Source organism: Caulobacter sp. 1776, assembly GCF_040545685.1.
GTDB lineage: Bacteria > Pseudomonadota > Alphaproteobacteria > Caulobacterales > Caulobacteraceae > Caulobacter.
The window spans coordinates 218,063-275,733 of record NZ_JBEPMI010000002.1 but is presented as its reverse complement, the minus strand read 5'-3'; the positions used below and the strand labels follow the sequence as shown (position 1 = coordinate 275,733).

General features: G+C 68.3%; 43 protein-coding genes and 3 pseudogenes (1 of these 46 cut by a window edge). 32 read left to right on the top strand and 14 right to left on the bottom strand.

Translation table 11 applies throughout. The features are described 5' to 3' along the window. The 6 genes from ABIC66_RS06730 to ABIC66_RS06705 form a co-directional block, all read left to right on the top strand. A protein-coding gene (locus ABIC66_RS06730; protein ID WP_354068788.1) for an acyl-CoA dehydrogenase family protein crosses the window boundary here: on the top strand, positions 1–1,088 show its 3' portion. It extends 28 nt beyond the left edge of the window; only the last 1,088 of its 1,116 coding nucleotides appear in the window; the start codon falls outside the window, past its left edge; the stop codon is at positions 1,086–1,088. A 123-nt stretch (positions 1,089–1,211) separates the two neighbouring features. Further along, positions 1,212–2,435, top strand: coding sequence for an acyl-CoA dehydrogenase family protein (locus ABIC66_RS06725; RefSeq protein ID WP_354068786.1), 1,224 nt, complete (start codon positions 1,212–1,214; stop codon positions 2,433–2,435). A gap of 289 nt (positions 2,436–2,724) precedes the next feature. Continuing rightward, positions 2,725–4,227 carry a tetratricopeptide repeat protein gene (locus ABIC66_RS06720; RefSeq protein WP_354068785.1) on the top strand — a complete coding sequence of 501 codons (1,503 nt, stop codon included), beginning with the start codon at positions 2,725–2,727 and terminating at the stop codon, positions 4,225–4,227. Beyond that, complete coding sequence (locus tag ABIC66_RS06715) at positions 4,227–5,663, top strand: right-handed parallel beta-helix repeat-containing protein (RefSeq protein WP_354068783.1); 1,437 nt, start codon at positions 4,227–4,229, stop codon at positions 5,661–5,663. Before ABIC66_RS06720 ends, ABIC66_RS06715 begins: the two co-directional genes overlap by 1 nt. Beyond that, the gene (locus ABIC66_RS06710; protein ID WP_354068782.1) at positions 5,660–6,196 is read left to right on the top strand and encodes a hypothetical protein; all 537 of its coding nucleotides are present in this window, start codon (positions 5,660–5,662) and stop codon (positions 6,194–6,196) included. Before ABIC66_RS06715 ends, ABIC66_RS06710 begins: the two co-directional genes overlap by 4 nt. Next, positions 6,190–6,360 carry a hypothetical protein gene (locus ABIC66_RS06705; RefSeq protein WP_354068780.1) on the top strand — a complete coding sequence of 57 codons (171 nt, stop codon included), beginning with the start codon at positions 6,190–6,192 and terminating at the stop codon, positions 6,358–6,360. The genes ABIC66_RS06710 and ABIC66_RS06705 overlap by 7 nt, the downstream gene beginning before the upstream one ends. A 181-nt stretch (positions 6,361–6,541) precedes the next feature. Here the strand turns inward: ABIC66_RS06705 and ABIC66_RS06700 are convergent, their stop codons facing one another. Together ABIC66_RS06700 and ABIC66_RS06695 are read right to left on the bottom strand one after the other, a co-directional pair. Beyond that, entirely contained in the window at positions 6,542–8,092 is a 1,551-nt protein-coding gene (locus ABIC66_RS06700; protein ID WP_354068778.1) for an amidase, read from the bottom strand. 199 nt (positions 8,093–8,291) lie between these two features. Then, positions 8,292–9,083: a thioesterase family protein gene (locus tag ABIC66_RS06695; RefSeq protein WP_354068776.1), complete on the bottom strand. Its 792-nt coding sequence runs from the start codon at positions 9,081–9,083 to the stop codon at positions 8,292–8,294. Positions 9,084–9,363: 280 nt separating this feature from the next. Between ABIC66_RS06695 and ABIC66_RS06690 the strand changes: the two genes are divergently transcribed. Both ABIC66_RS06690 and ABIC66_RS06685 read left to right on the top strand, forming a co-directional pair. Further along, positions 9,364–14,739 (top strand): putative Ig domain-containing protein, encoded by a 5,376-nt coding sequence (locus ABIC66_RS06690; RefSeq protein WP_354068774.1) that lies wholly within the window; start codon positions 9,364–9,366, stop codon positions 14,737–14,739. 118 nt (positions 14,740–14,857) lie between these two features. Then, positions 14,858–15,208, top strand: coding sequence for a EutQ-related cupin domain-containing protein (locus tag ABIC66_RS06685; protein ID WP_354068772.1), 351 nt, complete (start codon positions 14,858–14,860; stop codon positions 15,206–15,208). Between the two features lie 12 nt (positions 15,209–15,220). Here ABIC66_RS06685 and ABIC66_RS06680 read toward each other — a convergent pair whose 3' ends face one another. After that, complete coding sequence (locus ABIC66_RS06680; RefSeq protein ID WP_354068770.1) at positions 15,221–15,430, bottom strand: hypothetical protein; 210 nt, start codon at positions 15,428–15,430, stop codon at positions 15,221–15,223. 138 nt (positions 15,431–15,568) lie between these two features. Continuing rightward, positions 15,569–17,785, bottom strand: coding sequence for a S9 family peptidase (locus ABIC66_RS06675; RefSeq protein ID WP_354068768.1), 2,217 nt, complete (start codon positions 17,783–17,785; stop codon positions 15,569–15,571). A 69-nt stretch (positions 17,786–17,854) separates the two neighbouring features. On the opposite strand from ABIC66_RS06675, the pseudogene ABIC66_RS24180 reads away from it, so the two are divergent. Further along, positions 17,855–17,980, top strand: a pseudogene (locus ABIC66_RS24180) (hypothetical protein); the annotation flags it as partial. Between the two features lie 18 nt (positions 17,981–17,998). Here ABIC66_RS24180 and ABIC66_RS06670 read toward each other — a convergent pair. Both ABIC66_RS06670 and ABIC66_RS06665 read right to left on the bottom strand, forming a co-directional pair. Next, the gene (locus ABIC66_RS06670) at positions 17,999–18,886 is read right to left on the bottom strand and encodes a polysaccharide deacetylase family protein (RefSeq protein WP_354069383.1); all 888 of its coding nucleotides are present in this window, start codon (positions 18,884–18,886) and stop codon (positions 17,999–18,001) included. 146 nt (positions 18,887–19,032) lie between these two features. Then, complete coding sequence (locus tag ABIC66_RS06665) at positions 19,033–20,265, bottom strand: SGNH/GDSL hydrolase family protein (protein WP_354068766.1); 1,233 nt, start codon at positions 20,263–20,265, stop codon at positions 19,033–19,035. Between the two features lie 368 nt (positions 20,266–20,633). On the opposite strand from ABIC66_RS06665, the gene ABIC66_RS06660 reads away from it, so the two are divergent. Both ABIC66_RS06660 and ABIC66_RS06655 read left to right on the top strand, forming a co-directional pair. Beyond that, positions 20,634–22,775: a TonB-dependent receptor gene (locus ABIC66_RS06660; protein ID WP_354068764.1), complete on the top strand. Its 2,142-nt coding sequence runs from the start codon at positions 20,634–20,636 to the stop codon at positions 22,773–22,775. Then, positions 22,775–23,872: a PepSY-associated TM helix domain-containing protein gene (locus tag ABIC66_RS06655; protein ID WP_354068763.1), complete on the top strand. Its 1,098-nt coding sequence runs from the start codon at positions 22,775–22,777 to the stop codon at positions 23,870–23,872. The genes ABIC66_RS06660 and ABIC66_RS06655 overlap by 1 nt, the downstream gene beginning before the upstream one ends. A gap of 267 nt (positions 23,873–24,139) precedes the next feature. Here the strand turns inward: ABIC66_RS06655 and ABIC66_RS06645 are convergent, their stop codons facing one another. Then, a complete protein-coding gene (locus tag ABIC66_RS06645; protein WP_354068762.1) occupies positions 24,140–26,458 on the bottom strand; it encodes a TonB-dependent receptor in 2,319 nt (772 codons plus the stop codon). Between the two features lie 230 nt (positions 26,459–26,688). Here ABIC66_RS06645 and ettA point away from each other — a divergent pair, with 230 nt between their 5' ends. Both ettA and ABIC66_RS06635 read left to right on the top strand, forming a co-directional pair. Next, on the top strand, positions 26,689–28,356 hold the full coding sequence (ettA, locus tag ABIC66_RS06640) for an energy-dependent translational throttle protein EttA (RefSeq protein ID WP_354068761.1): 1,668 nt from the start codon (positions 26,689–26,691) through the stop codon (positions 28,354–28,356). Positions 28,357–28,511: 155 nt separating this feature from the next. Beyond that, complete coding sequence (locus ABIC66_RS06635; RefSeq protein WP_354068759.1) at positions 28,512–32,126, top strand: hypothetical protein; 3,615 nt, start codon at positions 28,512–28,514, stop codon at positions 32,124–32,126. 43 nt (positions 32,127–32,169) lie between these two features. Here the strand turns inward: ABIC66_RS06635 and ABIC66_RS06630 are convergent, their stop codons facing one another. Continuing rightward, positions 32,170–32,607, bottom strand: coding sequence for a hypothetical protein (locus ABIC66_RS06630; RefSeq protein WP_354068757.1), 438 nt, complete (start codon positions 32,605–32,607; stop codon positions 32,170–32,172). Between the two features lie 310 nt (positions 32,608–32,917). Between ABIC66_RS06630 and ABIC66_RS06625 the strand changes: the two genes are divergently transcribed. Both ABIC66_RS06625 and ABIC66_RS06620 read left to right on the top strand, forming a co-directional pair. Then, complete coding sequence (locus ABIC66_RS06625) at positions 32,918–33,892, top strand: 2-hydroxyacid dehydrogenase (protein ID WP_354068755.1); 975 nt, start codon at positions 32,918–32,920, stop codon at positions 33,890–33,892. Positions 33,893–33,897: 5 nt separating this feature from the next. After that, a complete protein-coding gene (locus ABIC66_RS06620; RefSeq protein ID WP_354068753.1) occupies positions 33,898–34,572 on the top strand; it encodes a hypothetical protein in 675 nt (224 codons plus the stop codon). Here the strand turns inward: ABIC66_RS06620 and ABIC66_RS06615 are convergent. Continuing rightward, positions 34,569–35,138 (bottom strand): carboxymuconolactone decarboxylase family protein, encoded by a 570-nt coding sequence (locus ABIC66_RS06615; RefSeq protein WP_354068752.1) that lies wholly within the window; start codon positions 35,136–35,138, stop codon positions 34,569–34,571. The two genes, ABIC66_RS06620 and ABIC66_RS06615, sit on opposite strands and share 4 nt — an antisense overlap. 85 nt (positions 35,139–35,223) lie before the next feature. Between ABIC66_RS06615 and ABIC66_RS06610 the strand changes: the two genes are divergently transcribed. After that, a complete protein-coding gene (locus ABIC66_RS06610; RefSeq protein ID WP_354068750.1) occupies positions 35,224–35,547 on the top strand; it encodes a winged helix-turn-helix transcriptional regulator in 324 nt (107 codons plus the stop codon). Here the strand turns inward: ABIC66_RS06610 and ABIC66_RS06605 are convergent. After that, positions 35,529–35,963: a nuclear transport factor 2 family protein gene (locus ABIC66_RS06605; protein ID WP_354068748.1), complete on the bottom strand. Its 435-nt coding sequence runs from the start codon at positions 35,961–35,963 to the stop codon at positions 35,529–35,531. The two genes, ABIC66_RS06610 and ABIC66_RS06605, sit on opposite strands and share 19 nt — an antisense overlap. 71 nt (positions 35,964–36,034) lie before the next feature. Here ABIC66_RS06605 and ABIC66_RS06600 point away from each other — a divergent pair, with 71 nt between their 5' ends. Continuing rightward, positions 36,035–36,907, top strand: coding sequence for a LysR family transcriptional regulator (locus tag ABIC66_RS06600; protein ID WP_354068746.1), 873 nt, complete (start codon positions 36,035–36,037; stop codon positions 36,905–36,907). Between the two features lie 40 nt (positions 36,908–36,947). On the opposite strand, the gene ABIC66_RS06595 is transcribed toward ABIC66_RS06600, so the two are convergent. Continuing rightward, on the bottom strand, positions 36,948–39,323 hold the full coding sequence (locus tag ABIC66_RS06595) for a hypothetical protein (RefSeq protein WP_354068744.1): 2,376 nt from the start codon (positions 39,321–39,323) through the stop codon (positions 36,948–36,950). Positions 39,324–39,496: 173 nt separating this feature from the next. Between ABIC66_RS06595 and ABIC66_RS06590 the strand changes: the two genes are divergently transcribed. The 8 genes and pseudogenes from ABIC66_RS06590 (at position 39,497) to ABIC66_RS06560 (ending at position 49,052) form a co-directional block, all read left to right on the top strand. Then, positions 39,497–39,874, top strand: coding sequence for a VOC family protein (locus ABIC66_RS06590; RefSeq protein WP_354068742.1), 378 nt, complete (start codon positions 39,497–39,499; stop codon positions 39,872–39,874). A 43-nt stretch (positions 39,875–39,917) separates the two neighbouring features. After that, on the top strand, positions 39,918–40,895 hold the full coding sequence (locus ABIC66_RS06585; protein WP_354068740.1) for an ArsR/SmtB family transcription factor: 978 nt from the start codon (positions 39,918–39,920) through the stop codon (positions 40,893–40,895). Continuing rightward, positions 40,892–41,836: a methylenetetrahydrofolate reductase [NAD(P)H] gene (gene metF, locus ABIC66_RS06580; RefSeq protein ID WP_354068738.1), complete on the top strand. Its 945-nt coding sequence runs from the start codon at positions 40,892–40,894 to the stop codon at positions 41,834–41,836. Before ABIC66_RS06585 ends, metF begins: the two co-directional genes overlap by 4 nt. Positions 41,837–41,869: 33 nt before the next feature. Then, positions 41,870–41,970 (top strand): annotated as a pseudogene (locus tag ABIC66_RS24175) (hypothetical protein); the annotation flags it as partial. Then, positions 41,971–42,831, top strand: coding sequence for a CAU/MBL1b family subclass B3 metallo-beta-lactamase (gene blaCAU / locus ABIC66_RS06575; protein ID WP_502910317.1), 861 nt, complete (start codon positions 41,971–41,973; stop codon positions 42,829–42,831). It abuts the pseudogene before it with no gap. Further along, the gene (locus ABIC66_RS06570) at positions 42,828–43,904 is read left to right on the top strand and encodes a homocysteine S-methyltransferase family protein (protein ID WP_354068734.1); all 1,077 of its coding nucleotides are present in this window, start codon (positions 42,828–42,830) and stop codon (positions 43,902–43,904) included. Before blaCAU ends, ABIC66_RS06570 begins: the two co-directional genes overlap by 4 nt. A 158-nt stretch (positions 43,905–44,062) precedes the next feature. Then, on the top strand, positions 44,063–46,735 hold the full coding sequence (gene metH, locus ABIC66_RS06565; RefSeq protein WP_354068732.1) for a methionine synthase: 2,673 nt from the start codon (positions 44,063–44,065) through the stop codon (positions 46,733–46,735). Positions 46,736–46,886: 151 nt separating this feature from the next. Further along, complete coding sequence (locus ABIC66_RS06560) at positions 46,887–49,052, top strand: bifunctional diguanylate cyclase/phosphodiesterase (protein ID WP_354068731.1); 2,166 nt, start codon at positions 46,887–46,889, stop codon at positions 49,050–49,052. Positions 49,053–49,100: 48 nt separating this feature from the next. Here ABIC66_RS06560 and ABIC66_RS06555 read toward each other — a convergent pair whose 3' ends face one another. Further along, a complete protein-coding gene (locus ABIC66_RS06555; protein ID WP_354068730.1) occupies positions 49,101–49,931 on the bottom strand; it encodes a hypothetical protein in 831 nt (276 codons plus the stop codon). Between the two features lie 266 nt (positions 49,932–50,197). On the opposite strand from ABIC66_RS06555, the gene ABIC66_RS06550 reads away from it, so the two are divergent. The 6 genes and pseudogenes from ABIC66_RS06550 (at position 50,198) to ABIC66_RS06525 (ending at position 54,411) form a co-directional block, all read left to right on the top strand. After that, positions 50,198–50,893: a TerB family tellurite resistance protein gene (locus ABIC66_RS06550; protein WP_354068728.1), complete on the top strand. Its 696-nt coding sequence runs from the start codon at positions 50,198–50,200 to the stop codon at positions 50,891–50,893. Between the two features lie 109 nt (positions 50,894–51,002). After that, positions 51,003–51,317: a hypothetical protein gene (locus tag ABIC66_RS06545; protein ID WP_354068727.1), complete on the top strand. Its 315-nt coding sequence runs from the start codon at positions 51,003–51,005 to the stop codon at positions 51,315–51,317. A 260-nt stretch (positions 51,318–51,577) separates the two neighbouring features. After that, complete coding sequence (locus ABIC66_RS06535) at positions 51,578–51,868, top strand: putative quinol monooxygenase (protein ID WP_354068725.1); 291 nt, start codon at positions 51,578–51,580, stop codon at positions 51,866–51,868. Between the two features lie 4 nt (positions 51,869–51,872). Further along, positions 51,873–53,084 carry an acyl-CoA dehydrogenase family protein gene (locus ABIC66_RS06530; RefSeq protein WP_354068723.1) on the top strand — a complete coding sequence of 404 codons (1,212 nt, stop codon included), beginning with the start codon at positions 51,873–51,875 and terminating at the stop codon, positions 53,082–53,084. Between the two features lie 14 nt (positions 53,085–53,098). Continuing rightward, positions 53,099–53,221, top strand: a pseudogene (locus ABIC66_RS24170) (hypothetical protein); the annotation flags it as partial. A gap of 98 nt (positions 53,222–53,319) precedes the next feature. Next, positions 53,320–54,411 (top strand): NADH:flavin oxidoreductase, encoded by a 1,092-nt coding sequence (locus ABIC66_RS06525; RefSeq protein WP_354068721.1) that lies wholly within the window; start codon positions 53,320–53,322, stop codon positions 54,409–54,411. Positions 54,412–54,468: 57 nt separating this feature from the next. Here ABIC66_RS06525 and ABIC66_RS06520 read toward each other — a convergent pair whose 3' ends face one another. Then, positions 54,469–55,260, bottom strand: coding sequence for an SDR family NAD(P)-dependent oxidoreductase (locus tag ABIC66_RS06520; RefSeq protein ID WP_354068720.1), 792 nt, complete (start codon positions 55,258–55,260; stop codon positions 54,469–54,471). A gap of 97 nt (positions 55,261–55,357) precedes the next feature. After that, on the bottom strand, positions 55,358–56,269 hold the full coding sequence (locus ABIC66_RS06515) for an SMP-30/gluconolactonase/LRE family protein (RefSeq protein ID WP_354068718.1): 912 nt from the start codon (positions 56,267–56,269) through the stop codon (positions 55,358–55,360). A 363-nt stretch (positions 56,270–56,632) separates the two neighbouring features. Between ABIC66_RS06515 and ABIC66_RS06510 the strand changes: the two genes are divergently transcribed. Then, positions 56,633–57,652 (top strand): hypothetical protein, encoded by a 1,020-nt coding sequence (locus ABIC66_RS06510; RefSeq protein ID WP_354068717.1) that lies wholly within the window; start codon positions 56,633–56,635, stop codon positions 57,650–57,652. Positions 57,653–57,671 lie beyond the last annotated feature (19 nt).

Below are 57,671 nucleotides of genomic sequence, written 5' to 3'. Positions count from 1 at the left end.
AGTTCCTGAAGGACGAGGCGCGCAAGTTCCTCGCCGCCCATTGCGACGTGGCCGTCGTGCGGGGCGTGCTCGACAATCCCGACCGCTCGTTCGACGACAGGCTGTGGAAGGGCGTGGCCGAGCAGGGCTGGCTGGGCGCCTCGATCCCCGAAGAGCACGGCGGGCTGGGCCTGGGGCGCGTCGAGCTGTGCGCCATCGCAGAGGAGCTGGGCCGCGCCGTCGCGCCGATCCCGTTCGCCTCCACCGTCTATTTCCTGGCCGAAGGGATCCAGGCCTTCGGCAGCGAAGGCCAGAAGGCGGCAATCCTGCCGCGCATCGCCGCCGGCGACCTGATTGGCTGCCTGGCGACCTCCGAAGGCCCCGGCGTCGTCGGACCCAATACGCTGACCTGCCGGGTCGAGGGCGGCAAGCTGTCTGGAACCAAGATCCCCGTCACCGACGGTGACGTCGCCGATACCGCTCTAGTGCTGGCCAGCGAGGGCGGTCGTCCGGGCCTATATCTGATCGACCTAAAGCAGGCCGCGGTGAAACGCGAGACGCTGAAGAGCCTCGACCCGACGCGGGGCGTCGCCAGGCTGAGCTTCGACGGCGCGGTCGCCGAGCGGGTGGGAGAGGCCGGCGCCGGCTTCGACCTCGTCCAGGCGATCATGGATCGGGCCGCCGTGCTGCTGGCCTTCGAACAGCTTGGCGGCGCCGATCGCTGCCTGGAGATGGCCAAGGAGTACGCCCTAGGCCGCTACGCCTTCGGCCGCGTCATCGCCGGCTATCAGGCGATCAAGCACAAACTGGCCGATATGTACGTCAAGAACGAGGTCGCCCGCTCCAACGCCTATTACGGCGCCTGGGCCCTGAACGACGACGCGCCAGAGCTGCCGATCGCGGCCGCCGCGGCCCGGATCGCGGCGTCGGAAGCCTTCTGGTTCGCCAGCAAGGAAAGCATCCAGGTCCACGGCGGCATGGGCTTCACCTGGGACGTCGATTGCCACCTCTATTATCGCCGCTCGCGGCAGCTCAGCCTGGTGGCCGGCGCGCCCAAGGTCTGGAAGGAGCGGCTGGTCGGGGAACTGGAAAAGAGGAACGCGGCCTAGCAACGGCTGTCATCCCGGCCAAGCGCGAAGCGCGCCGAGCCGGGACCGCCGCGAGCGCCGGCGTTTCCGGCGGTCCCGGATCGACCTTTCAGGTCGTCCGGGATGACAAGATTGGAGATCGACATGGATTTCAACGACTCCCCCGAGGAAGCCACCTATCGCGAGAAGGCCCGGGCCTGGCTCGCCGAGAACGCCGCGGCTCACCGCGCCAAGTTCGGCGACCTCAAGCCGAACACGCCCGAGCACATGGCCGCCGCCAAGGATTGGCAGGCCACCAAGGCCGGCGCCGGCTACGCCTGCATCACCTGGCCCGCGGCTATCGGCGGAGGCGGCGGCACGCCGATCCAGTCGGTGATCTTCGGCCAGGAGGAGGCCAAGGCCGGCCTCGGCTACGGCTATTTCACGATCGGCCTGGGCATGTGCGTGCCCACGGTCATGGCCTTCGCCGACAGCGACACCAAGAAGCGCTTCGTCTCGCCCGCCGTGAAGGGCGAGGAGATCTGGTGCCAGCTGTTCTCGGAACCGGCCGGCGGCTCTGACGTCGCCGCGCTGAGGACCCGCGCCGTTCGCGACGGCGACGAGTGGGTGATCAACGGCCAGAAGGTCTGGACCACCGGCGCCCACTATTGCGACTACGGCATCCTGCTGACGCGGACGGACCCGGACGTGCCCAAGCACAAGGGCCTGACCATGTTCTGGATCGACATGAGGGACGCCGCCGTCGAGTGCCGGCCGATCCACCAGATGTCGGGCGGGCGCGAGTTCAACGAGGTCTATTTCACCGACCTGCGGGTCAAGGACAGCCAGCGCCTGGGCGAGGTCGGCGAGGGCTGGAAGGTGGCCCTGGTCACCCTGATGAACGAGCGCTTGGCCGTCGGCGGCTCGGCCGGTCCGAACTATCGCGAGATCATGAAGTTGGCGCGTCAGCTGTCGGGCGTCACCGGTCCAGCGCTAAAGGACCAGGCATTCCGCGAGAAACTGGCGGACTGGTACGTCCAGTCGGAGGGTCTGAAGTTCACCCGCTTCCGCACCATGACCGCCCTGTCGCGCGGCCAGACGCCGGGGCCGGAGAGCTCGATCGGCAAGATCATCTCGGCCAACCAGCTGCAAGACCTGGCCAACACCGCCGTCGAGATGGAGGACCAGTACGGCATCCTCGTGGATCCCGACCAGGCCCCGGCCGAAGCGGCGTTCCAGCAGAGCCTGATGTGGGCCCCGGGCCTGCGCATCGCCGGCGGCACCGACGAGATCCTCAAGAACATCATCGCCGAACGGGTCCTGGGCCTGCCGGGCGACGTGCGCGTCGACAAGGACGTGCCGTTCAAGGACATGCCGACGGGTCGGTGACGGGGGCGCTGATCAGGCCGGCGCTGACTTCGTCGCATCCTCATGCAACTTCGCGCTGTATCAGGCGGGGCGTCGGCTAGCTTAGTCGTCGGCTACTCGACGTTTCCCGAAATGCTCCGTGGACGATGAAACGCCATGAAAACCGGGAAATTCGCCTGACGAGCGAACCCTGCCTGTGGTGACGAAGTCTTCATCGCCAGATGGGTTGAGCTGAGCTTGACAGTACCCGCCGCGGGGCACATGAGAGATCATTGTTTTATAGTTAACGGCGGCGGCTGAAGGGGGATTCATGCGCGAGGCCGGCGACGCATTTGCGCGCCTTCGGATACTCCGCGAAGCGGCCGGGCGAGCTTTCGCCGGTCGCGCCGCGCTGCTGCGTCGCGCCCCGGTGGGGGCGCTCGTGGCGGCCGTGGTGATTCCCCTCGTCGGTTGCGACACGGGCCCCAGCTTCTGGTTCCACAAACGGGCGAGCGCTTGTCCGCGTCCGCAGGCGGCCCAGGGCGTCTCGGGGCAGTTCAACCAGCAGCAACAAGAGATTCGCGCCCTGCGTCAGGGCGGCTTCCGCGGCGATTTCTTCGCCCAGCTGGAGTTGGCGCGCCGCTACGAAGGACAGCGCGCCGTCGACAAGAATCTGGAAGACCCGGTCGAGGCGGCCGTCTGGTACGCCATGGCTTTGTCCAATTCCGGCGGCTATGCGCCGATCTCGGCCTATGAGCGCCGGGGCAAGGAATCGCGGGCTCTGTCGCGCTTCGACGACTGCCGCGCGTTCGAGCGGCGCAGCGCCTATGGCGCCCTGGACCGCCTGCTGTCGCGCATGTCGACCGAGGAGCGCGAGAAGGTCCGCAACCGCGTGATCTACGTGCTGTCGGCGCAGGGCGCGGACGGCTTCCGCACCCTGGCGCGGATCCACGACGGCTATTTCGGTCCCTATGGCGAGCCGTCGGACAACCTCCAGGCGATCGAAGCCTACGGCAAGCCCAGCCAGCCCGGCGCGCCGGCGGCCCTGGACCTGTTCCGCCGCAACGACGTCGACGCCTATCTCTACAACTATCTGGCGGTGCAGACCGGCGACGTGTCGGCCTATGTCATGCTGAAGGACTTCGAGCGCTCTTCGCCGCAGCGGGCCTCCTACGGTTCGTTCGTCGAGACCAAGGCCAAGCGCTGGATCCCGCCGTACGAGTTCTATCCGCCGGAATCGCCCGACTCGGGCGTGCCCCACTCCGACGAATCCGACCTGTCGGGCGAGCAGCGTGAGGCGGCCCTGGCGCGGATCAGCGAGCTGCCTTTCGTCCATGTCGGCGAGGCGCTGGCCTATCTGCGGGTCATCCCCTCGGCGCTGCTCGACGAGCGGACGCTGAGCGTCAACGACGCCCAGACCCTGCAGGCGATGATCGGCCGCCCGGCCACCGGACGCCTGGCGCCGATCGAGAAGGTGCGAGCGATCCAGTACGCGGCGGTCAATGGCTCGTCCAAGGCCCAGCTGGTGCTGGCGGTGATGTACTCCGAGGGCGTCGGCGTGCCGCGCGACTACGCCCGGGCCTATCACTGGTACGAAGAGGCCGAACGCCAAGGATCCGCCGAGGCCAAGTACGCCATGTCGACCTTCTTCTCCCTGGGCCTGCAGGGAGTGGCCGACCAGGATCGCGCCAAGGCGGTGGTCTACCAGCTCGACGGGGCCCTGGCGGGCTTCAAGCCGTCGGTCTGGCGCCTGCAGCAGCTGCTGGCCCAGGTCTCGCGTCCGCCCCGGCCCATGGCCGAGCGTGGCCGTCCGTATAGCGAAAGGGACTTCTGATGTTGCGCCTTAGCCGCCTGATGGCGCTTTGGGCCGCCTTGATCCTGGGCGTGGCGGCCGCCGCGCCCGAGGTCGCCTTCGCCTCGCCCGACGCCAAGATCGACCAGCAGATCCGGCCCTGCTTCGGCCTGCTGATCCAGCCGAACCTCTCGCACGGCTGCAAGGTCCGCTACGCCAAGCCCAGGCCGTGCGCCCGCGGCTACTATCGCTCGCGAAGCGGTCGCTGCGTCGTGGGCGGCGGCGGTTATGGTCCCGGCGGCGGCCGCTACGTTCCCCGCGAGATCAACTGCGACTACGCCTATCCGGGCCAGGTCTCCGACACGCTGGCGCGCCTCTATGACGGCGACACCATCACCCTGACCTCGACCAATGGCGGGGCCTGCGTCGAGTCGCTGAACATCACCCAGTCGGTGACGATCGTGGTCCGCGGCTATCAGTCGGGTCCGGGCCGTCCGATCCTGGTGGCCCCGGCCGACCAGCCCTGCATCAAGATCGCGCCGGGCGTGGAGTACGTGGTGCTGGAAGGCCTGGGCATCGAGTCCCGTCGCGGTGGTTCGGCCTCGTGCATCGTCGGCCGCGCCACCGAGATCGCCCTGAAGGACGTCACCGTCCGCTATGACGGCGACGCCTCGGCCTTCGACATCGGCGACAGCCGCATCGAGCTGTCCAACGCGGTCTTCATCGGCCGCACCCGCTCGGCGGTGGTCAAGGCGACCGGCACGATCATGGCGTCGGACGTCGAGATCGCCGCCACGGCGATCGGCGGCGCGTTCGAGACTTCGGGCGACAGCCGCCTTCGCGACATCCGCATCGTCCGGCTGGGCGACTGGACCGGCTCGTCGCGGACCCGCAACTCGGCCGGCTTCGTGATCAGCGGCATGAATCGCCAGCAGCTGGTGACCATCGACGGCCTGTACGTCGACGGCTTCTCGCGCGGCGTCTACATCGGCGGCGGTGACGAGACGACGCTGCTGCGGCCGGTGGTGCGCGACAGCGACTGGGCCGTCTCGGTCGAGAACGCCAACCTCCGCATCAACGACGCCGAGCTGGAGGCGGTCGATGTCGGTCTCTATGTCGCCTCGGGCGTGGCCTATGCCAGCAATAACAAGATCGTCGGCGTCATGCGCTCGGGCATCTACGCCGACGCCGGTGGCCAGATCCGCGCGGTCGACAACCGCATCTACGCCCGCAAGGACGGCTGCAAGGCCCTGGTCAGCGGCTTCTTCGACGGCGAGCTGACCTGTCGCCCGTGGTTCGAGGCGCCGGAGCTGTACCGGACGCCACGCGACCGGGCTCGCCTGGATTACGACACCTATTGGCCCGCCGCTCCGATGGGCCCGACGCCGATGGCCGCCAATGTTCCGGCCGACCTGTCGGACGCCGCCGCCACCGGCCTGGCCGGAGGTCCGCCTCAACAACGGGGAGCTCCCAAATGAGCAAGCTGGCCCACGGCTCAATGGCCATTTTCGGCGCCGCCCTCGTCGCCGTCTCGACGCTCGCCACGACCCAGGTCGGGGCGCAGGACCGCTCGGGCGGTTTTGGCGGCCCGGGCGGCCCCAAGCGTAGCGGCGGCGTCTGCGGCGCGCCGCTGAACGGCCAGGCGCCGGACATCATGACCTATGACAGCACGACCGGCACTCAAGTGTTCGTGGGCGGGGGACGGGGCGGCGGCACGGACGTGTCGGCCTACAACGCCCAGACCGGCTCGGCCGCGGCCCTGACCGGCGACCTCAGCCGGCCGGGCCTGGTGGCGTCCTGCGCCGTCGACGGCATCACCCGCGAGTCGTACGGCGTGACCTCGGACCGTCCGGGCCAGATCAGCTTTTCCGGCCGCGACGACCGGGGCGAGCGCTATCAGTTCACCCGCAGCGACGGCCGCACCGAGATCTGGGATCCGCGTCTCGACAACCGCTGCTTCCGCTCGGGTGTCGGCCTGTTCGGCCCGGGCGCGGCCGACCGCCGATGCTGAGGACGACCCTGGCTCTAGGGTTCGTCGCCCTGGCCCTGGCGGCTTGCGGCAGTCCTCGGCCCTATCCGCCGTACCACGGCGGCCCGGCCCCTGTGGCCCCGCGCCCGAACACGGTGACGCCGCCCCCGCCGCCGATCGACGTGATCCGGCCGAAGATTCCGTAGCATCCTTCTTCCGCTCTCCCCGGCGAAAGCCGGGGCCCAGATCGAATCCACGGACATCTGACGTTCTGGACCAAGCCGCTGGCGCGTCAGCCCCAAACGCTCAGGATGAATCTGGACCCCGGCTTTCGCCGGGGAGAGCGGGTGCGGAGAACGGCCGAGACGGGGAAGGTGGCCGGGGCGTCTACGGCGCGATCGTCTTCAGGAAGGTCGGCGGCTTGCGGTGGTGGGTCGCCTGCTCATAGGCGTAGCCCAGGTTCAGCAGCCGCTGCTCGCTCCAGGCGGGGCCGATGAAGGACAGGCCGACCGGCAGGCCGGTGACGTCGCCCATCGGCACGGTCAGGTGCGGATAGCCGGCGACGGCGGGCAGAGTGGTCGAAGAGCCGCCGTAGTTGTCGCCGTTCAGCGGATCGATGGTCCAGGCCGGACCGGTCGTCGGGGCGACGATGGCGACCGCGCCGGTGTCCTTCAGGATCTTGTCGATACCCTCGGGCCCCGCCATCCGCTTGGAGTCGGCCAGGGCCTTCAGATAGTCGGGGTCGGTCAGGCCCTTGGTCTTCTCCGCCTTTTCGAAGCTCTCCTGGCCGAACCACTCGAACTCCTTGGGCGTGGCCTTGTTGAAGGCGATCAGGTCGGCCAGCGTGCGGCTCTTCACCTGCTTCGGATCGGTCGAGGCCAGATAGGCGGCCATGTCCGCCTTCAGCTCGGTGTAGAGCACCACGCCCTCGGCCTTGCCGATCGGGCCCTCGTCGAACTCCTTGACGTCGACCAGGATCGCGCCCTGGACCCGCAGGTCCTTCAGCGCCTGTTCGAACACCGCGTCGGTCTTGGGCGAATAGCCGGTGTAGAATCGCGCCACGGCCAGCTTCACGCCTTTCAGCGCGTCCTTCGACAGGCCGGCGGCGTAGTCGGTCTTGTGCGTGTCGGCGTCCTTGGTCGCGACGTCGGCGGGGTCGGAGCCGGCGATGACGGTTAGCACCTTGGCCGCGTCCTCGACCGTCGTGGTCATCGGGCCGGCGGTGTCCTGGCTGTGGCTGATCGGCACGATGTGGGTGCGCGAGACCAAGCCCACGGTCGGCTTGAGCCCGACCAGGCCGTTGATCGCCGCCGGGCAGGTGATCGAGCCGTCGGTCTCGGTGCCGATGGCCAGGGGCGCCAGGCCCGCCGCCACCGCCGCGCCCGAGCCGCTGGACGAGCCGCAGGCGCTGCGATCTAGGACGTACGGATTGCGCACCGTGCCGCCGATCGCGCTCCAGCCGCTGATCGACTTGGACGAGCGGATATTGGCCCATTCCGACAGGTTGGCCTTGCCCAGGACGACCAGGCCCGCATCGGTCAGGCGCTTGACCAGCGGGGCGTCGCGATTGGTGACATTGTCCTTCAGCGCCAGCGAGCCGGCGGTGGTCGCCGTGTCGTCGGCGCTCTCGATGTTGTCCTTCAGCAGGATCGGGACGCCGTGCAGGGCTGAGCGGAGCTTGCCGGCCTTGCGCTCGGCGTCCAGGGCGCGGGCGTCGGCCAGGGCGTGGGGATTGGTCACGATCACCGCGTGTAGGACGGCGTTTTTGTCCTTGATGACCGCCAGATAGCGCTTGGTCGTGTCTTCGGAGGTCTGGGCGCTGGCGGTCCCGGCGAGCAGGCCGATGGCGGCCGCGCCGGCCAAGATTGCGGACTTGATCATGAGGCGTTCCCCGAACGCGGCCGCGACTCTCGAGCGCGACCGGACGGCCGGGAGCATGGGGGCAAAAACTGGCGTTCGCCAAGGGCCGGGCGGGGCGTTTCGTGCCTGTGTTTGTTTTCCGCTCTTCCCGGCGAAAGCCGGGATCCAGATCCCAGGCGCTTGGGCTGATTGGACCAGCTCGGCGCCTCTGGAACCTACCTCAGCGCTCTTCCATTTGGGCCCCGGCTTTCGCCGGGGAGAGCGGATCAGAAAAGAGTCAAACGAAGATCGCCACGTTCTGGCGCGCCAGGATCAGCGGGCGGCCATGGGCGTCCCACAAGTGCATCTCCTGGGTCGAATAGCCGTCGCCGATGGTCTCGGCCCGACTGCGCAGCAAGCGCCAGCCATCATCGTTGTCGTCGGGAAGGCCGACCACGTCCAGCGACCAGGTCATGGTCGAGATCGGTCCGAAGCGGGTGAACAGGGCCATGGCGGGCGGCGGCGGGGCGTCGGCCAGGGCGATCAGGGCCGACAGCGACGTGGCGGCCGGATCGCGGTGGCGGATCCACAGCAGATATTCCGGTGGTCCGCCCGAGCCTGGCCGGGCGCCGCCGGCGACGCGGAAATCGAACTGACGGATGAAGCTGGGGGCTTGGCTGGTGTCGCCCTTGTGAAACGGCTCGCACTGGTCGGGCGGGGCGACGGCGGGGCAGGGGACGTCGACATGCGCGGGGACATGCGACTCGCGCGCCGCGCCGAAGGTCAGGGTCCCGTGGGTGGCCACGCCTTGCTCGCCGACCAGGTCGACGGCGGCGAACAGGGTCGACTTGCCTTGGCGCAGCGCCCTCACGCCGATCGACAGTTCGCCCGCCGCCGGACCGACGAACGCGAATTGGGCCGAGCGCAGCGGCGGCGCGTCCGGAAAGGCGCGCTGGGCCGCCTCGACGCACAGGGCGGCGCTGAGCCCGCCATAGGTGGTGCGGCCCTGTTTCCAATCGTCGGTGACGGCGGCCGAGAAACCGGTGTCGGTAGCGACGATGGCGGCGAGCAAATCGGTGTAACGGGTCATGCGCCGAAGTTCGTTTTCTTTCGCTACGGAAGTCAAGCCGTCGTGCGTTTCGACGGTCTAGGCGTCTAACAGCTTAGCTGCGACATCATGCGCGCGCACCGTCGCGACCAGGACGAACGTCTCCAACCGACTGATCGGCAACGGCTTCGAGTGGAGTCCCCAGTTCGAGGACCACCTATGGTGGGACCTTTTGCCGCTCGCTGAACGGGGTTTTGGTAACTCTCGCCTTAAGGGTTGAGGCCGCTGTCTGCGCGCACGCAAAGCGCACAACAGGCCATCCATGACCGTTCCGCCCCTCGCTTCCCATGTCGGTCTCGCCGTCGTCTCTAAGACGTGGCGACGGCTGGCGCGCGCCTGCGCGGCGCTGGTCCTGGTCATCGCGACCGTGGTCGCGGGCCCCGCCTTCGCGGTGACCAAGACGGTCAACGGCATCTCGCTCGATATCAACATGCCGCAAGCTCAGCGCGGCGTGCAGTATTCGTTCCAGCTCGCGCCGAGCGGGCGGACCTCGCCCTATACGTTCGAGATCCTGTCCGGGGCGCTGCCGGCCGCCTTCAGCATGTCCAGTTCCGGGCTCGTCACGGGCGTAAACTGCGTCAGCACCAACGGGACCTATAACGTCGCCGTGCGGGTCACCAGCGCCGACAGCAATTTCGCCGACTTCCAGAGCAACCAGTCGGTGTCGATCAACATGACCGCGGGGCCGGCCAACAGCTGCGCGTTGAGCGGCGGGGCGATCAGCTCGGGCGGCTCCACGCCGCAGGTCGGACAATACTATTCGGCCACGATCAGCGCCTCGGGCGGTTCGTCGCCCTACACCTACACGGTTGTGACGGGCGCTCTGCCGACGGGCCTCAGCCTGAGCTCATCGGGCACGATCAGCGGCACGCCCAGCGCGGCGGGCAGCTTCGACTTCCAGATCCAGTCGGCGGATTCGGCCGGCAACACCGGCTATACACAATACACCATGACGGTGGCTGCGGCGTCGTCGGTGGTGGTTAGCCCCAGCAGCCTGCCGACCCCGGTGCTCAACGCCGCCTACAGCCAGACGATCTCCGGCAGTGGCGGGGCCTCGCCCTATGCGTTCGCCGTTAGTTCGGGTTCGCTGCCCACGGGCCTGTCATTGAACGCTTCGACCGGGGTCATCAGCGGAACGCCGACCGCGGCGGGCGCTTACAGCTTCACGATCCGCGCCACCGACTCCGGCAGCCAGAGCAACACGCGAGCCTATAGCGGCACGATCGCGGCGGCGCTGGCTGTCACGCCAACGACCCTGACGACGCCGGTGCTGAACCAGGCCTACAGCCAGACGGTGTCTTCGTCGGGCGGTACGGCGCCGGTGACGTTCGCGATCTCGGCGGGCAGCCTGCCGACCGGTCTGTCGCTGAACGCCTCGACCGGCGCGATCACCGGCACGCCGACCGCGGCCGGGGCGTATGCATTCACCATCCAGGCGACGGACAACAATAGCACGACCGCCACCCGCGCCTACAGCGGCGCGATCGCGGCGGCCTTGGCCATCACCACCTCGACCCTGCCGACGCCGGTGCTGACCCAGATCTACAGCCAAACGGTGGCGACGTCGGGCGGCACGGCCCCCATGGCGTTCGCGATCTCGGCGGGCAGCTTGCCGACCGGTCTGTCGCTGAACGCCTCGACCGGCGCGATCACCGGCACGCCGACCGCGGCCGGAGCGTATGCTTTCACCGTCCAGGCGACGGACAACAACGGCGCGACCGCGACCCAGGCCTACAGCGGCGCGATCGCCGCGGCGTTGGCCATTACGACGGCGACCTTGCCGACGCCGGTGCTAAGTATCGCTTACGGCGAGACGGTGGCGACCTCGGGCGGCGCGGCGCCGGTGACCTTCGCGGTCTCGGCGGGCAGTCTGCCGACCGGCCTGGCGCTGAACGCCTCGACCGGCGCGATCACCGGCACGCCGGCGGCGGCGGGCGCTTACAGCTTCACGATCCAGGCCACCGACAACAACGGCGTCACCGCCACCCAGGCCTATAGCGGTTCGATCACCAGCGGCTTCGCCATCACCACGGGGACCCTGCCGACGCCGGTGCTAAGTATCGCCTACGGTCAGACGGTGGCGACCTCGGGCGGTGCGGCGCCGGTGATCTTCGCGGTCTCGTCCGGCAGCCTGCCGAGTGGTCTATCGTTGGACGCCTCGACCGGTGCGATCAGCGGCGCGCCGACGGTGGCTGGGCCCTACGCTTTCACCATCCAGGCCACGGACAACAACGGCGTCATCGCGACTCAGGCCTACAGCGGTACGATCGCCAGCGGCCTCGCCATCACCACGGGGGCCCTGCCAACGCCCATCCTGGGCGCCGCCTACAGCCAGACTATCTCGACGTCGGGCGGCGCGGCGCCGATGACCTTCGCGATCTCGGCGGGAAGCTTGCCGACCGGCCTGTCGCTGAACACCTCGACCGGCGCGATCACCGGTACGCCGACGACGGCTGGAACCTACAGCTTCACCGTCCAGGCCAGCGACAATAACAGTGTCACCGCCACCCAGGCTTATGGCGGCACGATCGCGGCGGGACTGTCGATCACGACCTCGACCCTGCCGACGCCGATCCTGAGCAACGCCTACAGCCAGACGGTGGCGACCTCGGGTGGCGCTGCCCCGGTGACGTTCGCGATCTCGGCGGGCAGCTTGCCGACCGGTCTGTCGCTGAACGCCTCGACCGGCGCGATCACCGGCACGCCGACCGCGGCCGGAGCGTATGCTTTCACCATCCAGGCCACGGACAACAACGGCACGACCGCCACCCGCGCCTACAGCGGCGCGATCGCGGCGGCCTTGGCGATCACGACCTCGATCTTGCCGACGCCGGTGCTGACCCAGATCTACAGCCAAACGGTGGCGACGTCGGGCGGCGCGGCCCCCATGGCGTTCGCGATTTCGGCCGGCGCTCTGCCGACCGGTCTGTCGCTGAACGCCTCGACGGGCGCGATCACGGGCACGCCGACGACGGCGGGGTCCTATACCTTCACGATCCAAGCGACGGACAACAACGGCGCGACCGCCACCCACGCCTATAGCGGCGCGATCGCGGCGGCCTTGGTGATCACCACCTCGACCCTGCCGACGCCGGTGCTCGGCGCCGCCTACGGCGAGACGATCTCGAGCTCGGGCGGCGTGGCGCCGGTGACCTTCGCGGTCTCGGCGGGCGGCTTGCCGGCCGGCCTGTCGCTGAACGCCTCGACGGGCGCGATCACGGGCGCGCCGACGACGGCCGGGGCATATGCCTTCACGATCAGCGCGACGGACAACAACGGCGTCACCGCCACTCAGGCTTATAGCGGCGCGATCGCCGTGCAACTGACGGTCGCCGCGAGCCTTGGCCCGGCGGTTGTCGGCCAGACCTACGCCGGCAACGTCGGCGCGAGCGGCGGCAAGGCGCCGTACGGCTTCTCGGCCGCCGGCCTGCCGTCGGGGCTGACGCTGAACGCCTCGACGGGCGCGGTCACCGGCGCGCCGGCCATGGCCGGCTCTTATAGCGTCACCGTGCATGTGTCGGACGCCGATGGCGCGTCCGCGACGCAGACTCTGACCCTGGTGGTTGGCGTGGCCGTGGTCGTCGACGATCAGTCGGTTAATGTGGCCTACAACACGGCCGCGACGATCACCCTGGCGACCCTGAACGCGGGCGATGCGCTGGAGCTGCGGTCCGGTCCCGCCAACGGCAAGCTTTCCCAGGCTGGACCGATCGTCGAGTACACGCCCAATTCCGGTTACATCGGCGCGGATGGCTTTGGCTTCGCGATAAGCGGAGCTTGGGGGCAATCGCGCGTCGCCACGGTCAAGTTGAACATCCTGCCGCCCCCGCCGCCGACGGCCGAGCCGCCCCCCACCACGACCCTGGATACCACGGGACCTGCGGGCGGGAGCGGCGGCACGGGCGCCGCCGGCGACGCCGCCGTGGTCGTGGACAAGGTCAACTTCAACTTGGCCGCGCTGGTCAAGGGCATCGTCACCGACGTCCAGATCGCGACGCCCCCGCAGCACGGGAAGGTCGACCTGGTCCGCAGCGCCGCGGCCGTGGCCACGCGCCAGACGGCCGCGCGCCTCCGTGTCGACGCCCCCGCCGCGGCGCCGGCCACGCCGGAGATCGTCGCGGTCTACACGGCCGACAAGGGCTATGTCGGTCGCGACAGCTTCACCTTCGTCGCCATTGGCCCCGGCGGCGTCTCGGCGCCCGCCACGGTCAATATCCAGGTGATCAAGTCGATCCCAACGGCGCCCATCCTGAAGGTCAAGACCATGGGCGGGCGCAAGGTCACGGTCGACCTGACCGCAGCGGCCGTCGACGGCCCGTTCCTGGCCGCCGCCCTGGTCACGACTCCGGCCGCCTCGGTCGGGACGGCCCGCCTGATCGAGGGCGGGACCGCGACCGCCCACACCTATGCTCTGGAATTCACCTCGAAGGGTGCGTTCACCGGCGACGTCACCTTCACCTATACGCTGACCAACAGCTCGGGCGTGTCGGACCCGCTGACCGTGATCCTGACAATCGAGGCGCGCTCGGATCCGACCTCCGACGCCACGGTGCGGGCGGTCAGCGACGCCCAGACCGAGGCGGCCCGCCGCTTCGCCGGGGCCCAACTCGACAATTTCGGGCGCCGTCTGGAAAGCCTACACGGCGGCCGGTCGGGCGACAGCTTCGGCCTGAACCTAGTGTCGGGGACGGGACAGGCCGACGACTGTCGCCTGCGCGCCCGCACCCCGGAAGCGGAACGCGACTGCCAAGAACAGGCTCGAACCGCCGCCACCAAACCCATCGCGGGGCCCAGCCAGCGTCCGATCGGCAAGGTCGAGATGTGGACGGGCGGGGCGATCACCCTCGGCCGTCGCGACGCCGACACCCGTTTGGCCAAGCTGACGGTTCAGACCTCGGGGATCAGCGGCGGAGCCGACGTCCGTCTGTCACCCGCGTTCACCCTTGGCCTGGGCGGCGGCTATGCCTCGGACGTCACGAAGCTCTCGGGCGGCAAGGGGCGCGTCGACGCCGACGGCTGGACGGCGGCGACCTACGCCAGTCTTCACCCCACCTCGGGCGTCTTCGTCGACGTGGTGGCGGGCGTGGGCGAGTTGGCCTTCGATACGCGCCGCGTGGTCGCGGTGAGCGGAGAGCTGGTCACCGGCCAACGCGACGCGAACCTGCGGTTCGGCTCGCTGACGGCTGGCTATGACGGCGCGGCGCGTCATGCGACCTGGTCGCTGTATCTGCGGGCAAAGGCGCTCAACGCCTCGCTGGACGCCTATGCCGAGCGCGGCTCGGACGTCTACGCCCTGGCCTACGACAGGCGTCGGCTGGACTCGCTGGTCGGTGCGATCGGCGGCCGTGTCCAGTTCGACCGCGAGGTCGGCGCGGTGCGGGTCACGCCTCGGGTGCGGGTCGAGTTCTCCCACGAATTCGCCTCGGTCGATCCCCAGCATATTCGCTACGCCGATTGGTTGGACGGCGCGTCCTACCAGCTTGTCGGCGACGCCTGGGCCGCTGATCGCGTGGCTCTGGGCGTCGGCAGCGGCTTCGGCTTCGAGCACGGCTGGTCTCTCGACCTGGATCTCGGCGCGGAGTTGGCCAAGACCCATTCGTCGGCGACGGCTCGCGTGGGGGCGGCTAAGCGATTCTAGGCCGTCGTGGAGAGAAGGATCGCCCCACCCGCCTCCCGATGGGTGTGCGCGGCCGCGATGCTTCTCTCGGCGGTCTGGAGAGTTTCTACCGTCGAGGCCCCTCGCACGGAGCAGCAGCATGAAGGTTCAGAAGTTCGCGATCGCCGACGCCACGCTGGAGCGTTCGCCAGGGCAGGACGCCGACATCGCCGTCGGCAACCTGGTCGACGAGCGGCACGGCGGACCCGTCACCATCGGCTATGGCCGCTATGGGCCCGATCAGAGCCTGGCCGAGACGATAGCGGTCGACGATGTCATGATTGTTCTGGAAGGGCGGCTGACGGTTTCGAGCGATGCAGGGACGGTCACGGCCGGCCCGGGCGAGATCGTCTACATGCCAAAGGGTCAGGCGGTGACCATCCGCTCACACGCGGAGGGCGCGGTGACGGCCTATGTGACCTATCCGCATTGGCGGCCGGCGCACGCTTAGCACGTCAGAAGATCAGTGCAGCGTTCCGCTGGCGGCGGTGATCCAGGCGCCGAAGGTGCGGGCTTCCTGTTCGTCGCGCTGTTCTTCCAGCGCCATCTCTTCCAGCAGGATGGCGGCTAGCAGCCATTCCTCGAGTTCGGTCTCGGTGGCGCGCCCCTCTTCGAGGGCCTCCTTGACGGTCTCGATCAGCCATTCGACGGCGGCTTCGGTGGTCTTGGTCATGGCGGTTGTTCCTGAACCAGCGCCATGACTATAGGCCCCGCGCGCGCCGTCGGCTCTGCGACATAAGGCCGGGCGGGCGCGCAAGATGTCGCAGGTGTCCGTCCGCGTTCCGAACGAGCGCGGACGGACGCCGCGAGCCTATTCGCCCTTCAGCTTGCGACCGAAGAAGCCCAGGTGAGTTTTCAGGATATGCAGGCCCTTGGTCTTGCTGCGTGGCGCGCTGTGACGCTCGCCCGGGTAGAGGGCCATCTCGAACGGGATCGCCTTGGCCTGCAGGGCCGACATCAGGCGGGTGCTGTTCTCGAAGATCACGTTGTCGTCGGCCATGCCGTGCAGCAGCAGCAGGGTGTCGGGCTTCAATTTGCCGATCCGGGTATTGAGATCCGAATAGGCGTAGCCGGCCTTGTTCTCGTCCGGCTTGCCCATGTAGCGCTCGGTATAGGCCGTGTCGTACAGGCTCCACTCGGTCGGCGGGGCGCCGGCCGCGCCCGCCTTGAACGGGGTGTTGTCGGCCGTCATGAGCATCAGGGTCATGAAGCCACCGTACGACCAGCCCATCACGCCCAGCTTGTCGGCGTCGACATAGGGCAGGCCGGTCAAGAACTTGGCGCCCAGCAGCTGATCCTCGACCTCGACCGTGCCCAGGTGACGGTCTAGGGCGCGCTGGAACTTGGCCGAACGATTGCCGCTGCCGCGGTTGTCGAGGCGGAACAGGACGTAGCCGGCTTCCAGATAGGTGCGCTCGGACACGCTCTGCCAGCTCTTCTTGACCTGCTGGGCGTGCGGGCCGCCATAGACCGCGACGATGGCCGGGTATTTCTTGCTGGCGTCGAAGCCCTGCGGTTTGAGGATCTCGTAGTACAGGGTCTCGCCATCCGAGGCTTTCAGCGTCCCGTATTCCGGCGTCGGCAGGGTCGAGGCATAGGGCCAGTAGGGATGGCCCTCGGCCAGTCTGTTCTCCTCGATCCAGCGCACGCGCTTGCCGTCGGCCGCGTAGAGGGCCGTCTGCGGCGGGGTCTTGGGATCCTCGTAGGTCGCGGCGAAGGCCCCGCCGGTCTCGGCCACCTTGGCCGTCCACCAGCCGCCGGCCGAGGTCAGGGGCTTGGGTTCAGCCGGCTTGGCATACGAGACCTCGTAGATGCGGCGCTCCAGAGGTGTGTCCTTCGAGGCGGCGAAGATCGCCACCTTGCGGGCCTCGTCGACGCCCTCCAGCCCGGCCACCGGCCAGTCGCCCTTGGTCAGCTGGGCGATCAGCTTGCCGTCGGCGGCGTGGCGATAAAGGTGGCGGTTGCCGTCCTTCTCCGACGACCACAGGAACGTGCCGTCCTTCAGCGGTTGGAAGTCGTCGCCGATCTCGATGTAATGGGCGTCGGTCTCGGTCAGGATGGTCTTGGCCGCGCCGGTGGCGGCGTCGAAGGCCAGCAGGTCCAGGGTCTTCTGGTCGCGCGACAGGCGCTGGGCGTAGATGGTCTTGCCGTCGGCCGACCACGCCACGCGGGCCAGGTAGATGTCCTTGTTCGCGCCGAGATCGAGCGGGATCACCTTGCCGGTGGCCAGGTCGCGGACGAACAGCTCGACCACCGCGTTCGGACGACCGGCGCGGGGATAGCGCTGGCTGACGACGGTCGCGCCGCCCGGGCCGATGTCGGCGCGCGGCACGATGTCGACCGTGCTCTCGTCGACGCGGGTATAGACGATGCGGGCCTCGTCCGGGCTCCACCAGTAGCCGGTGAAGCGATCCAGCTCTTCCTGGACGACGAACTCGGCCACGCCGAACGAGAGGGCGCCCTTGCCGTCGGTGGTCAGGGCCGTCTCGGCGCCGCCGGTGACCGGTTTGATGTAGAGGTTTTGGTCGCGGACGTAGCTGACATAGCCGCCCTTGGGCGAGACCTTGGCGTCGACCTCGTCGCCGGGGGTCTCGGTCAGGCGGGTGACCTTGCCGTCGGCGACGCTGTCCAGATAGAGGTCGCCGTCCAGTGGGACGAGGATGAAGCGGCCTTGCTTGTCCCAGCTGTATTCGACGATGCCGCGGGCCGAGACACGGGCCCGTTCACGGCGGGCCTTCTCGGCTTCGGACAGCTCCTTGGCGCCCGACGACAGGGCGGCGCTGTCGATCAGGCGATAGGGCTCGCCGCCCTTCACGTCGGCCGCCCACAGATCCTGGACGTTGGCCGCTTCCGGCTTGCCCTTCAGATAGGTCACCCGCTTGCCGTCCGGCGACAGGGCCACGCCCTTGGCGGTCGGGCCCGACAGGCCCGGATCGGCGAAGACCCGCTCCGGGGTGAGTTTTTCCGCCAGAACCGGCGTGGAGAGGGCGAGGACGGCCGCGAGCGCCGTGAGCGAGGGCTTGATCATGGCGCGGGACGCTATGCGGGAGCGTGGCCGTTGTCAGCAGGGAATGTGTTTCAGCGCTGAAACGGCGAGGACGCCCCCTCCGTCTCGCTGCGTATCCGCAGCGATCCACCTCCCCCGCAAGCGGGGGAGGATAGGGCGCTTTTCCTCCTCACCCGTGAAACGGGGGAGGTGGCGCGGCGCGAATACGCGCCGTGACGGAGGGGGCGTCAAGCGCTACCGGCACATCCCCTCCAGCGCCGCCAGGTCCACCGGGGACGCCGGAACCGGCAGATTCTTGGCCTTCAGCGCGTCTTCCAAGGTGGTCGGCTCCGGCGGCCGGCTGGGATCGACATCCGTCCTGTAGAACGGATGGCGCTCGGCCTTGGCCAAGGTCGTGAAGCCGAAGCCCTTGTCCTGATAGAGCTTCAGCAGGCGCGGGGCCATGCGGGCGTCGAACGCGCCGCCGTGCATCAGCAGGACGTAGGGAATGTCCTTGCCGTACAGGGTCTTGGCCATGGCGCGCGAGCGATCGGCGACGGCGGCCGCGCCGTCAAGGAAGCGCGTCTCCAAGTCGGCGATGGCGGCCTGGTCGCCCTTGGCCACGCAGCGGGCGTAGGGCTCGTTGAAGGCGTAGTCGCCGAAGCTCACGGTGACGCTGGCGATCTTGTAGTGGTTGGCCGCCAGCCAGGCGCGGACAGCCAGGCGCTTCTCTTGTGTGTCGCCCTCCGACAGGAACGGGTAGCGCAGCCAGCGCCAGTCGTTTTTCCCCATCAGGTCCTTCAGCATCGGCTCGTTGCGGGCGATCTCGGCCGTGAACTGTTCGGGCGTCAGGCTGGCGATGTTCGGATGCGACCAGGTGTGGTTGCCCAGCGGCTGGCCGGCCTGGCGCCACATCTTCAGCGCCGGCGCGGAATCCGGTTCACGCTCGGTCAGCGCGCCGTTGATGAAGCCAAACCCCTGAGCCTTGGCGTCGGCGAACGCCTTCAGCAGGTCGGCGGCCACCTGGACGCGCGTCACGCCCGGCGGCAGGGCGCTGTGGGCGGGCAGGTCGTCCCAGGTCAGGGCGATGACGGGCTTTTCGGCGGCGTGGGCCGTCGAAGCGATGGCCGCCGCACAAATCATGCCCACCCACTTCCCGATCTCTCCGGCGAACGCCGGGGCCCAGATCGAACCCAGAGTGCTGGAGGTCTTGGCTGAGGGCTTGGGCGCGAACACGTCTGACTCTCCGGATGGATCTGGGCCCCGGCCTTCACCGGGGGAGGGCGGACTTAATGGGCCTCGAACAGGCTGAGCGGCACCGCGCCCGCCATGGCCTTGTAGCCGGCCAGGTTGGGGTGGAGGCCGTCGTTGTCATAGGCCGGCAGGATGTAGGCGGGCCGGGCCGGGTCACGCAGCGCCTGGTCCCAGTCGATCACCCCGTCGAAGCTGCCCGGCGCGCGGATAAACGCGTTGATCGCCTGGCGGTCGGCCTCGCTCTCAGGGCCGGGATGGTAATAGGCCGAGCCGGAATAGGGCAGGATGGTCGCGCCGATCACCTTGATCCCCCGGGCATGGGCGCGGGTGGTCATCTGGCGATAGGCGGCGATGACCTGCTCGACGAGCGCCTTGTGGGCTTCGGGTGTCGCGGGCGCCTCGCGGGTCAGGACGCCGAGGTCGTTGACGCCCTCCAGCAGGATCACGTGGGTGACGCCCGCCTGGCTGAGGACGTCCCGTTCGAAGCGCGCCAGGGCGTTGGGGCCCAGGCCGTCCTGCAGCACCCGGTTGCCGCCAATGCCCAGGTTCAGCACGCCGAGGGTCTTGCCCTTGAGCCGCGTCATCAGGGCGTCGGTCCAGCGCAGGTTGGTGTTGGGCTGGACGCCGTAGCCGTCGGTGATGCTGTCGCCGAACGCGACGATCGCGCTCGCCTTGTTCGAGACGACATCGACGCTGGAAATCTGAAACCACTGGTTGGCGGTCTTGGCGCCGGGCAGGTCGGTGTCGGCCGTGTGGTCACCGGCCAGGACGTAGGAGGTGGCGCGCGAGCCGGGATGGCCGGTCTGGACGTTCGGCGCGGCGGCGTAGTGCAGGCTGACGGCCAGCGAGGTCAGCGGCGCGACCTTCAGGCTCACCGGATCCGACCAGTAGTCGGCGCCGGCCGGGATGGTCACCTGGCCGCGACCCGAGAAGGTGAGGGGACGGTCGGTGGCCGGGTCGATGCGGGCGCTGTCCAGCGCCGCCGACACCGCCACCCGCGCGGCCTTGATGGTCAGGGGCTGGGTCCCGAAGGCGTTGGATAGCCGCACGCGGATCGTGTCGCCGCCCAGGGACAGGCGGACCACCTGGCGCAGGGTGGCGTTCGGATAGTCCTCGGGCGCGAGGCTGTTCTTGGCGTCCGGCGCGATCTGGGCGCTGGCCCAGCTGCCGACCCATCTCTGTGTCCTGGGGGTCTCGGCATGGACGGGCAGGGCCAGGGCGAGGGCCAGGCCGGCGGCGACGAACGCTGGCCGCGCGAACATCTTCATGTGGACGTTTCTCCCCACTCCGCCTTGCTGACGGTAGCGGTAACATTGGTATGACCTCTTCGCCGCGCCGTAAAGCGCTGGATGGCTATCGACTGCGACAGGGCGTCACGTCGATAAGAATCGCTTGCATCCAGGCCCGTGTTAGCGCTACCAGGGTTCCGTGAGGCGCCGAGCGCCTCTGCCCTTCCTGGGCGTTTCCTCCCTAATAACTTTCAAGCCCGGTCCTTTGGCCGGGCTTTTCTTTTTGGAATCCGGGTCCCTAAGGCACGGGGCGGCCGAAGCGTCACCCTTACGGGACCCTTCGTTATTGCTAATAACTCGCAATTACAGCTATACGCGCCGGGCTTCGTTTTCTGGATCCCGCGCCCATGTCGTTCCACGCCCACCGCTTCGCCGCCGTTTCCCTGCTGGCCCTGGCTTGCGCCGGCGCGACCCAAGCCCAGACGCGCGACACCGACGTGGACCAGGTGGTGGTCACCGCCGCCCGCACCATCCTGCCGGCCAGCGCCCTGCCGCTGACCGTGGACGTGGTCGACAACCAGGCCCTGACCCAGCAGGTAACCGTCAGCGGCTCGATCGTCGACGCGGTCTCGACCCTGTCGCCGTCGTTCTCGCCGACCCGCCAGAAGCTGTCGGGAGCAGGGGAGACCCTGCGCGGCCGCTCGCCGCTGTACGCGATCAACGGCATCCCGCAGTCGACCCCGATCCGCGACGGTTCGCGCGATGGCTACACGATCGACCCGTTCTTCATCGACCGCGTCGAGCTGATCTACGGCTCCAACGCCTTGCAAGGCATCGGCGCCACCGGCGGGGTCGTGAACCAGGTGACGGTCGGACCGCCGAAGGCGGACGGCGTCTCGGGCAAGGTCCTGGTCCAGAGCACCCTGGCCCACAAGCTGGGCGACGCGGTCGGCGGCAAGGTCGCCGGCCTGGTCGGCTGGCGCGGCGGAGCGTTCGACGCCACGGCCGGCGTCGCCTACGACGCGCGCGGCGCCTTCTACGACGCCAACGGCCGCCGCATCGGCATGGACAACACCCAGGGCGATATCCAGGATTCCAAGACCCTGTCGATCTTCGGCCGCTTCGGCTGGCAGATCGCGCCGAACACCCGCCTGGACGTGGTCGCCAACCGTTTCGAGCTGAAGGGCGACGGCGACTACGTGACGGTCACCGGCGCGGCCGCGGCGCGGACCGACGGCAATCGCGCCACCCGCCTGCCGACCACCGCCTATCGCGGCGTCCAGCCGGGGACGCCGGCGGCGGGGCGGGTCGAGACCGTGTCGGCCTCGCTGACCGACAGCGACCTGGCGGGCGGCAACCTGATCGCACAGCTGTTCTTCAACCGCTCGCGCGACACCTTCGGCGGCGACGTCAACGCTACCTTCCAGGACGTCGGCATCGCGCCGGTGGGCACACTGTTCGACCAGTCCTCGAACCGCTCGCGCAAGCTGGGCGCGCGGGTCAGCTACGAGCGCGCCGTCCCGGGGATCGAGGGCCTGACCGCCACCGCCGGCCTCGACGCCCTGACCGACCGCACCGAGCAAGTGCTGACCGCCACCGGCCGCGCCTGGGTGCCGCCGACCAAGTTCCAGAGCGCCGCCCCGTTCGTGCAGGGCAACTACGCCCTGTTCGACGGCAAGCTGCGCCTGGCCGGCGGCGTGCGTTTCGAGAACGTCCAGCTGAAGGTCGACGACTTCCAGACCCTGGCCTTCTACGGTTCGCGCAAGGTCGGCGGCGGCGATCCCGACTTCAAGGCGACCCTGCTCAATGGCGGCGTTGTGTTCGAGCCGGCCCCGGGCCTGCGCGTCTACGGCAGCTACGCCGAGGGCTACACCGTGCCCGACGTCGGCCGCATCCTGCGCGCGATCAACGAGCCGGGGAAGGACGTCGACACCTATCTGGCCGTCGAGCCCATTGTCTCCAACAACCGTGAGCTCGGCGCGGAGTACAAGCGCGGGCCGATCGACGCCAGCGTCGCCTATTTCTGGTCGTCGTCGAAGCTGGGCCAGCTGCTGGTCAAGAACGCCGGCAACGTCTTCGACGTCCAGCGCCAGCCGATCGCCATCGAAGGTCTCGAGGTCAACGTAAGGGCCCGCACGCCGGTCCCCGGCCTGGACGTCTCGGCCGGCTACGCCCGTCTGCGCGGCAAGACCGACACCAACAAGGACGGCAAGGTCGACACCGCGCTCGACGGCGCCAACATCTCGCCCGACCGCCTGAACCTGGCCGCCGACTACCAGGCCGGCAAGTGGGCCCTGCGGCTGCAGGCGCAGTCGTATCTGTCGCGCGACATGCAGCGGGCGCTCGTCAAGGACGACTTCGAAGGCTACACGGTCGTCGACGCCTTCGTGCGCTACGAACTGCCGGTCGGGGCCTTGTCGCTGGGCGTGCAGAACCTCTTCGACAAGCCGTTCCTGACCTACTATTCGGACACCACCTTGCCGGCCAAGGACAAGATCTACGCCGGCCGCGGCCGCACCGCGACCCTGGGCTGGGAAACCCGCTTCTGATGAAGACCCTGCGCCTGCTGCACCGCTGGACGGGCGGCCTGATCGGGCTGCTGCTGGCGATCCTGGGCTTCACCGGCGCGCTGCTGGTGCACGAGGACGCCTTCCTGCGCGCCACCATGCCCCACGCCGCCGACGCCCAGCGGCAGGACACGGCCACCCTGGCGGCGATGGCGGCCAAGGTCTTCGCCGCCGAGGATCGCCCGCGTTCGATCGTGCTGGCGACCCCGCGGCTGGGCCTCAACAAGCTGGCCTACAAGGGCGAGCACGCGGCCTATGCCGACCAGGACGGAAACATCGTCCAGAGTTGGACCTCGAACTGGGCCCGGCCCGAGATCTGGCTGTTCGACCTGCACCATCATCTGTTCAACGGCGACACGGGCGAGATCGTCGGTGGCATCGCGGGCCTTGCGGGCCTTGGCTTCGTGATCAGCGGCCTGATCCTCTGGTGGCCGACCCGGCGGATGTTCCACATCCGACCGTGGCCCCGGATGATGAAGCGGGCGGCGATCGTCCACCATCACCGAGACCTGGGCGCGCTGCTCGCGCCGCTGCTGATCCTGTCGCTGACCACCGGCGCGGCGATGAACCTGAAATGGTTCTCGCAGGCCCTGCGCGCGCCGTTCTCGCCGCCGGCGGTGATGGAGCAGGCCTCGGTCGCGCCCAAGATCAAGGGCGGCAAGCTGACCAAGGAGCTCGACTGGGGAAAGATCATCGGCGCGGCCCAGGCGCGTTTCCCCGGCGCCGAGGTGCGGACCATCGGCCTGCCGCAGAAGAAGGGCGGACTGATCGCCATCCGCCTGCGCCAGCAGAGGGAGTGGTTGCCCAACGGCCGCAGCATGGCCTGGTTCGATCCGGCCGACGGCAGGCTGGTCGCCAGCCGCGACGCCCTGGCCCTGCCGCTGGGCTCGCGCATCGCCAACGCCGACTATCCGCTGCACGCGGCCAAGGTCGGCGGCCTGGCCTATCGGCTGGTGATGACGCTGTCGGGCCTGACCCTGGCCCTGCTGGGCACACTGACGGTGGCGACGTTCTGGGGCAATCCGACCGGGGTGAAGCGGCGGAAGCCGAAAGCCGAGGCGGCGACCTCGGTCGGGTGAACGTCGGCTTACGACCCGTGGCGGGCGTTCAGAAGCGCCCCCTCCGTCTCGCTGCGTATCCGCAGCGATCCACCTCCCCCGTTTCACGGGTGAGGAGGAAGCGGCCTTTCTCCTCACCCGTGAAACGGGGGAGGTGGCGCGGCGCCAATAGGCGACGTGACGGAGGGGGCGCTATGTCCGCCTTCCACCCGTTGCGGACACCGCGCCCACCGAAAAAGGCCGGGAGATCGCCCTCCCGGCCCTCGTCGTGTCGATCCTGACGGGATCCTAGAACGTCTTCTTCACCGAGATGTAGAACTGACGCGGCGGCGCGGTCAGCACCGTCTGGGCCGTGCCGGTCGGGTCGCTGTTGACGAAGCCGCCCGAGCCGATGGTCGAGATGTAGTCCTTGTCGGTCAGGTTGGTGATGTTGGCCTGGACCTCCAGGCCCTTGCCCCAACCTTCGTCGCTGAAGCGGTAGCCCAGGGTCAGGTCGGCCACCGTGGTGGACGGGGCCTGACCGCCGACGTTCTCGTAGGTGTAGTAGCGCTTGTCGGTATAGGCCACGCCCAGCTTGCCGAAGAGGCCGGCCTGCTCGCCATTCTGGTTGTAGGCCAGTTCGCCCTTGAAGATGTTCTTGGGCGTGTTGACGACGGTCTTGCCCTTGGTGCGGACCGTGACCTTGCCCGTGCCGTCGACGACGTCGTCCTCGTACTTGGAGTCGTTGTAGGTATAGGCGCCGTACAGGGTCCAGGCGTCGTTCAGGCGATACGTGCCGGCCAGTTCCACGCCCTTGGTCTCGACCGAGCCGACGTTCGACAGCACGGCCGGCAGGCCCAGGATCGGGGCGGCCGTGTTGGCGGCCAGCAGGCGATTGTCGAAGGCCACGTGATAGACGGCGGCGACGCCCTGGAAGCGCTCGTTGCGATAGCGCGCGCCCAGTTCGAAGGTCTTGGAGCTTTCCGGCTTCAGCGTCTTGGCGACGTAGTCGACGACGGCCTGGCTCTGCGAGCCGAACGGACCGGCGGTGCCGGCCGAGACGAAGGCGCCCATGTTCTCGGTGTAGCCGCCGAAAGCTTCGAGGTCGGGGCTCAGCTTCCAGACGAAGCCGACCTGGGGCAGGAAGTTGTCCTTGCTCTCGATCTCGCCCGCCAGCGGGTTGCCGACCACGGTCTTGACGCTGTTGGTGACCTTGATGGCCTTGAAGCCGAAATTGACCTTGAAGGCGTCGCTGATCGTCCACTCGTCTTCCAGGTGGCCGGTCCAGGTCTTGGTCTCGAACGCGTACTGCCACTGGGTGAAGAACGGGTTGTCCTGGAAGTCCAGCGGGTCGCGCGACGGGGCCGCGGCGGTCTCGGCGTAGAAGCGGCGGGCCTGGTTGAAGTGGTTGCGCTCGTGCCAGAAGCCGCCGCTGAAGCGGTGCGCGCCCAGCTCCACGGCCAGGTCGGCGATCAGGCCGCCGCGGTCGATGTCGTATTCGGTGGTGCGGATCGACAGCGGAGCGGCCGTCGAGCCGGCCGTCCCGAAGCCCGGGCTGGCCAGGTACGGCGTGTACCAGAGGCCCTGGCCCTTGTTCTTGTGCTGGTAGGCGGTGGCGTTGAACGTCACATGCTCGGTGACGTCCAGTTTCAGCGCCGCGCCGTAGAGGTCGTCGTCACGCACGCCGGCGCCAGCGTAGTAGGCGTCGTCCACCGTGGCGAACGGGGCGGGCAGGGCGGTCCCGGTCTGGTAGGCGCGGGCGGCGGCCACGGCCAGGCCCCAGTTCGGCTGGGTGTTGTCCCAGTCGCGGCCCAGGCGCTTGATCATCTCGAACGAGAGATCCTGATAGTCCTGCTCGCGGCGTTCCGAGCGGTGGTAGAAGCCCGTCAGGTCGCCACGCTCGCCCAGTGGCATCACGACCTTGGCGTCGTACTGGCGCTGCTTCTGGTCGCCGCCGCCCTTCCACTTCTCGGCCTTCTGGTCGGCGATAGAGATATAGCCGCGCAGGCCGCCCAGCTGCTCGATGGCGCCGGTTTCGAAGCGGCCGAACACGCGGTGCATGTTGTCCGAGCCGCCGGTGACGTCGATCTCTCCGCCCAGGGTCTCTTGCGGATCGCGCGAGAAGAACTGCAGCGTGCCGCCCAGGTTCGAGGTCGAGGCCGTGCCGAGGGCGCCCGCGCCCTGGGCCAGCTCGACGCGGCCGATGTTTTCCGAGGCGACGGCGCGGCTGATGTGCAGGCCGTTGTGGTTGCCGTAGCTCATGTCGCCCAGCGGCACGCCGTCCAGGGTGAAGCCCAGCTGGTTCTGGTTGAAGCCGCGGATCGAGATGCGGGTCGACCACTCGTAGGCGCCGAACGCGTCGGCCGACTGGAAGGTGACGCCCGGCAGCTTGTCGATCGCCTTCAGGGCGCTGGTCCCGGCGGCTTCCAGGCCGATGACGTCGTCCTTCACCGTCTGGACCTGGCGGCTCTGGCCCTGGCCGATGATGACGACCGCATCGACTTCCGAGGAGTCGGCGGGCGCGGCGGCCGGAGCGGGAGCCACGGCGGCGTCGGCGGCGAACGCCTGGCCGGCGGCGACGATCAAGAGCGCGCTCGCGGCGGCGCCCAGCATCAGATGGTTCTTCATGTTTCTTGATTCCCCATGCCGACGCGGGGAGGCGTCGACCTGGAGAGCTCGGCTAACAGGGGTCGACGACAGCGCGGCGACGGTTCGATGTCGGCTGCCCGACACTGGCGCGACAACTCGATGACGGCCGCGCGCGATGGAACCGCCGGCCACGATTGCGCAAACCGCCCCTGACCGCTATTTCAGCGCCCAATCCCCGAAACCCTCGTCCAGCGAGAACGCGAGCCCTCATGGCGCAGCAATATATTTTCCAGATGCAGGGCCTGACCAAGGCCTATCCCGGCGGCAAGAAGGTCTTCGAGAACATCTGGCTGTCGTTCTATTCCGACGCCAAGATCGGCGTCGTCGGCGTCAACGGCTCGGGTAAGTCGACCCTGCTGAAGGTCATGGCCGGCCTCGACAAGGAATTCTCCGGCGAGGCCAAGGCCGCCGACGGCATCAAGCGCGGCTATCTCCCGCAGGAGCCGGTGCTGGACCCGACCCTGGACGTCTGGGGCAATGTCATCGCCGACTGCGAGGACAAGCAGATCTTCGATCGCTACAACGCCCTCGCGGCCCAGCTCGGCGAGGAATACACCGACGAGTTGATGGAGGAGATGACCAAGCTGCAGGAGGTCATCGACGCCCGCGACCTGTGGGACATCGACTCCAAGGTCGAGATGGCCATCGACGCCCTGCGCTGCCCGCCCAACGACGCCAACATCGAGAGCCTGTCGGGCGGTGAGAAGCGCCGCATCGCCCTGGCCCGCCTGCTGCTCAGCAAGCCGGACATGCTGCTGCTCGACGAACCGACCAACCACCTGGACGCCGAGTCGGTGGCGTGGCTGCAGCACCACCTGGAAGAGTTCCCGGGCTGCGTCATCCTGGTGACCCACGACCGCTACTTCCTGGATCAGGTCACCAAGTGGACCCTGGAGCTCGACCGCGGCAAGGGCGTGCCCTACGAGGGCAACTACTCCGGCTGGCTGGAGCAGAAGCAGAAGCGCGTCGTTCAGGAACAGTCGGAATCCGAAGCCCGTCAGCGCGCGCTGACCCGCGAACTGGAATGGGTCCGCAGCTCGCCCAAGGCCCGCCAGTCCAAGTCGAAGGCCCGTCTGGCCAGCTACGAGGAAATGGTCGCCGCGCAGGAAAACGCCCGCGCCGCCCAGACCCAGGCCCACATCCAGATCCCGCCCGGCCCGCGCCTGGGCAATCTGGTGCTGGAAGTCACCGGCCTGGAGAAGGAATATGGCGACAAGGTGCTGTTCAAGGAGCTGTCGTTCCGCCTGCCGCCGAACGGCATCGTCGGCGTCATCGGACCGAACGGCGCCGGCAAGTCGACGCTGTTCAAGCTGATCACCGGTCGCGAACAGCCCGACGCCGGCACGGTCAAGGTCGGCGAGACCGTCAAGCTGTCCTACGTCGACCAATCGCGCGACGCCCTCGACCCGAACAAGACCATCTGGGAAGAGATCAGCGGCGGCACCGACGTGATGATCGTCGGCAAGCGCGAGATCAACAGCCGCGCCTATGTCGGCAGCTTCAACTTCAAGGGCGGCGACCAGCAGAAGAAGGTCGGCCTGCTGTCGGGCGGTGAGCGCAACCGCGTCCACCTGGCCAAGACGCTGGCCACCGGCGGCAACCTGCTGCTGCTCGACGAACCGACCAACGACCTGGACATCGAGACCCTGCAGGCCCTGGAAGAGGCGCTGGAAGAGTTCGCCGGCTGCGCCGTGGTCATCAGCCACGATCGCTGGTTCCTGGACCGCCTGGCGACCCACATCCTGGCCTTCGAAGGCGACAGCCACGTCGAGTGGTTCGAGGGCAATTTCGAGATGTACGAGGAAGACAAGAAGCGCCGCCTGGGCGCCGACAGCCTCATTCCAAAGCGCATCAAGTTCCAGAAGTTCGCGCGGTAGGGCGCGGCAAAACACCAGATCGAGCTTCTCGCCCGCGCATCTTTAGGTGCGCGGGCGATTTCTTGTATAATCTTAGATTGCAAGCGGAAAGGCTCGATGCTAGCGCGACAATGGGCGCCTATTGCAAGGCGTCGGACGCTCGCGCGAGAGTTACGATGCCGAATTTCACCGGGACAGCCGGAGACGACGTTTTCACGGGCGGGGCGGACCCCGACACGATCGTCGGTAATGCGGGCAACGACGATCTGAGCGGCAACGGCGGCAACGATATTCTTGTCGGCAATGCCGGCGCCGATACGCTGAAGGGCGGCGACGGCGATGACACGCTCTATGCCGGGGATCGCTCGTCGACCTACGAGACGCAGTTTTCGGGCAACTCGTCGTCTCCGCCGGCGCTGGACACCGGGAGCGACATCGACACGCTGGTTGGCGGCGACGGCAGCGACCGCCTCTTCGCCGGTTATGGCGACAACGTCGATGGCGGCGCCAACGGATCCTACGGCGACTATCTGCTGATCAGCTTCATGGGCGCGTCGTCGGGGGTGACCTTCGATGGCCGCCTTGCCACCCAGACCATCGGTGGCGGCACGATCACCGGCATCGAGAACATCAGCTGGATCCAGGGCAGCAATTTCGCCGACGACATCAACGTGGGCGCTTCGGGCCCCTATACTGAATTCACCGTGGTTCACGGGATGGGAGGCAACGACAAGCTGGTCGCGGGCTACTACACCGGCGAGCTCTACGGCGACGATGGCGACGACATCGTCGATGGCCGCGCAAGCGGTTACCTGCGGCTGGTGGACGGCGGCGCCGGTGACGACACGCTCTACACTGGCTACGGCGCCGGACCGGCCTATGGGCGCGCGGGCAACGACACGATCTATGCCTCCAACGAGGCTTACGGCGGCGCCGGCAACGATCTGATCGTCATGCAGGGCAGCACCTGGGGAAGCAGTTGGGCGTTCGGGGAAGCGGGCGACGATGAACTGCGCGCCTCGAGCTACGGCGATCGCCTGGCGGGCAACGAAGGCGCCGACATCCTGAAGGGCGGCGTCGGCGCCGACACGCTCTATTCGAATGGGCTATTGTCATCGGTGACGGGCAAGCCGCTCGACGACTTCGGCGGCGAACACGACGTGTTGTCGGGCGGCGGCGGCGACGACATTCTGGCCGCCGGTTATGGCGACGACGTCGATGGCGGCGCGGGCTCCGATACGTTGTGGCTGGCGCTGGGCGGCGCGACGAGCGGCCTGGTCTTCAGCACCGCCGGGATCGTGTCAGGGCAATCGACCACCCTGTTCGGCGGCGTCATCACCGGCGTCGAGACGCTGACCTATCTGCGCGGCGGTGAATTCGCCGATACGATCACGCTGGCCACCCAGGCCACGCTACTGACCGTCGACGCGGGTGGCGGCGATGACGTCGTCATTTCCTCGAACAGCTCGGTGTCCGTATCGGGCGGCGCGGGCGACGATCGTTTCGTCAGCGGTCTGGCGGGCGACATCTTCGACGGCGGCATCGGGTTCGACACGGTCGACTACGGCGGCTACGGTTCGGCCGTGACGGTGTCGCTGTTGGCCCAGACCGGCGCGGGCGGCGACCAGCTGATGAACGTCGAGGCCGTGATCGGCTCGGCGTTCGCCGACACCCTGACCGGCGACGCGGGCGCCAACACTCTGCGCGGCGGCGGCGGCAACGATGCGATCGACGGCGGCGCTGGGACCGATACGGCCGCTTATCTCGGGGCCTCGACCGACTACAGCTGGACCCAGGGCTCGGACGGCTCCTGGACGGTCAAAGACCTGCGCGCCGGGGCTGCCGACGGCGTCGACACCTTGAAGAACATCGAGCAGCTGAAGTTCAGCGACAAGGTGGTCCAGATCATCAGCGCGCCGCCGGTGACCAACGTCATCAACGGCACGAGCGCCAACGACACGCTGTTCGCGACCAGCGCGAACGACGTCATCGACGGCGGCGCTGGGACCGACACGGTGCAGTTCAACGGCGCCTCGACGGACTTCAGCTGGACCCAGAGTTCGGACGGTTCCTGGACGATCAAGGACCTGCGCGCGGGGTCGCCCGAGGGCACGGACGCCCTAAGGAACGTCGAGCAGCTGAAGTTCACCGACAAGCTGGTAGTGATCGTCGCGCCGGCGGCCAACGTGATCCTGGGCACCGCCGGCAGCGACAACCTGTACGGCACGTCCGGCGAGGACATCATCCGCGGCGGCGCTGGCGACGACTATCTCTATGGCTCGCCCGGCAACGACACCTTCGATGGCGGCGACGGCCGTGACTTGGCGATCTTCATCTCGTCTCCGCAGGCCGTGCGCGTCGATCTGGCGATTTCGGGACCGCAGAGCACCGGCGAGGGGAGCGACACCTTCACGTCGATCGAGTCCCTGCTGGGCAGCGCCTACAACGACGTGCTCTACGGCGATGGCGGGTCGAACAGCATCAGCGGCTATGACGGCAACGATGACCTGGACGGACGTGGCGGCGACGATGGGATCGGCGGCGACGCCGGCAATGACATCATCCACGGCGGCGCGGGCAACGACAATCTGAACGGCGGCTCGGGCAACGACTTCGTCTACGGCGACGCCGGCGACGACATGATCGGTCTGTATTCCGAGAATAGCGCCTATGACATGGGCTCGGACTACATCGACGGCGGTGATGGTATCGACACGGTCCAACTGCCCTTCACCAAGTTCGCTGTCAGCATCAATCTGAGCATTACGACCGAGCAGCAAATCGCGCCGGGCTTCACCCTGACGATCAAGAACGTCGAGCGGATATATGGCGGGGACTACGGCGACAGGCTGACTGGTGATGCGGGCGACAACGTGATCGGCGGCTATAACGGCGATGACGTCATCGATGGCGGCGGCGGCGTCGACACAGCCAGCATGCGAGGCTACGCCAGCGACTATGCGGTCACTTGGACGGTGAATGGCTGGCAGGTCGCCGACAAGCGGCCCTATCTCGCGCCCGGCGCCAATGGCGGCCCTTATGACGGCGTCGACCTCATCAAGAACGTCGAATTCATCCAATACTACGACAAGACCGTGGCCTTGGGCGACGGCATGACGTTCGTCACCGGAAACATCCTGCGCCAGACAGGCGCCTCCACGACCGCGACGGATCTGTCCAATCGTTTGGCCAGCGGCGCCATCGGCGCCACCCAGGCCGTCTCGGAGCTGGTGACCAAGGCCGGCGCGACCACTTCGGTGGCGACCCTGGCCTACGAGTTCTTCACCGGCAAGATCCCGGGGCAGGGCGGTATCGACTATCTGGTCTCGCCCACCGGGCCGAACGCCAACAATCTCAACAGCGCCTACTATCAGAGCTTCAATCTCGAAAACCGCTACATCAATTTCGCGGTCAATCTGGGCAAGCTGGGCGAGGGCAAGGACGCGTTTCTGAGCAAGTATGGAGCGCTGAGCCTCTTCGATGCGACGCGCGAGGCCTACAGGACGATCTTCGGCGCGGCCCCGACGGACACCAAGATCCACGCCCTGATCGACACGCGCGCCGACTATTTCGCGGCCTATGGCGGCGATGGCGCGAACGGCATCGGGACCAAGGCGGCCATGGTCGGCTGGCTGCTGGCCGAGGCGCAGAAGGCCGACCTGGGCGTCATGGTGCGATCCAACGACGCCTGGCTGACGGATCTCGCCGACGGCTCGGCGCCGTTCGCGATCGACATCCTCGATCCGGCCAAGGGCTACTACAAGGCCGACTTCGTCTTCGGCGGAACCTGAGCGACTGGAGCGACGGCGAGGCCGCCGCTCCGGATCGCAGGCCTTACTTCGGTTCGGTCGGCGGGGTCACCGGCGGCGTGGCCGGAGCGCCGGGCGTCGACTGGTTCGACAAGGTCGAGTCACTGGGCGTCGGCGCTGCGTCGGTCGGCGGCGTCACGGGCATGCTGGGCGGCGCGGCCGACGGCGCGGGATTCACCGCCGTGTCGGGCGTCGAGGGCATGGCGCTGCTCGACGGCATGGTCGTCGAGGACGCGGTCGCCGAGGTGTCGGCCGACATGCCGGTCGAGGCGGTGGTCTCGCCGGCCCACCAGTCCTTGCTGGCCCGCGCCTTGGGCGAGGCCTTCAGATAGGCGTTCAGCTGCGAGTAGGGGATCGGCTGCTTGGGACCGATCACGGCCGAGGACTTCTGGGCCGCGACGGCGGAGCCGCCGCCGACCAGCATAGAGAGCGCCGCTGCGGCGGCGAACGTCTTGGTCAACATGAGGATACTCCCGAGAGAGCGCCGTCTTGGCGCCGTCTAGCAAAACCCCTCGCGGCTCAGGTTGTTCACAGCTTGGCCTTGGGACTTGTGTCGCCTGCGGCGGGCGGGGGAACCAGCGCCTCTTGGGTCGGTTTTCCTCGCGGGCGTAATTCCGCCGCAGGGGGCAGCGTCACTAGAGCGTGATGACCTGGCCGCTGGCGGTGGAGCCGACCGCTGCTTAGCTCTGGATAAGCGCTCCGAGAGGAGTAGCTTGGTCACGCAGAAGACGATTGTCCCGCCGGCCGAGGCCGGCCTCCCATGGAGGACACGCATGCCGCAAAGCCCGGCGAACAAGGCCGTAGTCGACAAACCGCACGTCCTGCTGTCGCACGAGATGCTCCTGCCGCTGCAGCCGTTGCTGGAGGGCGCCTACGAGGTGCATCGGCTGTGGGACTATCCTGACCGAATGGCCTTTTTCGAAGGGCCCGGGCGGCGGGTGCGGGCCATCGTTCACGCCGGCGAGATGACCCTGTCGCGTGACATGCTCTCGGAGATGCCGCAGCTGGGCCTGATCGCCTGTGTCAGCGTCGGCTATGACGGCGTCGACGTGCCGTGGTGCAAGGCGCACGGTATCGCCGTCACCCATTCGACCGGCCTCAACGCGTCCGACGTCGCCGACCACGCCGTGGGCCTGGTCCTGTCCGCCTGGCGCGGCATCGTCGAGGGCGACAAGCGCCTGCGCGGCGGGCACTGGACCCACGCCGAGCGCATGGCCCCGCGCCACGGCCTGCGCGGCCGCAAGGCCGGCATCGTCGGCCTGGGCTATATCGGCGAGGCGGTGGCCAATCGCCTGCAGGCCTTCGAGATGAAGATCGCCTGGTGGGGCCCGCATCCCAAGGACACCGACTATCCGCGCGCCGACAGCCTGATGGCCCTGGCCCGCGACAGCGACGTGCTGGTGGTCTGCGCCCGGCCCGACGCCGACAATCGCCACCTGATCAGCAAGGCCGTCATCGAGGCGGTGGGGCCGCAGGGGCTGATCGTCAATGTGGCGCGCGGCTCGCTGATCGACGAGGACGCCCTAATCGAGGCCTTGAAGACCGGGACCCTGGGCATGGCCGCGCTGGACGTCTTCGACCACGAGCCGACGTCGCCCGCGCGCTGGGAAGGCGTGCCGCACACGGTGCTGACCCCGCACACCGCCGGGGCGACCTTGGACAGCATCCCGGCCATGGTCAACCTGACCCTGGAGAATCTGCGCCGCTACTTCCACGGCGAGCCGCTGGCCACGCCGGTCGCGGCCTAGGCGTTATGAAGCTTCCGATTGTGGGCGTCGCGGTCGCCCTCGTCTCGTTCGCCTTCCTCGCGACGGGCGCCGTCCTGGCCGCCGGCCAGGTCGCGCCGCCGCCCGGCGACTACCAGATCGATTCCGAGGCGACCACGACGACGCGGGCTGGGCCGATGGTGCTGCGGTCGGTGCAGCGTATAGACGGTGCGACGGGGACCACGACCGTCGAGCAGTCCGCCAGCGAGGGCGCCTCGGCGCGCCAGACCTATCCCGGCAAGAGCGCTTATCGCTTCTGCGTCGGCGCCGGTCCCCCGCCGCCCGGCGCCGTGGCCTGCGCCAACCGGGTGTTCGAGACCCTTCCCGGCGGCGGCTCGACCCAACAGGCCGTCTGCGCGGACGGACGGATGATCGCCGACAGCTGGCGGCGACTGGCCGACGGACGCTGGGAGCGGACGTTCGAGACCCATCGCGCCGCCGTCCCGGCCGCCCCTATCGACCCCCGCACCCAGGCGGCCATGGCCCCGGTCATCGCCCAGATCGAGGCGACGATCCGCTCCGGCCCGCCCGCCGAGGCCGAGGCCGCCAAGCAGCAGCTGGCGGCCCTGAAGGCCAGCCTGGGCGGCGGAGGCGCTCCCGCCGACGATACGACGGTCTCGGTCCGCGAGGTTTGGACCAAGGTCTCGGCGCGCTGCGCCTAGGCCCAGGGAGGCGGCGCCGCGAACCCCTCCATCTCCAGCCGAAGGCCGTTGGCCAGCAGGCTGACCGTCCGGTAGAATCCGGCGAGCAGCATCAGCTCGATGCAGGCCTCCTCGGAGAACGCTTCGGCGAGGCGCGCCCACAGGCCGTCGTCGAGATCGGCGCTGGCGTGGACAGCGTCACAGAAGCCGATCAGCAGCGCCTCGCGCGGGCCCCAGCAGGCGGCGATCCCCGGCGCGGCGGTGGCCGCCAATTGCTCGGCGTCGAGGCCGGCGGCGTCCGCGAAGATCGTCGCGTGCACACCCCACTCATAGCCGCAGCGGTTCAGGGCGCAGGTCCGATGGATGACGATCTCGCGCTCGCGCAAGTTCAGATGGCCCGGATCCAGCAGGCCAGCGCCGGTGAAGCGGGCGAACAGGCGCGCGTCGCGGGCCAAGGTGCGGAACAGCGACAGCGGCTGGTCGCCGGGAGTCTTCAACTGATCCAGCGTGCGCGCGACGGCGGGCGGGTAGGGCGCTTGGGCGGGGGCGATCCTTGGGGCGTTCCTTGGGGCGTTCCGGGGCGACATCGAAAATCCTCCATGCTACAAAATTTGTATCATGCAAGATCGTGGTGATGCTACAAAAACTGAAGCGCCTTTGCCGGGGCGCGCCGTGCGCGGCTCGACGAGCGGTCAGCCGATCATGGCGGCGCTGGACCTGCTGGGCCGGCGCGGGGCGCTGCGGATCGTCTGGGAGCTGCGGGAAGACCGGGTCCTGACCTTCCGGGCCCTGCAGGCGGCGGCCGAGCTGCCGCCCGGCACGCTGAATACCCGCCTGTCCGAGCTGCGCGCCGCCGACATCGTCGCGGCCGACGAGGGCTATCGCCTCAGTCCGCGCGGGATCCAGCTGATCCAGGCCCTGTGGCCGCTGATGGCCTGGTCGCAGGCCTGGGCCGACGACCTTCAAGCGAAACAAAGTCAGGATGGGGCCCGATAAGCCGCCACGGCGGCGTCGTAGGGGCCCAGCACCCGGACCTCCAGGTCGGTGTCGCAGTACTCGACCACCTCGGCGATCTTCCCGTCGCGGAAGCGGAAGATGAAGCAGTATTCGTTGTCGTAGCGCTGGCCCGTCTTGGTCAGCACGCTGCCGCGCACCTCCGCGACGACCTGGTCGCCCTCGGCGATCAGGTTGATGGCGCGGGCGGTGTAGGTGTCGGCGAACAGGTTGAATAACGGGGCCAGCAGGTCGCGGCGGATGCTCTCCTGGCCCTCGAACCGGCGCGACCAGTCCGAGTGGCCGGGGAAGCGCCAGACATAGTCCGGGTGGACGCTGTCGCCGAATACGGCGCGATCGCCCGTCTCCAGGGCGGCGTAGATGCGGCGGATGGTTTCCTTGTTTTCGGCGGCGCTCATGAGGTTCTCCTTTGAACGCCATCCTGCCGTCGGTTAGCCTATGCGTGAAATGCATAGACCTGATATTCATAATGCGTGATGCGCATGCTCTGCGCGGCAAGCTCGACCTGCTGGTCGCCGCCGACGTCATCCTGGATTGTCAGAACCTGACGCTGGCCGGCGAACGCCTGGGCCTGTCGCAGCCGGCCGTCAGTCGGGCGCTGGGGCGGCTGCGGGCGGCGTTCGACGATCCGCTGCTGGTGCGGGTGGGCAATCGGATGCGGCTCACGCCCCGCGCCGAGGCCTTGCGCGCGCCGCTGGCGGCGATGCTGCGAGCGGCCGAGGACCTCTATGCGCCGTCCGGCTTCGATCCGGCGACCGCCCGCCACGTGTTCCGGGCCGTGATCCCCGACGTCGTCGCGGCCGTGATCCTGCCCGATCTGTTGGCGCGCTTGGCCAAGACCGCGCCGGCCTGCCGGCTGGAGCTGCTGCCCTGGCGGCCCCAGGCCGAGCAGCCGGGCGACCTGGACTTAGTGATCACCACCGAAATCGACGCCTTCCCGGACTATCGGATGAAGCCGCTCTATCAGGACCACGACATCCTGGCCTTCGCGGGCGCGGCGCCTCGGGGCGATCCCTTGGCGCTGGAGCATGTGGCGGTGATCGCGGCGGGCGCGACGCGCGACCCGGTCGATCGCTGGCTGGCCGAGCAGGGACGTTCGCGCCGTATCGCCGCCGTCGTGCCCCACTACCTGCTGGCGCTGCAGCTGGTGGCGCGGGGCGGGCATGTCGCGGTGCTGCCGTCGCGGATGGTCGCCGCGCTCGGCGCGCCGCTGGGCGTGCGCGGCGTCGAACTGGCCATCCCCCAAGACCCCGACCAGCAATGGCTGATGCACCCGCCGCAGCTGGAGGCCGACGCCGCCAGCGCCTGGCTGCGAGAACAGGTGGAAGCCGTCGCCCGCTGAGGGGCGGAGGGCGCCAACGGCTTGGTCGCGCCGCGCGACGTCAGCCGCCGCCGAAGACGAAGTCGGTCTTGTAGTAGCCCTTGGCCGGATCGAGGATGTCGATGGCGAACGGCGCCGAACCATCGGCCAGATCCAGAAGCCACGCATCGTTGGACCTGGCCATGACGCCGACATCGGCCTTGACCGCCTCGGCCATCAGCCAGCCGACCATCGCCGCCTTGGTCCCCAGTCCGTCCGGCCCGTCGCGGCCGTAGCTGGCGAAGTAGTCGACGCGCGCATCGATCAGGGCATGGACCTTGGCGTCGGTCGGCGTGCCGCCGAAGATCGCCGCATAGGCCTTTCGGGTGGCGTCGAGCAGCGACAGCGCGCCGTAGTCCGCCGAGAACTTGGCGGCGCCTTCGCCGACTTTGCCCAGATTGACCGCGAAGTTGATGTAGCGGTTCTCCAGGTTGAAGCTCTGGTAGTAGGCGCTGTTGAGATTGGCGCTGTTGGGCCCCGTGGGAGAGACCAGGTAGTCGATCCCGGCCGCGCCCGGGATTTTTCCGGTGAAGAACTGATAGGCCACGGTCGCGACCGAGGTGCTGGAGCCGGCCTGCTTCAGCACGTCGGCCAGGGCCGCGTCCGCGCTCTTCTGGCCGGCGGTCATGGCCACGCCGAGGTCGGTGGCCAGGCCGGCGTGGGCGCCGGACGCGCTCTCGCGCAGGATGGCGCCGAACCAGCCCGAGACGGACTTGAGGCTGGCGGTCGACAGGGCTCCGTCCTTGAAGGTCAGCTTCTCCACGTTGACGAGCGTGTCGTGGATGGCCGCGGCGTCGACGGCGATCGAGCCATCGGCGTTGACCGTCAATTGATAGCTGGCCAGGGCGTTCGAATAGGTCGCCGTGTCGACGCCCGCGCCGCCGTCGATGCGGGCCTGCTTGGCGCCGCCGACATCACCGATCACGTCGTCGCCCGCCCACGTGCGGATCAGGGACGAGCCGTTGCGGTCGGTGATGGTGATCGCCTGGGTGAAGTCTGTCGCCGGGTTGTAGGCCAGCGGCGCGCTCACCAGCGCGAAGCCGTCCTGGTAGACGCCCGGCGAGATCGTCTTGCCCACCAGCACCTGGGCGACGAAGTTCAGCGAGCCGTCCGCCTGGGGAACGGCGATGAACTTGCTGAACCAGTTGTCGTTGAAATAGTAGCCGCCCGAGGCGGGGTACTGCTGCTTCACATAGGTCAGCAGCGTTTCGTTGAGCGCCTTGAACTCGTCGTGCAGGGCCACGTACAGCTTGCCGGTCCCGTCGTTCAGCAACACGTAGTTCGTCTGCCGCGCGGCGCCCTGATAGGTCGAGGACGCGAACAGCAGCGTGTTGATGCCGCTGTGATCGATGTCGACGAACTGCGGGCTGTAGTCGAAGAAGTCGTGATTGGTCCCCAACGCCGCCGCCAGGGTCGCGGTGGCGTCGGCGAAGGTCCCGTCGCCCTTGTTCAGCAGGACCTGAAGCGTGGTCGGATAGTCGGTCGCCGTCTGCGACCACAGGGTCTGGCCGGCGATCAGGTCCAGCGCGCCGTCGTGGTTCAGGTCCTCGGTCCATAGCCGATAGGTGTGGGTCAGGCCCTTGCCGATATTCGACACGTAGGATCGGTATTCCGGCAGGGTCGAAAGATAGGGCGTTATGCGCTGCAGGGGCGTCGGGAAGGCGGTGGTGTCGACCAGGCCCATGCTGGCGGTGTCGAAGGCGTAGACGGCGATGTCCGACGCGCCGGCCACGCCGGGGGCGCTGTAGTCGAACAGGTTATCGCCCCGCACCAAGCGGTAGGCGCCGCCGGTCCCGAACGCGGCCAGCGCCTCGCTGTTGCCGAAGCCGGGCTTGTTCAACGTGGGGGACACGGTCTCGCTCCAGGCGCCGTTGGCGTAGCCGAAGATCGCGTTGGCGTGCTGGTCCGCCGTGCCGAGCATGGTCGCGGTGACGATCACCGGTCGGCCGTTCACATAGGCGACCTCAGCGTCGTGAGCGTTGACCGCGCCGGGCAGGGTCACGCGGTCGTAGCCGCCGGACGCGTTCGACATGAACGCCGTCCCCGCCGCCGCCGCGAAGGGCTTTTCGTTGTACGGCAACAGCACGATGTCCGAGCGTCCGTCGCCGTTGAAGTCGGCTGTCAGGACGGACTGGGTTCCCTCGATGACCGGATTGGCGATGGCGCTGGTCGACAGCGCGGCGGCGCCGGGCGTGAGGAACGCTATCGTCACGTCATAGGGATCGGCCGGGGCCTGGTTGGGGAAGGTCCAGCCGGTGAAGACCACGCCGTAGCCGGCGGGCGTCGACACCAGCGCGCTGAGCGACATGGCCAGCCCGCCCGAATAGTTGGCAGAAAGCTGCGAGACCGAAACCGGCGTCCAGAGGCCGATCAGCGACAGGGTGGGATTGGGTTGCATGCGCCCTCTTCGGATCGTCGGTTTCTTCCACGGGCGCAGCTAAGGAGGATCGCCATCCGGCCGCATCGCCGTTTGTAGGGGGGGGGCGGGAAAGAGGCCGGTGCGGGTTGTTCACCGCGTGCTCGCCTCTGCTAAGGTGCCCCAAGGATGGCGAACGCCGTGGGGAGACGACGATGGCGAAGGTGCTGGGTCTGGGCGGGGTGTTCTTCAAGGCGGAGGATCCGGCGGCGGTGCGCGACTGGTACGCCCGGGTGCTGGGCTTCGAGATCCACGACTGGGGCGGGGCGGTCTTCAAGCCCGTGAAGGGCGGCTCGACCAACTGGTCGGCGTTCTCGGCCGACACCAAATACTTCGAGCCGTCGACCGCGCCGTTCATGATCAATTTCATAGTCGATGATATCGACGGTCTCCTGGCCAAGGCCGCCGCCGCGGGCGTCGAGCCCACGGGCCGCCAGGACGAGGATGGCATGGGCCGCTTCGCCTGGCTTCTAGATCCCGCAGGGGTCAAGATTGAGCTCTGGGAGCCCGCCAAGGGCGACCCTGAGGCATAATTTCCCCTTGCCAAATCGGACATAAAGATATCTTTATGTCCCCATGAAGCTTACCGCCGAACAGGTCGTCGAGGTGCTGCGCGCCGCCGGCGAGTCCACGCGTCTGCGACTCCTGGCCCTGCTGGCGGTCGAGGAGCTGTCGGTGCTGGAGCTGTGCCGCATCCTCGACCAGAGCCAGCCGCGCGTGTCGCGGCACTTGAAGCTGCTGGCCGAGGCCGGCCTGGTCGAGCGCTTCCCGGACGGGGCGTGGGTGTTCTATCGCCTGGCCGCCAAGTCGCCGGGCCGCTTCCTCGTCGAGCAGGCCCTGGACCTGATCGACGACACCGATCCGATCGTGCGCCTGGACGCCGACAAGCTGGCGACCGTGCGGGCCGAGCGCTCGATGGACGCCCAGGCCTATTTCGCCCGCAACGCCGCGCGCTGGAACGAGATCCGTTCGCTGTATGTCGATGAGGCCGAGGTCGAGGCCGCCATCCTGCGCGCGACCGGCGAGGGGCCGTTCGACGAACTGGTCGACTTGGGCGCCGGCGCTGGCCGCATGCTGACCCTGCTAGGCAAGCGCGCCAGCAACGCCTTGGGCCTGGATCTATCGCAGCAGATGCTGAACATCGCGCGCGACGAGGTCACCAAGGCGGGCCTCGCCCAGTGCGAGCTGCGCCATGGCGACATCTTCCGCACCGGCCTGCCGGGCGGCTGCGCCGACCTGGTGACCGTTCACCAGGTGCTGCACTACCTGTCCGATCCCGCCAACGCCGTGGCCGAGGCCGCGCGCCTGGTGACGCCGGGCGGCCTGCTGCTGATCGCCGACTTCGCCCCGCACGACCACGAATTCCTGCGCGAGGTCCACCAGCATCGCCGCCTGGGCTTCGATGACGTCGAGATCATCACCTGGCTGCAGGCCGCGGGCCTGCAGCTGGAAAGCAACATCGCCCTGCCGCCGGCCACCGACGAGGGCCTGACCGTCAAGATCTGGACCGCGCGTCGGCCCGGTAAGGCCGCCGCCGAAAGGAACGCCGCATGACCCTTCCGCCCACCCGTCGCGTGATCGGTCCCGTCGCCCGCGCCGGCGAGCGCACTGGACGTCCGCGCGTCTCGTTCGAGTTCTTCCCGCCCAAGACGCCGCAGATGGAAGAGAACCTGTGGCAGGCGATCACCCGCCTGGCGCCGTTGGACCCGGCCTTCGTCTCGGTGACCTACGGCGCCGGCGGCTCGACCCGCGAGCGCACCCACCGCACGGTCAAGCGCATCCTGGACGAGACCAGCCTGAAGCCCGCCGCCCACCTGACCTGCGTTGGGGCCAGCCGCGAGGAAGTGGACGAGATCATCCGCGAATACTGGGAAACCGGCGTCCGCCACATCGTCTCGCTGCGCGGCGATCCGCCTCCGGGCGAGGGCGGCATCGGCGGGATCTATGTGCCGCGCGCCGACGGCTACGCCAACGCCACCGAGCTGACCAAGGCCCTGCGGGCCATCGCGCCGTTCGAGGTGCTGGTCGGGGTCTATCCGGAGAAGCATCCGGAAAGCCCGTCCCTGGATCACGACATCGACGTGCTGAAACAGAAGGTCGACGCTGGCGCGACCCTGGGCATCAGCCAGTTCTTCTTCGATCTCGACGCCTTTCTGCGCTACGTCGACAAGGTCCGCGCGGCCGGGATCACCATCCCGATCGTGCCGGGGATCATGCCGGTGACCAACTTCGCGGGCCTGAAGAAAATGGCCGCCGCTTGTCAGACGGCGATCCCGTCATGGCTGGGCAACCTGTTCGAAGGCCTGGAGAACGACGCCGAGACCCGCCGTCTGATCGCCTGCTCGGTCGCCGCCGAGATGTGCGCCAAGCTGCAGGAGCAGGGCTTCGAGGACTTCCACTTCTACACGCTGAACCGCGCCGACCTGGTCTACGCTATCTGCCGTGTGCTGGGCGTGCGCGAGGTTTCGCCCGCCGCCTCGGAGGCCGCCGCATGACGCCCCGCAAGACGCCCCCTCCGGCCCTCCGGGCCACCTCCCCCGCGGGCGGGGGAGGAGAGCAAGCCTTCTCCTCACCCGTGAAACGGGGGAGGTGGCGCGCCGCGTATACGCGGCGTGACGGAGGGGGCGCTTTGGCCGCCCTCCTGGCCGTGCTGGTGCTGAGCGCTACGCCGGCCCACGCGGACAACAGCAATTGGACCAAGCCGATCAAGCCGTACCGCGTGGTCGGCAACATCTACTATGTCGGCTCCGAAGGGCTGTCGGCCTGGCTGATCACCTCGTCGCAAGGCCACGTGCTGCTGGACAGCGGCCCGTCGGCCGACGGCGCCAAGCTGATCGAGCGTGGCATCCAGCAGCTGGGCTTCCAACTGGCCGACGTGAAGATCCTGATCAACACCCACGCCCACTTCGACCACGCCGGCGGCCTAGCCCAGCTGAAGGCCGACATTCCGACCGCCAAGGTCTGGGCCTCGCGCGGCGACGCGCCGGCCCTGGAGAAGGGCCAGCACTTCGGCGACAACGACAACGGCCTGACGCCCTTTCCGGCGGTCAAGGTCGACAAGGGCTTCGGCGACGAGACCAAGCTGAAGCTGGGCGAGACCACGCTGGTCGCCCACCTGACGCCGGGCCATACGATCGGCTGCACCACCTGGACCACGGCGGTGACCGAGAAGGGCCGGCCGCTGAACGTGACCTTCCCGTGTTCGCTGTCGGTGGCCGGCAACCACCTGGTCGGCAACAAGACCTACCGCGACATCGTCGCCGACTATCGGGCCAGCTTCATCAAGATGCGGACCTTCCCGACCGACGTGATGCTGCCGTCGCACGAGGAGCAGGGCGGCCTGCTGGCCAAGCGCCAGAAGCAGCTGCGCGGCGACCCCAACGCCTTCGTCGATCCGACCGAACTGGCCAAGTTCGTCGACGCCTATGAAGGCCAGTTCAACCAGGAACTCGCCCGCCAGCAGGCGGCGAACCCGGGAGCCAAGCGATGACCGATCTCTCCGTTCGTTCGAACCGCGTCGCCGCCCTCAAGGCCGCCGCCAAGCAGAAGATCCTGATCCTGGACGGCTCCTGGGGCGTGATGTTCCAGAAGAAGGGCCTGACCGAGGCCGACTACCGAGCCGAGCGCTTCGCCGCCTACGACGGCCAGATGAAGGGCAACAACGACATCCTGTGCCTGACCCGGCCGGATCTCGTCGCCGAGCTTCATGACGCCTATTTCGCGGCCGGCGCCGACATCTCCGAGACCAATACCTTTTCGGGCACCACCATCGCCCAGGCCGACTATCACCTGGGCGAGCAGGAGGTCTGGGACATCAATTTCGAGGGCGCTCGGATCGGCCGCTCGGTGGCCGATCGCTGGAACGCCGAGAACCCGGCCAGCCCGAAGTTCATCGCCGGCTCGATCGGGCCGCTGAACGTCATGCTGTCGATGTCGTCGGATGTGAACGATCCCGGCGCGCGTAAGGTGACCTTCGACCAGGTCTACCAGGCCTATCGCCAGCAGGTGGACGCGCTGTACCAGGGCGGGGTCGACCTGTTCCTGATCGAAACCATCACCGACACCCTGAACTGCAAGGCCGCGATCAAGGCGATCCTCGACTGGCGCGACGAGGGTCACGAAGAGCTGCCGATCTGGATCAGCGGCACCATCACCGACCGCTCGGGCCGCACCCTGTCGGGCCAGACGGCCGAGGCGTTCTGGAACTCGGTCAAGCACGCCAAGCCGTTCGCGGTGGGCTTCAACTGCGCCCTGGGCGCGGACCTGATGCGCCCGCACATCGCCGAGATGTCCCGCATCGCCGACACCCTGGTCGCGGCCTATCCCAACGCCGGCCTGCCCAACGCCATGGGCCAGTACGACGAACAGCCGCACGAGACCGGCCACGCCCTGCACGAATGGGCCAAGGACGGCCTCGTCAACATCCTGGGCGGCTGCTGCGGCACCACACCGGACCACATCCGCCACGTGGCCGATGAGGTGCGGGGCGTCGCGCCGCGCCAGATCCCCGAGCGTCCGAAGGCCATGCGGCTGGCGGGGCTCGAGCCGTTCGAGCTGGCTTAGAGCCTAGCGGCCCTCGTTCTTTCCCTTCCCCCTTCGATGGGGGAAGGGCAGGGATGGGGGTGACAGCGTTTCAGAATTGAGCGCCGTGGTCAGATCGACCGCCGCGTCATCCCCACCCCAACCCTTCCCCATCAAGGGGGTGGGCGCGAGATCGTCTAATGAGACCCGTCTTCGTCAACATCGGTGAGCGCACCAACGTCACCGGCTCGGCCAAGTTCAAGAAGCTGATCGTCGAGGGCAACTATCCCGAGGCGCTGTCGGTCGCGCGCCAGCAAGTCGAGGCCGGAGCCCAGGTCATCGACGTCAACATGGACGAGGGCTTGCTCGACTCCAAGCTGGCCATGGTAACCTTCCTGAACCTGATGGCCGCCGAGCCCGACATCGCCCGCGTGCCGGTGATGATCGACAGCTCCAAGTGGGAGGTGATCGAGGCCGGGCTGAAGTGCGTCCAGGGCAAGGCGATCGTCAACTCGATCTCGATGAAGGAAGGCGAGGCGAAGTTCCTCGAACAGGCCCGCCTGTGCCAGCGCTACGGCGCGGCCGTGGTCGTCATGGCGTTCGACGAGGTCGGCCAGGCCGACACCGAGGCCCGCAAGGTCGAGATCTGCGAGCGGGCCTACGCCCTGCTGGTCGACAAGTTGGACTTCCCGCCCGAGGACATCATCTTCGACCCGAACATCTTCGCCGTGGCGACGGGGATCGAGGAGCACGACAACTACGCCGTCGACTTCATCGAGGCCACGCGCCGCATCAAGCAGATGCTGCCCTATGCGCGGGTGTCGGGCGGGGTGTCGAACGTCTCGTTCAGCTTCCGCGGCAACGAGCCGGTGCGCCGGGCGATCCACTCGGTGTTCCTGTACCACGCCATCAACGCCGGCATGGACATGGGCATCGTCAACGCCGGCGACCTGCCGGTCTATGACGACATCGACCCCGTGCTGCGCGAGGCCGTCGAGGACGTGATCCTCAACCGTCCGCAGCGCGATCCGGTGATGACCAACACCGAGCGTCTGGTCGACATGGCCCCGCGCTACAAGGGCGAGAAGGGGCAGGCCCAGCAGGTCAATCTGGCCTGGCGCGAAGGCACGGTGGGCGAGCGCATCACCCACGCCCTGGTCAATGGCATCACCGAGTTCATCGAAGCCGACACCGAGGAAGCGCGCCTGGCCGCCGAGCGTCCGCTGCACGTGATCGAAGGCCCGCTGATGGACGGCATGAACGTCGTCGGCGACCTGTTCGGCGCGGGCAAGATGTTCCTGCCCCAGGTGGTCAAGTCGGCCCGCGTGATGAAGCAGGCCGTGGCCTGGCTGATGCCATTCATGGAGGCCGAGAAGGAAGGCCAGGTCCGCAAGGCGGCCGGCAAGGTGTTGATGGCCACGGTCAAGGGCGACGTCCACGACATCGGCAAGAACATCGTCGGCGTCGTGCTGCAGTGTAACAACTACGAGGTCATCGACCTGGGCGTCATGGTCCCGGCCGACCGCATCCTCGAGGAGGCCAAGAAGCACCAGGTCGACATGATCGGTCTATCGGGCCTGATCACGCCGTCACTGGACGAGATGGTGTTCGTGGCCGCCGAGATGGAGCGCCAGGGCTTCGACATCCCGCTGCTGATCGGCGGCGCCACGACCAGCCGCACCCATACCGCGGTGAAGATCGAGCCGGCCTATCGCCGGGGCCCGACCACCTATGTCGTCGACGCCAGCCGCGCCGTGGGCGTGGTCTCGGGCCTGCTGTCGGAGGGCGAGCGCGACCGGATCATCGGCGAGACCCGCGCCGAATACGTCAAGGTGCGCGAGCAATACGCGCGCGGTCAGACGGTCAAGGCGCGCGCGTCGATCCAGGAGGCCCGCAAGCGCGCCTTCGCGATCGACTGGAAGGGCTATGTCCCGCCCAAGCCGGCTTTCATCGGTGCGCGGACCTTCGAGCCGAGCCTGGCCGAGCTGGAGCCCTATATCGACTGGTCGCCGTTCTTCGCCAGCTGGGAGCTGGTGGGGCGCTTCCCGCAGATCCTGGAGGACGACGTGGTCGGCCAGGCCGCCACCGACCTCTATCGCGACGCCCGCGCCATGCTGGACAAGGTCGTGGCCGAGACGTGGTTCGGGGCCAAGGGCGTGATCGGCTTCTGGCCGGCCCAGGCCCAGGGCGACGACATCGTTCTCTATACGGACGAGACCCGCACCGCCGAACTGTCGCGCTTCCACACCCTGCGCCAGCAGATGGACAAGGGGGAGGGCAAGACCAATGTGGCGCTGTCGGACTTCGTCGCCCCGATCGGCCAGGGCGGCGACTATGTCGGCGGCTTCGCGGTCACGGCCGGCCATGGCGAGGACGAGATCGTCAAGGCGTTCAAGGACGCCGGCGACGATTACAGCGCCATCATGGCCTCGGCCCTGGCCGACCGCCTGGCCGAGGCCTTCGCCGAGTGGCTGCACCACAAGGTCCGCGTCGAGCTGTGGGGCTACGCGGCCGAGGAAGACGGCGACGTCGAGCGAATGATCGCCGAGAAATACCAGGGCATCCGCCCCGCGCCCGGCTATCCAGCCCAGCCCGACCACACCGAAAAGGGCGCGCTTTTCAAGCTGCTGGACGTGGAAGCTGCGACCGGCATGAAGTTGACCGAGAGTTACGCCATGACCCCCGGCGCCGCGGTCTCGGGCCTGTTCTTCAGCCATCCGCAGGCCCACTATTTCGGGGTCGGCAAGATCGACGCCGACCAGGTCGAGGACTACGCGGCCCGCAAGGGCTGGGACGTGGCCACGGCCGAGCGCTGGCTGTCGCCGATCCTCAACTACGACCCGGCGACGCGGACGCGAGGCGCGGCGGCGTAGGCCTCGGTCGGCTTCCCGACATCGGAAGGGCTTTCTGGGCCTCGAAAAACCCAAATCGCGTAACGGCGTGCGATAATATGTCCGGAAGCCATCCAGGATAAGGATTTCCGCAACCGTTCCCGTGAAGGATGGGCCCCCTCGAGGGACCCTGATGGACCGCAGAAACATCGAGCTGAAGATCTTTGGCCTGATCGCCGGCATGGCGGCGGGCATGATCCTGCTCGCCGGTTTCGCGCTGACCGTCGCCACCCGCCACGCCGACACCCGCGAGCGCCAGTACGAGCAGACCCTGGTCGGCAACGGCCTGCGCCAGCGTGGCAAGGAAGTGCAGACCGCCCTCAATCCCTACGTCATCTGGGACGAGGCGATCATCAAGCTGGACAACCAGTTCGATCAGGCCTGGGCCAGCCAGAACATCGGCGCTTCGCTGGGCGGGGCGCTGGGCTACAAGGTGGTCTACGTCCTGGACGCGGCCGACCAGCCGATCTACGGCCATTTGAACGGCAGGGATGTCGGCGTCGACACCTACAGCCGCTACGCCGCGCCGACCGCGCCGCTGGTGGCCGCCATCCGCAAGATCGAGGACGATCCCAAGAAGGTCGCCGAGCTTCGCGCCGTGCACAGGAGCCGGGTCGAACTGATCGGCGGCGAGCCGGTCCTGATGACCGTCTCCCTGGTCCGCCCGGACCTGAACGCCAAGACCCGCGGCCCGCGCGCGCCGCTGCTGGTGACCGGCATCCCGGTGGCCAACAGCGTGGTGAAGGCCTTCGCCGACCGCTTCCTGCTGCACCAGACCCACATCGAAATCGTCAAGCCGGAGCAGTTGCGGACCAAGGACGCCCAGGCGGTGCTGGGCAAGGCCGCCGACGGCCGCCGCATCGTCCTGCGCTGGACGCCGCGGAAGCCGGGCGAGGAGCTCCTGAAGTCGGCGACGCCGATGCTGGCCGCCGCGGTGTTCGCCGCGGCGCTGGGCTCGTTCCTGCTGTTCCGCATCACGCGCCGCGCGGCCAAGAAGCTGCTGCTCAGCGAGGCCGAGGCCAAGCACCTGTCGCTGCACGATCCGCTGACGGGCTTGGCCAACCGCACCCTGTTCACCGACCGCCTGGTCCACGCCCACGCGCTGCTGCGCCGCAAGCCAGGCCATCTAAGCGTGCTGTGCATCGACCTGGACCGCTTCAAGGAGGTCAACGACAGTTATGGCCACGACGCCGGTGACCAGCTGATCCGCGAGGTCGCCCGTCGACTGAAGGCCATCTGCCGCGACACCGACACCATTTGCCGCCTGGGCGGCGACGAGTTCGCGATCATCCAGCCCGACACCAACCCCTCCGGCGCGGCCACCCTGGCCCAACGCGTGGTCGAAGGGCTGTCTGGCGAGGTGGACCTCTCGATCGGCCGCGCCCAGCTGTCGTGCTCGGTCGGCGTGGCCGTGGTTTCCGACGCCGAGCAGGGCCAGGCCGAGCTGCTGCGCCAGGCGGACGTGGCCCTCTATCGCGCCAAGGAAGGCGGTCGCGGCCGCTACTGCTTCTTCGAGCCCGAGATGGACGCGGCCCTTCGCCTGCGGAAGGGGCTGGAGCGCGACCTGCGCGCGGCCCTCGACAAGGACGCCCTGACGGTGGCCTACCAGCCGCTGACCGACGCGCGCGGCGCCATGGTCGGGGTTGAGGCCTTGGCCCGCTGGAGCCATCCCGAGCGCGGCGAGATCTCGCCCGCTATCTTCATTCCCCTGGCCGAGGCCTGCGGCCTGATCGGCGCGGTGGGCGCGGCCGTGTTCCGTCGCGCCTGCTATGACAGCCTGCGCTGGTCGGGGCTGGAGGTGTCGGTCAACGTCTCGGCCATCCAGCTGTCGAACGCCGGCTTCGTCGACGAGATGGTCGCCACCCTGGCCGAGACCGGCGCCCGCGCCGATGTCTTCATGCTGGAGATTACCGAGACGGCCCTGCTGAAGGACAGCGACGGCGTCCACGAGGCCTTGCGTCGCTTGAAGCGCCTGGGCTTCCGCCTGGCGCTGGACGACTTCGGCACCGGCTATGCCAGCCTGGCCTATCTGCGCCGCCACCCGATCGACAAGCTGAAGATCGACCGCTCGTTCGTCTCAAGCATCCCGGGCAATAGCGAGAGCATGGCCGTGGCCAGCGCCATCGTCAGCCTGGCCAAGTCGCTGGGCCTGAAGACCACGGCCGAGGGCGTCGAGACCGAGAGCCAGCTGAACGCCCTGATCAAGCTGGGCTGCGCCGAGTTCCAGGGCTTCCTGCTGGGCCGCCCGATGCCGGCCGACGCGATCGCCGGCGCGCGGGCGAGGGTGTGGGCTCGCTAGAGCCGCCCGTCACCCCGCGAACGCGTCGCGGGATGACGACGATGATGTTCAGTCCGCCTTGCAGATCAGCACATCCCGGCCGCCGCGCTTGGCGGGAACCAGGCTGCCGGCGCAGGCGACGGGGTTGACCGGATCGACGATCTTCTCGTTGCCGCCGATCGGCGGAAGAGGCTTGGCCGGGGCCTTGGCCAGAGGCTTGGTCGGCGCGGGCTTAGGCGCGGCCGGCTTCGGCGTCGCGACCGGTTCGGTCGTCTGCGCGGGCGGCGTCTCGGGCGCGGGAGCGGGCGGGGCGGCCTGAGTGGTCGGCTGGGGGGCGGTCGGCTGGGGGGCGGCCGGCGCAGGCGCTTCCGGCGCGGGCTGGGGCACCGAGGCCGTGGCCGAGACGCTGTTGTAGCTCAGGGCCTTGCCCAGGATCGTCGACTTGGTTTCCAGGGTTCTGGCGCGGCGCTCGCAATCGCTGGGCGGGCTCCAGCTCATCCACATCTGAGCGAGCCGAGCCTTGTCCACCGAACCGGCGCCTTGCCAGATGGCCGCGCCGCGCTTGACCTGGGCGCCGCCATATTCCGAGATCGGGCGCGGGCTGGCCTTCTCGGCCGCGGTGATCGCCGAGGAGAACACCTTGAGGTCCTTCTGGGCCTGAGCCTTCAGCTCCGGATAGGTCTTCAGCGAGGCCGCCACGCCGTCGGGGCCTGGGAACGCCTTCTCGATGCGCGTCACCTCGGGCATCACGCGATCATACAGCGAGGCGTAGCCGCCCAGGGCGCCGTAGCACCAGGCGACATAGCCATACTCGTCGGTCGGCGGAGCGTTCGGGCTTTGCGCGGCCACTTGGCCGTCCTGAGCGAGGAGGGCGAGGGCGAGGAGGAGGGCGTTCGCCATGTGGCGGAGGTCCTTTCGAATACGGAGCTTGGTCACTAGAGCATTTCTTTCCGGAATGGGACCGTTGCGTGACCATTCCGGATTAAGCGTGGCCATAACGAACGAACGGCCGATCGGCTCCTTCGTCGCATGCGCGGGCGGTTTCGCCGCATTGCACTAAAGTCATGTGAACGATCATTCTCATTGTGCTAGAAGCGCGATGACGGGTGATCCGTATCGGCCCGTCGCGCGTATTTCTTTCGTTCGTCGCTGGTATCGAGGCGTTCATGACCTTCTGGCGCAACATCGCGAGCATCGCCGCCCGGCGTCTGGACCTGGCCGACTGCACGGAATGTCCGAGCGGTCTGCCCGGGGAGGATCCGGCGTTCTCGACCGCGGTGACGGCGCTCGGAGCCAAGCTGGCCAAGGTCGACGGCCGCGCCGACGGCGGCGAGTTCGCGGCCTTCACCGAGGTGTTCCAGCCCGATCCGGCGTCCGAGCCCAACATTCATCGCCTGTACGAGCTGGCCCGCCAGACCACCCACGGCTTCGAGAGCTACGCCAAGCGGCTGGCCAAGCGCTATTCCAGCTGCCCGCAGCTGCTGGAGGACGTGGTCGACGGCCTGTTCCACATCGCCAAGGCCGACGGCGTGGTGACCCAGGACGAGCTGGACTATCTGGCGCGAGTCTCGGACCTGTTCGGCATGTCGCCGCTGGCCTTCCGTCGCCTGCGCGCTACTCACCTGGGCGTCGGGGCCGACGACCCTTACGCCATCCTGGAAGTGCCGCCCGACGCAGACGATTCGGTCGTGCGCCAAGCCTGGAAGTCCGCCCTGTCCATCGCCCATCCCGACCGGGCCCGGGCGCGGGGCCTGCCCAGCGAATTCATCGAAGTGGCCGAGGCCAAGGCGGCCGCGATCAACGCCGCCTTCTCGACCGTGATGCGCGAGCGCAAGGAACTGGGTCTGGCGGCCGCGGGCTGAGCCGAGACAATCTGTCTCTGGCGGTCTCTCCCGTAAGGGATCGGAAAAGGCTTTTCATCCGGCGTCGTCGGGTGTTCAGTTGGCGTTCAGCGCTTGTGAACCAACTTGATTGACCATAGGCGCGGACGAAAGGACCCCGATGAGCAGCCAAAGCGCCGCAGCTTCGCCCTTCCATAGCCTGGCCTGGATGGCCGGGGCCTTGGCGACGTCGGCGGCCGTGGTGATCGGCGCGGTGCTGGCGGTGGTGTTCGCCGCGACCGTGGTCGTGGTCGGTTTCATTGGCAGCGCCCTGTTCGGCCTGGCCGCCTTCGCCTTACGCGGCCGCAAGGTCGGCAAGGCGCGGGAAGGCGATCCCAGCCTGATCGAAGCCCGCAACGTCGGCGGCCACTCGTGGGTCGCCTACGGCTGGAACGAGCGGCCTTAAACCCCCTCCATCCGTCATTCCCGCCCTTGTGGCGGGAACCCCTCTGTCCGCCGCAGGTGCGGTAGGGGCGGATCGCTGGCGATCCGCTTGCATCTCGCGTGCAGCTGAACCAGGGGTTCCCGCCACTTGGCTTGCCCTCAGGCCGGCGAAGCCGGTCCCGGGGGGCGGGAATGACAACAGGTGGGGGAGGTGAGGAGAAGACTTGCTCCCGCCGCGCCCGTACCTCATCCTGCCATTCAAACAAACGTTGGGAGGCAAGCATGATCGGCGTCGTCGCGATCCTGAAGGTTCAGCCGGACAAGTCGGCGGACTTCGAGAAGGTGTTCCTGGACCTGCAGAACCGGGTGAAGGCCAACGAGCCGGGCTGCCTCGTCTATCAGCTGACCAAGTCCAGGACCGAGGCCGGGACCTACAAGGTGCTAGAGCTCTACGCGTCCGAGGAAGCGCTGAAACATCACGGCGGCACGGACTATTTCAAGGCCGCCGGCGCGGCCATGGGGCCGTTCATGGCCGGTCGCCCGGACATCGAGTATCTCGACGCGGTGGAGTAGGGGGATGGACCTCGCCTTTTCTCCCGAGGACCTGGCATTCCAGCAGGAGGTCCGCGACTGGATCGCGACCGCCTATGATGACGATCTGCGGAAGCAGTACGCCCAGTCCAAAAACGGCTATCTCGACAAGGCCGGCCAGGTGCGCTGGCAGAAGAAGCTGTTCGAACGCGGCTGGGCGGCGCCGGACTGGCCGGTCGAGCTGGGCGGGGCGGGCTTCACCCCCTCGCAGCGCTACATCTTCAACATGGAGATGAGCCTGGCCGGCGTGCCGACCGCCTCGCCGATGGGGCTGAAGATGGTCGCGCCGGTGATCATGGCGTTCGGCTCGGACGAACAGAAGGCCCAGCATCTGCCGGCCATCCTGCGGTCCGACATCTGGTGGTGCCAGGGCTATTCGGAACCCGGCTCGGGCTCGGACCTGGCCAGCCTGCAGATGAAGGCCGAGCGAGATGGCGACGACTACGTCCTGAACGGCTCGAAGATCTGGACCACCCATGCCCAGTGGGCCGACTGGATGTTCTGCCTGGTCCGCACCTCGTCGGCGGGCAAGCCGCAGGAAGGCATCTCGTTCCTGCTGCTGCGGATGGACACCCCCGGTGTTCAGATCAAACCGCTGCCCACCCTGGACGGTCCGCCCGATGGCGAGCAGGAGATCAACCAGGTCTTCTTCGACAATGTCCGCGTGCCGGTCGCCAACCGCATCGGCGAGGAGAACAAGGGCTGGACCTACGCCAAGTACCTGCTGGAATTCGAGCGCGGCAACGCCTATGCGCCGGGCCTGATGAACATGCTGAAGAAGGTCAAGCGCATCGCCGCCCTCGAGCGGGCCGACGACGGCGGGCGGCTGATCGACGACCGCGACTTCCGCGAGAAGATCGCCAATCTGGAGATCCAGGTCGCGGCGCTAAACGCCACCGAATTGCGGATCTTCTCGGGCCGCACCGCCGGCAAGGCGATCGGCCCGGCCTCGTCGATGCTGAAATGCGTCGGCTCCGAGCACCAACAGGTGATCACCGAGCTGACCCTGGAGGCGGTCGGGACCTATGCCGCCCCGTTCGGGCGCGACACCTGGGCGGCCTCTAACGACGGCCGGGCTGGACCAGACTACGCGGGGCCAGCGGCGCCGGCCTATTTCAACTATCGCAAGGCCTCGATCTACGCGGGCTCGAACGAGATCCAGCGCAACATCATGGCCAAGATGGTGCTGGGGCTGTGAGGCTCGCGCCGTAACGCCCCCTCCGTCACGTCGCCTATTGGCGCCGCGCCACCTCCCCCGTTTCACGGGTGAGGAGGATACCGCTTCATCCTCCCCCGCTCGCGGGGGAGGTGGCGCGCCGCGGATACGCGGCGTGACGGAGGGGGCGCTCCGATCCCTCCCAGTATTTCTAACTGGCCACGACGCCAAACAAGTGTTTGGATCTCCCGCAACATCTCCTGTGCCGGAATCCTCGATGTCCCTCGACGCCCTGTTCAAGCCGTTCGAATTCAAGTCGCTGAAGCTGCCTAACCGGGTGGTGATGGCGCCGATGACGCGGTCGTTCTCGCCGGGCGGCGTGGCGACCGACGACGTCGCCGCCTATTATCGCCGGCGCGCGGAAGGGCAGGTGGGCCTGATCATCACCGAGGGCACGGGCGTGGCGCGTCCCGCCTCGCTGAACGACGCCAACGTCCCGCGCTTCCACGGCGAGGCCGAGCTGGCCGCCTGGAAGAAGGTGGCCGACGAGGTTCACGCCGCCGGCGGCCTGATCGCTCCGCAGCTGTGGCACGTGGGCGCGGCCAAGGGGCCGGCGCAGCTGGGCAAGGTCGACAGCCCCTCGGGTCTGTCCAAGAAAGGCGGCAACCCGTTCACCGAGCCGATGACCGACGCCGAGGTCGCCGACACGATCGCCGCCTTCGCCACGGCCGCCGCCGACGCCAAGCGCCTGGGCTTCGACGCCATCGAGCTGCACGGCGCCCACGGCTATCTGATCGACCAGTTCTTCTGGGAAGGCACCAATGTCCGCGACGACGTGTTCGGCGGTCCGACCATCGCCGACCGCGGCCGGTTCGCCGCCGAGATCCTCAAGGCCGTCCGCGCCGCGGTCGGCCCGGATTATCCGGTGATCATCCGCCTGTCGCAGTGGAAACAGCAGGACTACGCGGTCAAGAACGCCGAGACGCCGCAGCTGCTGGAGGCCTGGCTGCAGCCGCTGGCCGACGCTGGGGCCGACATCTTCCACTGCAGCCAACGCCGCTTCTGGGAGCCGGAGTTCGAGGGCAGCGACCTCAACTTCGCCGGCTGGGCCAAGAAGCTGACCGGCGCCCCGACCATCACCGTCGGTTCGGTGGGCCTGTCGGGCGAGTTCATCGCCGCGTTCGGCGGCGAGGGCAGCCAGCCAGCCTCGATCGACGGCCTGCTGGAGCGCCTGGAGCGCGGCGAATTCGACCTGGTCGGCGTCGGCCGGGCCCTGCTGCAGGATCCCGAATGGGTTGTGAAGATCCGCGACGGCCGCCAGGACGAGCTGAAGAACTTCGAACGTGAGGCTCTGGGGGTTCTCTACTAGACACGAGCGTTTCGGGCGGCGCGACTACCTCCCCCGCGAGCGGGGGAGGGTCCGTCGTCAGGCGATGGTGGTGACCAGGCCGCCCTCGGCCCTCAGCGACGCGCCGTTGGTCGCCGCCGACAGCGGGCTGGCGACATAGGCCACTAGGCTGGCGATCTCCCGCGGCTCGATCATCCGCTGCAGCAGCGAGGCCGAGCGGTGCTGGCTGAAGAACTCGGCCTCGTGCTCTTCGGGCGTCCCCTCGGGATTGGTCGAGACGCTCTTCAGGAAGTCGGCGATCGCCGCCGCGCGGGTCGGGCCGGGCAGGACGGAATTGACCGTGACGCCGGTGCCCTTGGTCGCCTGGGCCATGCCGCGCGCGACGGCCAGCTGGGCGCTCTTGGTCATGCCGTAGTGGACCATCTCGCCGGGGATCGCGAGACCGGACTCGGACGAGATGAAGATCACTCGGCCCCAGTCGCGCTCCAGCATGCCGGGGAAGTAGCCGCGCGACAGGCGCACGCCGCTCATCACATTGACCTCGAACAGATGTAGCCAGTCCTCGTCGGGGATGTCGGCGAAGGCCTTCATCTCGTAGATGCCGAGATTGTTGACCAGGATGTCGACGGCTGGGACAGCCTTCAGGATGGCGGCCGCGCCATCGGCCGTGGCCGCGTCGGCCAGCACGCCTTCGACCTTGGTCCCGCCCGAGGCGCGGATGTCGGCCAGCGCCGCGTCGAGCTTGTCCTGGACGCGGCCGGTGACGAATACCTTGGCCCCCTCGACCGCCAGGGCGCGGGCGATCTCCAGGCCGATACCGGCGGTCGCGCCGGTCACCAGCGCGGTCTTGTCGTTCAGTTTCAGGTCCATCGCTGGGCTCCGTTGTTGATGGAGCCTCAGATGGGAGACCCGCGCCGCCAGACTATGCCGTGGCGCGGACCAGCTCTTGTGAATTCACGTCATCATCTTAGGCGTTGAAGTTCAATTTCAGCCCGGGCCTCGGCCACCGCGCCTTGTAGAGCTTGCCGGTCCCCGAGGCCGTGATCCAGGCGTCGCGCATGTCGGCGCCGCCGAAGCAGATGTTGGTCACGATCACGTCCGGGAAGGCGTAGTGCTCGGTCGAGCCGTCCGGGTCGAAGGCGGTGATCCCGCCGTTGATGATCGTGGCCACGCAGACCTTGCCGCCGGCCTCGACGGCCAGGCTGTCCAGCAGCTGATAGCCTGGCAGGTTGCAGACCACGGTTCCCGGCATCAGCGGATGCGGATCGGCCAGGACGCCCGGCGAGGTCACCTCGAACGACCACAGCCGGCCCAGCATGGTGTCGGCCATGTAGACGGTCTTCTCGTCGGGCGAGAGGCCCACGCCGTTGGGCGAGACGAAGTGGTCGCGCCAGCGGACGATCTTCGAGCCGTCGGCCAGGGCGTAATATAGCGCCCCGTACTTACGGCCTTCCGGCGTCGTGCAGCCGTGGTCGGTGAACCAGAAGCCGCCCTGTCTGTCGAACACCAGGTCGTTGGGGCCAATGAGGGCCTTGCCCTCGCACTCGGCGTAGAGCGTGGTGATCGCGCCCGTGGCGATGTCGACCCGCTGGATCGAGCCGCCCGTGTGCGCCGGCGGGGTTGGGCCGGGGATGTTCAGGCCATTGGCTTCGAAGAACTGAAAGGCGCCGCCGTTGTTGGTGACGTACAGCGCCCCGTCCGGCCCGATCGCCGCGCCGTTCGGTCCGCCGCCCGTCTCGGCGACCGTCTCCTGGCGGCCGTCGGGCCAGACCCGCGTCAGGCGCTGGCCCTGGATCTCGGTGAGGATCACCGAGCCGTCGGCCATGGCCACGGGGCCTTCGGGGAATTGCAGGCCTTCGGCGACCAGCTGGATGTCCATCGCGCGTCTCCCTAGGCGTCTCTTTGGGGGCGCCTCTGGCGGGCGCTGGCGACTACTATAAACGCGCGTTTGAATCTGGCGAGGGGTCCGTTCGGCGAACCGTGTCGCGCGAGCCACAGCAACCGGCGCGCGTGCGCGAACGACGTTCTCGGCTCTTGTCGCGAGTCGGAGATCATGGGATCAGCACGCTCTCATCGAGCTCCAGGAGGCCGATCCGCAACATGACTCTCGCCGCGAAAACCAACGCACCGCCGCAGGCGGGTTGGCGCGCGCCGTCGATGTCGCGTTGCCGCCGATCCGCCCACCGCCCCCTGCGCACCACCCGCTAGTCGCGGCCGCTCCGGCCGCCGCCGGAGCTCTTCGATGACCGTCCAGTCTCTCGCGAGCACGACCCTGGTCGCCTCGCCCCTGCTGCGCCTGATCGCGCCGCCTTACGCCGACGTGCTGGCCGCCCTGTGGCCCGCGCCGCACGCCGCCTTCGTCACCGCGCCCGCCGCGCGGCGCCATCTGATCTGCCTGATGCTGGCGGCCGAACCCTTGGGTGGTCCGCCGATCGACGTCACGCGCCTGATGGACCTGCCGCTGCGCAAAGCCATCACCTTGGCCCTGGAGGACGCGGCGCCCGAAGGCCTGCGCCGGGCGCTCGAACGCCTGGGCGAGATCGCCTGGGCGCCGGACGACTACCGCGCCCTGGTCCACATGCTGGCCGATCCCGCGCCGGCCAAGACCCTGCGCCACGCCGAGGCGATCACGCCCGACCTGGTTCGCGCCCTGGCGGCGTTGCCGGCCGACCTGCGCGAGATCGGCGGCGTGGCCCTGCGCGTGACGCCGGCCCAGGCCGCGCTGCTGGCCGAGGCCCACGCGGTGCTGGCCAAGCGCCTGTCGCCCGAACAGCTGGCTCATCGGGTCGCGGCCTGGGGTCACGTGCCGACGTCCAAGGCGCTGTTCACCCTGGTGGCCGAGGACTTCCGCCGCGAACTGCCGCCACCGCCCCATCCGGGCACCGAGCGCCTGCGCCCGCTGGAGACCGCCGCCGCCATCCGCGACGCCGCCCGCCGCTATCGCAACTGCCTGGCCAACTATGTCGATCACGCCGTCGACCGGCAGAGCGCGATCTACGAGTGGCTGCCCGCGCCGGGGGCGGTGGTCGAGCTGACGCCCGACACCTTCTTCGGCTGGCGTCTCGACCAGGCGCGGCTGGAGAACAACAAAGCGGTCGACGAGGCCACCCGCGAGGCCATCGTCGCCGAGCTGCGCGGCATGGGCGTCCACGTCGGCCGCAGCGCCTGGCAGATCCGCCGGGCCCTGGAGCGCGCCGCCTCGCCGAAGTTCGAGTTGGAGACCGTCGACGCGACGATCGCCGACTACTTCACCGACGACTGAGGCCTTGCGCGCGACAGGG

Coding starts and splice junctions, on each gene's coding strand:
- ABIC66_RS06725 (WP_354068786.1), top strand. CDS start 1,212: ATGGATTTCAACGACTCCCCCGAGGAAGCCACCTATCGCGAGAAGGCC.
- ABIC66_RS06720 (WP_354068785.1), top strand. CDS start 2,725: ATGCGCGAGGCCGGCGACGCATTTGCGCGCCTTCGGATACTCCGCGAA.
- ABIC66_RS06715 (WP_354068783.1), top strand. CDS start 4,227: ATGTTGCGCCTTAGCCGCCTGATGGCGCTTTGGGCCGCCTTGATCCTG.
- ABIC66_RS06710 (WP_354068782.1), top strand. CDS start 5,660: ATGAGCAAGCTGGCCCACGGCTCAATGGCCATTTTCGGCGCCGCCCTC.
- ABIC66_RS06705 (WP_354068780.1), top strand. CDS start 6,190: ATGCTGAGGACGACCCTGGCTCTAGGGTTCGTCGCCCTGGCCCTGGCG.
- ABIC66_RS06700 (WP_354068778.1), bottom strand. CDS start 8,092: ATGCTCCCGGCCGTCCGGTCGCGCTCGAGAGTCGCGGCCGCGTTCGGG.
- ABIC66_RS06695 (WP_354068776.1), bottom strand. CDS start 9,083: ATGACCCGTTACACCGATTTGCTCGCCGCCATCGTCGCTACCGACACC.
- ABIC66_RS06690 (WP_354068774.1), top strand. CDS start 9,364: ATGACCGTTCCGCCCCTCGCTTCCCATGTCGGTCTCGCCGTCGTCTCT.
- ABIC66_RS06685 (WP_354068772.1), top strand. CDS start 14,858: ATGAAGGTTCAGAAGTTCGCGATCGCCGACGCCACGCTGGAGCGTTCG.
- ABIC66_RS06680 (WP_354068770.1), bottom strand. CDS start 15,430: ATGACCAAGACCACCGAAGCCGCCGTCGAATGGCTGATCGAGACCGTC.
- ABIC66_RS06675 (WP_354068768.1), bottom strand. CDS start 17,785: ATGATCAAGCCCTCGCTCACGGCGCTCGCGGCCGTCCTCGCCCTCTCC.
- ABIC66_RS06670 (WP_354069383.1), bottom strand. CDS start 18,886: ATGATTTGTGCGGCGGCCATCGCTTCGACGGCCCACGCCGCCGAAAAG.
- ABIC66_RS06665 (WP_354068766.1), bottom strand. CDS start 20,265: ATGAAGATGTTCGCGCGGCCAGCGTTCGTCGCCGCCGGCCTGGCCCTC.
- ABIC66_RS06660 (WP_354068764.1), top strand. CDS start 20,634: ATGTCGTTCCACGCCCACCGCTTCGCCGCCGTTTCCCTGCTGGCCCTG.
- ABIC66_RS06655 (WP_354068763.1), top strand. CDS start 22,775: ATGAAGACCCTGCGCCTGCTGCACCGCTGGACGGGCGGCCTGATCGGG.
- ABIC66_RS06645 (WP_354068762.1), bottom strand. CDS start 26,458: ATGAAGAACCATCTGATGCTGGGCGCCGCCGCGAGCGCGCTCTTGATC.
- ettA (WP_354068761.1), top strand. CDS start 26,689: ATGGCGCAGCAATATATTTTCCAGATGCAGGGCCTGACCAAGGCCTAT.
- ABIC66_RS06635 (WP_354068759.1), top strand. CDS start 28,512: ATGCCGAATTTCACCGGGACAGCCGGAGACGACGTTTTCACGGGCGGG.
- ABIC66_RS06630 (WP_354068757.1), bottom strand. CDS start 32,607: ATGTTGACCAAGACGTTCGCCGCCGCAGCGGCGCTCTCTATGCTGGTC.
- ABIC66_RS06625 (WP_354068755.1), top strand. CDS start 32,918: ATGCCGCAAAGCCCGGCGAACAAGGCCGTAGTCGACAAACCGCACGTC.
- ABIC66_RS06620 (WP_354068753.1), top strand. CDS start 33,898: ATGAAGCTTCCGATTGTGGGCGTCGCGGTCGCCCTCGTCTCGTTCGCC.
- ABIC66_RS06615 (WP_354068752.1), bottom strand. CDS start 35,138: ATGTCGCCCCGGAACGCCCCAAGGAACGCCCCAAGGATCGCCCCCGCC.
- ABIC66_RS06605 (WP_354068748.1), bottom strand. CDS start 35,963: ATGAGCGCCGCCGAAAACAAGGAAACCATCCGCCGCATCTACGCCGCC.
- ABIC66_RS06600 (WP_354068746.1), top strand. CDS start 36,035: ATGCGTGATGCGCATGCTCTGCGCGGCAAGCTCGACCTGCTGGTCGCC.
- ABIC66_RS06595 (WP_354068744.1), bottom strand. CDS start 39,323: ATGCAACCCAATCCCACCCTGTCGCTGATCGGCCTCTGGACGCCGGTT.
- ABIC66_RS06590 (WP_354068742.1), top strand. CDS start 39,497: ATGGCGAAGGTGCTGGGTCTGGGCGGGGTGTTCTTCAAGGCGGAGGAT.
- ABIC66_RS06585 (WP_354068740.1), top strand. CDS start 39,918: ATGAAGCTTACCGCCGAACAGGTCGTCGAGGTGCTGCGCGCCGCCGGC.
- metF (WP_354068738.1), top strand. CDS start 40,892: ATGACCCTTCCGCCCACCCGTCGCGTGATCGGTCCCGTCGCCCGCGCC.
- ABIC66_RS06570 (WP_354068734.1), top strand. CDS start 42,828: ATGACCGATCTCTCCGTTCGTTCGAACCGCGTCGCCGCCCTCAAGGCC.
- metH (WP_354068732.1), top strand. CDS start 44,063: ATGAGACCCGTCTTCGTCAACATCGGTGAGCGCACCAACGTCACCGGC.
- ABIC66_RS06560 (WP_354068731.1), top strand. CDS start 46,887: ATGGACCGCAGAAACATCGAGCTGAAGATCTTTGGCCTGATCGCCGGC.
- ABIC66_RS06555 (WP_354068730.1), bottom strand. CDS start 49,931: ATGGCGAACGCCCTCCTCCTCGCCCTCGCCCTCCTCGCTCAGGACGGC.
- ABIC66_RS06550 (WP_354068728.1), top strand. CDS start 50,198: ATGACCTTCTGGCGCAACATCGCGAGCATCGCCGCCCGGCGTCTGGAC.
- ABIC66_RS06535 (WP_354068725.1), top strand. CDS start 51,578: ATGATCGGCGTCGTCGCGATCCTGAAGGTTCAGCCGGACAAGTCGGCG.
- ABIC66_RS06530 (WP_354068723.1), top strand. CDS start 51,873: ATGGACCTCGCCTTTTCTCCCGAGGACCTGGCATTCCAGCAGGAGGTC.
- ABIC66_RS06525 (WP_354068721.1), top strand. CDS start 53,320: ATGTCCCTCGACGCCCTGTTCAAGCCGTTCGAATTCAAGTCGCTGAAG.
- ABIC66_RS06520 (WP_354068720.1), bottom strand. CDS start 55,260: ATGGACCTGAAACTGAACGACAAGACCGCGCTGGTGACCGGCGCGACC.
- ABIC66_RS06515 (WP_354068718.1), bottom strand. CDS start 56,269: ATGGACATCCAGCTGGTCGCCGAAGGCCTGCAATTCCCCGAAGGCCCC.
- ABIC66_RS06510 (WP_354068717.1), top strand. CDS start 56,633: ATGACCGTCCAGTCTCTCGCGAGCACGACCCTGGTCGCCTCGCCCCTG.